The organism is Pseudoalteromonas sp. CO348, from assembly GCF_004208845.1.
GTDB lineage: Bacteria > Pseudomonadota > Gammaproteobacteria > Enterobacterales > Alteromonadaceae > Pseudoalteromonas > Pseudoalteromonas maricaloris.
In genome coordinates this window covers 1-57671 of record NZ_SGPI01000005.1, presented here as the reverse complement: position 1 = coordinate 57671, position 57671 = coordinate 1, and the positions used below count along the sequence as shown (strand labels likewise).

Annotated in this window: 49 protein-coding genes and 1 riboswitch (1 of these 50 running past the window's edge); of the genes, 17 read left to right on the top strand and 32 right to left on the bottom strand. The window is 44.3% G+C overall.

The genetic code is table 11. The features are described 5' to 3' along the window. Positions 1–663: the 3' portion of a 4'-phosphopantetheinyl transferase gene (locus EXT48_RS01185; protein WP_130163360.1), read on the top strand. It extends 24 nt beyond the left edge of the window; 663 of the gene's 687 nt are visible here — the last part of the coding sequence; the start codon falls outside the window, past its left edge; the stop codon is at positions 661–663. Between the two features lie 157 nt (positions 664–820). Here the strand turns inward: EXT48_RS01185 and EXT48_RS01180 are convergent, their stop codons facing one another. The 4 genes from EXT48_RS01180 to EXT48_RS01165 all read right to left on the bottom strand — a co-directional run bounded on the left by EXT48_RS01180 (position 821) and on the right by EXT48_RS01165 (position 3870). After that, on the bottom strand, positions 821–1336 hold the full coding sequence (locus EXT48_RS01180; RefSeq protein WP_010376294.1) for a DUF2489 domain-containing protein: 516 nt from the start codon (positions 1334–1336) through the stop codon (positions 821–823). Beyond that, positions 1336–1923 (bottom strand): Der GTPase-activating protein YihI, encoded by a 588-nt coding sequence (gene yihI / locus EXT48_RS01175; protein ID WP_010607784.1) that lies wholly within the window; start codon positions 1921–1923, stop codon positions 1336–1338. The genes EXT48_RS01180 and yihI overlap by 1 nt, the downstream gene beginning before the upstream one ends. A gap of 24 nt (positions 1924–1947) precedes the next feature. Then, entirely contained in the window at positions 1948–2601 is a 654-nt protein-coding gene (locus EXT48_RS01170; RefSeq protein ID WP_130163359.1) for a class I SAM-dependent methyltransferase, read from the bottom strand. 636 nt (positions 2602–3237) lie between these two features. Further along, on the bottom strand, positions 3238–3870 hold the full coding sequence (locus EXT48_RS01165; RefSeq protein WP_039494612.1) for a cytochrome c: 633 nt from the start codon (positions 3868–3870) through the stop codon (positions 3238–3240). A gap of 453 nt (positions 3871–4323) precedes the next feature. On the opposite strand from EXT48_RS01165, the gene yihA reads away from it, so the two are divergent. Next, positions 4324–4962 carry a ribosome biogenesis GTP-binding protein YihA/YsxC gene (gene yihA / locus EXT48_RS01160; RefSeq protein ID WP_017219189.1) on the top strand — a complete coding sequence of 213 codons (639 nt, stop codon included), beginning with the start codon at positions 4324–4326 and terminating at the stop codon, positions 4960–4962. Between the two features lie 26 nt (positions 4963–4988). Here the strand turns inward: yihA and EXT48_RS01155 are convergent, their stop codons facing one another. The 3 genes from EXT48_RS01155 to polA all read right to left on the bottom strand — a co-directional run bounded on the left by EXT48_RS01155 (position 4989) and on the right by polA (position 9446). Further along, the gene (locus EXT48_RS01155; protein ID WP_130163358.1) at positions 4989–5519 is read right to left on the bottom strand and encodes a DUF1285 domain-containing protein; all 531 of its coding nucleotides are present in this window, start codon (positions 5517–5519) and stop codon (positions 4989–4991) included. Beyond that, positions 5506–6075, bottom strand: a complete 570-nt coding sequence (locus EXT48_RS01150; protein ID WP_069018828.1) for a YceI family protein — start codon at positions 6073–6075, stop codon at positions 5506–5508. The genes EXT48_RS01155 and EXT48_RS01150 overlap by 14 nt, the downstream gene beginning before the upstream one ends. A 614-nt stretch (positions 6076–6689) precedes the next feature. Further along, positions 6690–9446: a DNA polymerase I gene (gene polA / locus EXT48_RS01145; RefSeq protein WP_130163357.1), complete on the bottom strand. Its 2757-nt coding sequence runs from the start codon at positions 9444–9446 to the stop codon at positions 6690–6692. A 432-nt stretch (positions 9447–9878) separates the two neighbouring features. Here polA and elbB point away from each other — a divergent pair, with 432 nt between their 5' ends. From elbB to EXT48_RS01130, 3 genes are all read left to right on the top strand, one after another. Beyond that, entirely contained in the window at positions 9879–10529 is a 651-nt protein-coding gene (gene elbB / locus EXT48_RS01140) for an isoprenoid biosynthesis glyoxalase ElbB (protein ID WP_039494621.1), read from the top strand. A gap of 244 nt (positions 10530–10773) precedes the next feature. Continuing rightward, entirely contained in the window at positions 10774–11166 is a 393-nt protein-coding gene (locus EXT48_RS01135; RefSeq protein WP_010376308.1) for a cytochrome c5 family protein, read from the top strand. Positions 11167–11387: 221 nt separating this feature from the next. Beyond that, a complete protein-coding gene (locus EXT48_RS01130; protein ID WP_130163356.1) occupies positions 11388–13958 on the top strand; it encodes a diguanylate cyclase in 2571 nt (856 codons plus the stop codon). Here EXT48_RS01130 and rep read toward each other — a convergent pair. After that, on the bottom strand, positions 13944–15959 hold the full coding sequence (gene rep, locus EXT48_RS01125) for a DNA helicase Rep (RefSeq protein WP_130163355.1): 2016 nt from the start codon (positions 15957–15959) through the stop codon (positions 13944–13946). The genes EXT48_RS01130 and rep overlap by 15 nt on opposite strands. A gap of 194 nt (positions 15960–16153) precedes the next feature. On the opposite strand from rep, the gene EXT48_RS01120 reads away from it, so the two are divergent. Beyond that, entirely contained in the window at positions 16154–16423 is a 270-nt protein-coding gene (locus EXT48_RS01120; protein WP_010376312.1) for an accessory factor UbiK family protein, read from the top strand. A gap of 66 nt (positions 16424–16489) precedes the next feature. On the opposite strand, the gene can is transcribed toward EXT48_RS01120, so the two are convergent. From can to ilvG, 9 genes are all read right to left on the bottom strand, one after another. Further along, positions 16490–17158, bottom strand: a complete 669-nt coding sequence (gene can, locus EXT48_RS01115; protein WP_045990427.1) for a carbonate dehydratase — start codon at positions 17156–17158, stop codon at positions 16490–16492. Next, positions 17158–18354: a methyltransferase gene (locus EXT48_RS01110; protein ID WP_130163354.1), complete on the bottom strand. Its 1197-nt coding sequence runs from the start codon at positions 18352–18354 to the stop codon at positions 17158–17160. The genes can and EXT48_RS01110 overlap by 1 nt, the downstream gene beginning before the upstream one ends. A gap of 27 nt (positions 18355–18381) precedes the next feature. Next, positions 18382–19434, bottom strand: a complete 1053-nt coding sequence (locus EXT48_RS01105) for an ABC transporter substrate-binding protein (protein ID WP_130163382.1) — start codon at positions 19432–19434, stop codon at positions 18382–18384. 122 nt (positions 19435–19556) lie between these two features. Continuing rightward, complete coding sequence (locus EXT48_RS01100; protein WP_130163353.1) at positions 19557–19991, bottom strand: hypothetical protein; 435 nt, start codon at positions 19989–19991, stop codon at positions 19557–19559. A gap of 57 nt (positions 19992–20048) precedes the next feature. Continuing rightward, complete coding sequence (gene ilvA / locus EXT48_RS01095; RefSeq protein WP_130163352.1) at positions 20049–21590, bottom strand: threonine ammonia-lyase, biosynthetic; 1542 nt, start codon at positions 21588–21590, stop codon at positions 20049–20051. Between the two features lie 2 nt (positions 21591–21592). Further along, a complete protein-coding gene (ilvD, locus tag EXT48_RS01090; RefSeq protein ID WP_010607767.1) occupies positions 21593–23449 on the bottom strand; it encodes a dihydroxy-acid dehydratase in 1857 nt (618 codons plus the stop codon). A 92-nt stretch (positions 23450–23541) separates the two neighbouring features. Next, the gene (locus EXT48_RS01085; protein WP_010607766.1) at positions 23542–24465 is read right to left on the bottom strand and encodes a branched-chain amino acid transaminase; all 924 of its coding nucleotides are present in this window, start codon (positions 24463–24465) and stop codon (positions 23542–23544) included. Positions 24466–24485: 20 nt separating this feature from the next. Next, positions 24486–24728: an acetolactate synthase 2 small subunit gene (gene ilvM / locus EXT48_RS01080; RefSeq protein ID WP_010376329.1), complete on the bottom strand. Its 243-nt coding sequence runs from the start codon at positions 24726–24728 to the stop codon at positions 24486–24488. Continuing rightward, complete coding sequence (gene ilvG / locus EXT48_RS01075; protein ID WP_130163351.1) at positions 24725–26386, bottom strand: acetolactate synthase 2 catalytic subunit; 1662 nt, start codon at positions 26384–26386, stop codon at positions 24725–24727. Before ilvG ends, ilvM begins: the two co-directional genes overlap by 4 nt. 528 nt (positions 26387–26914) lie before the next feature. Here ilvG and EXT48_RS01065 point away from each other — a divergent pair. Together EXT48_RS01065 and EXT48_RS01060 are read left to right on the top strand one after the other, a co-directional pair. Continuing rightward, positions 26915–27790 carry a TraB/GumN family protein gene (locus tag EXT48_RS01065; protein WP_130163350.1) on the top strand — a complete coding sequence of 292 codons (876 nt, stop codon included), beginning with the start codon at positions 26915–26917 and terminating at the stop codon, positions 27788–27790. A gap of 159 nt (positions 27791–27949) precedes the next feature. Continuing rightward, positions 27950–28567: a hypothetical protein gene (locus EXT48_RS01060; protein WP_130163349.1), complete on the top strand. Its 618-nt coding sequence runs from the start codon at positions 27950–27952 to the stop codon at positions 28565–28567. Here EXT48_RS01060 and EXT48_RS01055 read toward each other — a convergent pair. Next, a complete protein-coding gene (locus tag EXT48_RS01055; protein ID WP_130163348.1) occupies positions 28553–30277 on the bottom strand; it encodes a response regulator in 1725 nt (574 codons plus the stop codon). The two genes, EXT48_RS01060 and EXT48_RS01055, sit on opposite strands and share 15 nt — an antisense overlap. 142 nt (positions 30278–30419) lie before the next feature. After that, positions 30420–30598, top strand: a riboswitch (Lysine riboswitch). A 115-nt stretch (positions 30599–30713) separates the two neighbouring features. Between EXT48_RS01055 and dapA the strand changes: the two genes are divergently transcribed. The 5 genes from dapA (at position 30714) to EXT48_RS01030 (ending at position 35905) form a co-directional block, all read left to right on the top strand. Further along, a complete protein-coding gene (gene dapA, locus EXT48_RS01050) occupies positions 30714–31598 on the top strand; it encodes a 4-hydroxy-tetrahydrodipicolinate synthase (protein ID WP_130163347.1) in 885 nt (294 codons plus the stop codon). 10 nt (positions 31599–31608) lie between these two features. Continuing rightward, a complete protein-coding gene (locus EXT48_RS01045) occupies positions 31609–32349 on the top strand; it encodes a 2,3,4,5-tetrahydropyridine-2,6-dicarboxylate N-succinyltransferase (RefSeq protein ID WP_130163346.1) in 741 nt (246 codons plus the stop codon). Then, positions 32349–33554, top strand: a complete 1206-nt coding sequence (locus EXT48_RS01040) for a PLP-dependent decarboxylase (RefSeq protein ID WP_130163345.1) — start codon at positions 32349–32351, stop codon at positions 33552–33554. The genes EXT48_RS01045 and EXT48_RS01040 overlap by 1 nt, the downstream gene beginning before the upstream one ends. Positions 33555–33556: 2 nt before the next feature. Further along, positions 33557–34669, top strand: a complete 1113-nt coding sequence (locus EXT48_RS01035; RefSeq protein ID WP_130163344.1) for a succinylglutamate desuccinylase/aspartoacylase family protein — start codon at positions 33557–33559, stop codon at positions 34667–34669. Between the two features lie 213 nt (positions 34670–34882). After that, positions 34883–35905: a phospholipase A gene (locus EXT48_RS01030; protein WP_010607757.1), complete on the top strand. Its 1023-nt coding sequence runs from the start codon at positions 34883–34885 to the stop codon at positions 35903–35905. A 73-nt stretch (positions 35906–35978) separates the two neighbouring features. Here the strand turns inward: EXT48_RS01030 and EXT48_RS01025 are convergent, their stop codons facing one another. After that, positions 35979–36878: a bifunctional GNAT family N-acetyltransferase/hotdog fold thioesterase gene (locus EXT48_RS01025; protein WP_045990413.1), complete on the bottom strand. Its 900-nt coding sequence runs from the start codon at positions 36876–36878 to the stop codon at positions 35979–35981. A 173-nt stretch (positions 36879–37051) separates the two neighbouring features. Here EXT48_RS01025 and EXT48_RS01020 point away from each other — a divergent pair, with 173 nt between their 5' ends. After that, entirely contained in the window at positions 37052–37741 is a 690-nt protein-coding gene (locus EXT48_RS01020; RefSeq protein ID WP_045990412.1) for a spermidine synthase, read from the top strand. A 33-nt stretch (positions 37742–37774) separates the two neighbouring features. On the opposite strand, the gene dtd is transcribed toward EXT48_RS01020, so the two are convergent. Genes dtd through EXT48_RS01005 form a run of 3 tightly spaced genes read right to left on the bottom strand, consistent with a single transcriptional unit; the run spans position 37775 to position 40104 of the window. Next, on the bottom strand, positions 37775–38215 hold the full coding sequence (gene dtd / locus EXT48_RS01015; protein WP_130163343.1) for a D-aminoacyl-tRNA deacylase: 441 nt from the start codon (positions 38213–38215) through the stop codon (positions 37775–37777). A gap of 19 nt (positions 38216–38234) precedes the next feature. Next, positions 38235–39179: an alpha/beta fold hydrolase gene (locus tag EXT48_RS01010; RefSeq protein WP_130163342.1), complete on the bottom strand. Its 945-nt coding sequence runs from the start codon at positions 39177–39179 to the stop codon at positions 38235–38237. Between the two features lie 43 nt (positions 39180–39222). Next, positions 39223–40104: a virulence factor BrkB family protein gene (locus EXT48_RS01005; RefSeq protein WP_130163341.1), complete on the bottom strand. Its 882-nt coding sequence runs from the start codon at positions 40102–40104 to the stop codon at positions 39223–39225. 157 nt (positions 40105–40261) lie between these two features. On the opposite strand from EXT48_RS01005, the gene EXT48_RS01000 reads away from it, so the two are divergent. Continuing rightward, positions 40262–40909 carry a DUF2959 domain-containing protein gene (locus tag EXT48_RS01000; RefSeq protein ID WP_010607751.1) on the top strand — a complete coding sequence of 216 codons (648 nt, stop codon included), beginning with the start codon at positions 40262–40264 and terminating at the stop codon, positions 40907–40909. An 85-nt stretch (positions 40910–40994) separates the two neighbouring features. Here EXT48_RS01000 and EXT48_RS00995 read toward each other — a convergent pair whose 3' ends face one another. From EXT48_RS00995 to EXT48_RS00970, 6 genes are all read right to left on the bottom strand, one after another. After that, complete coding sequence (locus EXT48_RS00995) at positions 40995–41651, bottom strand: hypothetical protein (protein ID WP_069018847.1); 657 nt, start codon at positions 41649–41651, stop codon at positions 40995–40997. A gap of 299 nt (positions 41652–41950) precedes the next feature. Beyond that, complete coding sequence (locus EXT48_RS00990) at positions 41951–42610, bottom strand: 3-oxoacid CoA-transferase subunit B (RefSeq protein WP_130163340.1); 660 nt, start codon at positions 42608–42610, stop codon at positions 41951–41953. Then, positions 42610–43314 (bottom strand): CoA transferase subunit A, encoded by a 705-nt coding sequence (locus tag EXT48_RS00985; RefSeq protein WP_130163381.1) that lies wholly within the window; start codon positions 43312–43314, stop codon positions 42610–42612. Before EXT48_RS00985 ends, EXT48_RS00990 begins: the two co-directional genes overlap by 1 nt. Before the next feature lie 8 nt (positions 43315–43322). After that, positions 43323–44078, bottom strand: a complete 756-nt coding sequence (locus EXT48_RS00980; RefSeq protein WP_130163339.1) for a 3-hydroxybutyrate dehydrogenase — start codon at positions 44076–44078, stop codon at positions 43323–43325. A 13-nt stretch (positions 44079–44091) separates the two neighbouring features. Beyond that, positions 44092–45270 carry a homoserine O-acetyltransferase gene (locus EXT48_RS00975; RefSeq protein ID WP_130163338.1) on the bottom strand — a complete coding sequence of 393 codons (1179 nt, stop codon included), beginning with the start codon at positions 45268–45270 and terminating at the stop codon, positions 44092–44094. A gap of 15 nt (positions 45271–45285) precedes the next feature. Next, positions 45286–46590: a GntP family permease gene (locus tag EXT48_RS00970; RefSeq protein WP_130163337.1), complete on the bottom strand. Its 1305-nt coding sequence runs from the start codon at positions 46588–46590 to the stop codon at positions 45286–45288. A 248-nt stretch (positions 46591–46838) separates the two neighbouring features. Here EXT48_RS00970 and EXT48_RS00965 point away from each other — a divergent pair, with 248 nt between their 5' ends. Next, on the top strand, positions 46839–49121 hold the full coding sequence (locus EXT48_RS00965; protein ID WP_130163336.1) for a TonB-dependent receptor: 2283 nt from the start codon (positions 46839–46841) through the stop codon (positions 49119–49121). A gap of 97 nt (positions 49122–49218) precedes the next feature. Then, positions 49219–49884: a response regulator transcription factor gene (locus tag EXT48_RS00960; protein ID WP_130163335.1), complete on the top strand. Its 666-nt coding sequence runs from the start codon at positions 49219–49221 to the stop codon at positions 49882–49884. Between the two features lie 4 nt (positions 49885–49888). Here EXT48_RS00960 and EXT48_RS00955 read toward each other — a convergent pair whose 3' ends face one another. The 4 genes from EXT48_RS00955 to rpsQ all read right to left on the bottom strand — a co-directional run bounded on the left by EXT48_RS00955 (position 49889) and on the right by rpsQ (position 57547). Then, positions 49889–53347, bottom strand: coding sequence for a PAS-domain containing protein (locus EXT48_RS00955; protein WP_130163334.1), 3459 nt, complete (start codon positions 53345–53347; stop codon positions 49889–49891). A 97-nt stretch (positions 53348–53444) separates the two neighbouring features. Then, a complete protein-coding gene (locus EXT48_RS00950; RefSeq protein WP_240703332.1) occupies positions 53445–55397 on the bottom strand; it encodes a methyl-accepting chemotaxis protein in 1953 nt (650 codons plus the stop codon). A gap of 647 nt (positions 55398–56044) precedes the next feature. Continuing rightward, positions 56045–56887 carry a glycosyltransferase gene (locus tag EXT48_RS00945; protein WP_130163332.1) on the bottom strand — a complete coding sequence of 281 codons (843 nt, stop codon included), beginning with the start codon at positions 56885–56887 and terminating at the stop codon, positions 56045–56047. A 459-nt stretch (positions 56888–57346) separates the two neighbouring features. Continuing rightward, the gene (rpsQ, locus tag EXT48_RS00940; RefSeq protein WP_276320159.1) at positions 57347–57547 is read right to left on the bottom strand and encodes a 30S ribosomal protein S17; all 201 of its coding nucleotides are present in this window, start codon (positions 57545–57547) and stop codon (positions 57347–57349) included. Between the last annotated feature and the right edge of the window lie 124 nt (positions 57548–57671).

Genomic DNA, 57671 nt, shown 5'->3' with positions numbered 1-57671 from the left:
TTTACCCCCTACCTCTCACACCATTTTCATTGCATTCAGTTTGATCCTGACAGCTTTGACGCGCTTTCCTTTGAACAGCAAAATATACTCCTGCCCGCTTCACTAGATAAAGCAGTGGCGAAAAGGCGAGCCGAGTTTTTAGCGGGACGGATATGTGCCAAGACCTGCCTTGCGCAATTTGGACAAGGTGACTTTACGCTACTTAACGGCTCCGATCGGGCGCCTATCTGGCCTGCAAATATTGTTGCCAGTATCACGCATACTCGAGGGATCGCGGCTGCGATTGCTACTGATGATATCGCCGTGAAAGGCTTAGGCATTGATATCGAAAGAGATATGAAACCGAAGCAGGAAGTCGAACTACAACGGCAAATCTTACATCCTGAAGAAGCTGAAATTTTTGCGCTTTTTGGCGAGCAAGTGCACTGTCCGTTGACCGTTATTTTCTCGGCCAAAGAAAGCATATTTAAGGCACTTTATAGCACGGTGCAAAAGTTCTTTGGCTTTGATGCCGTCAAGCTGACTCAGTTTGATGACAAGAAACTTATTTTCACTTTGATGGAAACGCTACACAAGGATTTAGGCGAAGGAAAACAAGTGGAAGTATATTACCAATGTAAAGACGCTTTAGTGCTGACCGAATGTGAATACATCACACAGTAAACTCATGCCTATTTGACTTAATACTTACTCAACTTGAAGGAGTAAACCTGACCCTAACTGGGTTAAAAACTTCTCATTTAGAACTAAAAAACGCCCACTTGGGGCGTTTAATCTGAAGTTTGGATAAAGATTCACTTAGCCGTTTTCCAAAGCCAACTTACTGAAACACAACATTTTCACTGCCAGCAGCCGCTTTAAAGCGCGCTATCAGCTTTTCACAGTCCTGTAAGATCTCTGCTTCTAGGCGCTCTTCAGCACGCCAACGCTGGCTATCCATTTTGAAAATCTCTTTTTTAGAATACTTCTTACGCGCGTCATGAGTTGGCATTTCTTTGACTTCATCATACATCTGATAAACACCAGGATAACTTTGTTGTAAGTCAACTTCCTCGTCAAAGCTATATTGCGAGATGAGTACCCAAACTCGTAAACACCCTTCAGAATATTCACATTGTTTTTCCTTCATCGCACGCGCGATCAAGTTAACGCTATCCGCAATTTTTCCATTGCGCTGCTGCCGTGACTTTTCAAGCTCAGCAGCCTTTTGCTCGCGATGTTTGGCAATCTGCTCTTTTTGCACCTTCAGTTGCCATAGTAATTTACCCGCGTAAAACGCCAGTCCAGCAATAATCAGGGCACCAATAATGATTGCGATGATCCATGCAGTATTCATTACTTATCATCTTCCTCAAAGTCGTCGTCTAACCATTCATTTGCCAGATCATTACTCATAAACTGATCCATTGGATCATCTTCTAGCATATCGCCTTCTTCAAACTCATCATCAATTCCTAAGATCTCACATAGTTCCTGATGACGTGCAATGCCGCGATTGAAGTATTTCGCATCTTTACCTGTTAGCAGTTCACCGCGTTCATGGCGTTCAAGTAGCGCCATCAAGCGTTCGTCATTTTCTAACTGCTCAAGTTCTTGCTCTGGAGTTAACGTCTCTACCGCTGTAGTTAACTTAACTTGCGGCTGTAGATGGCGCTTCATCTCTGGTTGTGTATTCGACTTAGTCGGTTGTGGCTCTGCAACCAAAGAAATGGGCTTTTTGCTACCAACACGCGGATCTTTATTGGTCGTCGTGTTTGATTGCTCTTTCACTAAGATCTCTGGTGCATTTCTAGAACCCGGCTTTTTACCTTTGGTTTTTTTACTACGCTGCTCTTTGAGCGCACGTAACGCTTGGAGCTTTTCTTTACTCAGCCTTGGTGTTCCATTGGCTGCAACTTTACGTGTCTTTTTCTTTCTGGTCATAATTGGTTATCCAAAATTCTCGCGTTAACTACGCTTGGTGAGAATGATGACATCATTCCCAATAAATTCTAATTCACAATCCTGCTGCGCGGCAAAATACGCAAAGCTTTCCCGACTAAAAAATGAAATATGCGTTAGGTCATTTTTATAGTGCCAATTCGCAAAGCGTGCTTTATCAATGACGAGCTTAGTCATCAATGCCAGCGGCTTTCCCACTTTTAAGCATGCTAACAATTGCGTTAATACTTTTGCAGGTTCTGCTAAATGTTCCACCACTTCTGTACTAACGATAAAGTCGTACTGACGAGTCAGTACACTGGTATCATTAGCATAATACAGGTCAAACAAAGCCACCTGATGCCCTGCTTCTTCAAGCATTTTCGCAAGCAGCGGGCCAGGCCCACAGCCAAAATCTAAGCCTTGGCTTGGTGTCGCCAAACGTGCCAACAGTGGAGCCGCCACTCGTGCTAGAAAGCGACGATAGCCTTCATCGGCCAGATCGTTTTCATGGCTATCATAAATGGCCTTTTCTTGAGCTGGTGTTAATCTCGACTTGGGATCAACCATCACCAACTGGCAGGTTTGACATTGCCAGTACAGTCGATACTTGTCTTGATGGTAGGCTTCAAGCTGATTACCTTGGCACAGGCCACAACTGAATAGAGTTGAATCTTGCAATGGTCAACAGTGATTGCTTAATAAGGCGGCTATTGTATCAGGTATAATAGAGGCAACCAAATAAAAAGGCGGCAGAGATCACTCTCTACCGCCTACTAATCTGAGCGTCACAACTGGACACTTCTCCCTTCGACTTTTAAGTCTTATTATTATTCTTTTTATTTTATTGTCGTCCGTATTGTTTTTATTTTAGACTTCCGTGACACTTTCCATATTGTTTTTATTATGAGACTTCCGTGATTTTCTTATTCTCGGTCTTCCTGACGCTTTCTTGATAGTCCTTCGTATCCAACTAGATACATAACTTTGCCACCTACGCTTCCGTATCGAATTGTCCCTTTTTTTGTATTGCTTGGCGACAACGAATAATCTACGCTCCTGAGTTTGAGTTACAACTGTTTAATAACAAATTTCTTACCTTAATTTTTTTAATTAAACAGAAAAAAGATGAATTACATAAACTTACACTGAACAATAGCTTAAAAATAAGCTAAAACTCACATGCTGCACAAGCAAATATCTTACATTAAAAGTAAGATATATCTCACAATTTCAACAACAAAAAAAGGCAGCCTATGCTGCCCTTTTTTCAATAGTAAGAGTTTACACTGAGAGAGGTAAACTCACTATACGACTTTAGTGTAGACCACCTAAGTACTTAGATAATACTTCGATGTCTTTGTCTGTAAGCTTCTGCGCGATATCACGCATCATACCATTCATGTCGTTGTTACGAGTGCCATCACGGAACTTCTCAAGCTGTGATTTGATGTACTCAGGGTGCTGGAATGACACTTTAGGGAACTTAGCTAAAGAAGTACCGTTACCACGAGGACCGTGACACGCAGCGCAAGCTGGAATACCACGCTCAGCATCACCGGCTTTATATAGCTTCTGACCTACAGCAACAACATCTTCCGGCGTTGAACCAGCAGACATAGATAAAGAAGAGAAATAGGCGGCTAAATCTTTCATATCTTGATCTGACAGCGGCATAGCCATACCACTCATCACAGGATCCATACGCCCTTCTTTACCACCAGACGTCATACCTAGCTTGAACTCTTGTAGTTGCTTATAGATATAATCTGCATGCTGACCTGCGATTTTAGGATACATAGTCACAGGGGCATTGCCATCTGGACCGTGACATGCTGCACACGTTGCAGACTTTGCTTTACCTGCTTCCGCGTCACCATCGAATGCCGATGCGTTGCTTGCTGACAACGTACCAAGCAACATTGTTAAAGTTAATGCTATTTTTTTCATGGTAAATTCTCTGTTTCCGACCCTGTAATTTGTACCCTAGCAAATAAAGTCGCTCTCTTTATTGCTCGGGCAAATAATACCAATCAGTACTAATTAGGTTGTTATGTTAATCAGATGAATCATACATGCAAACTTAGCAAATATAACGCCAAACAGCACCGATCCATCTAAATACGCCTTGCTCAGTAGTGACTACTGATAGGTATACACTTTAGATTGACATTGCAATTTCTACATTCTACACGATATTACTTTCTCTGGCACGTTTTCTGCCCATATTAAGCTTATAATTTATAGGGACTTGACCTAGATTAATTAATATTGGGACGACGCTTCGGCCAATTAGCAACAAAAGCGGCATTTAGAACAAACCTCACAATGCTTTTGGTTTCCGTCATACTGTTATAAAATACGCAATTCCATCCGCGAAAGTTTAATCAGTTAGGAGTCAGCGTGCTAAAATCTCGCGTTAAATACAATCAGGCACAATTTATCACAAGTGCCCCAGATATCAGTAAACTGCCACCAGACACTGGAATTGAAGTTGCTTTTGCGGGTCGTTCTAACGCTGGTAAGTCGAGCGCGCTCAATACGCTTACAGACCAAAAGCTGGCACGCACCAGTAAAACACCTGGCCGGACTCAGCTTATTAATACTTTTTCTCTAGGCGAAGATCAGCGTTTGATTGATTTACCTGGCTATGGCTTTGCAAAAGTCCCATTAGAGATGAAAAAGAAATGGCAAAAGGCATTAGGTGAATATTTACAACGCCGCAAATGTCTTAAAGGGATTGTGGTATTAATGGATATTCGTCACCCTCTTAAAGATCTCGATATGGATCTCATCAACTGGGCGACTGGCAGCAATATACCGGTATTGGCGTTGTTGACCAAAGCCGATAAGCTAAAACAAGGTAAGCGCAAAGCGGAAGTACTACAAGTACGTCGTGCGCTATCTGAAATAGACGGTGATATCACAGTTCACGCGTTTTCTTCTTTGAAAGGCATTGGATTAAACGAATTAGCGTGGAAACTGGATGATTGGTACTTAGGTCCGTTTGTCAAAGAAGCTCAAGAGGAAGCAAGCGAGTAATACCAATTCGCTAACGTAGGGCGCGCTTAGCTAAGATAAAAGCGCGTCTTTGCCGACATCAGATAAAAGCCTTTTTCATCTTCCTCGAGCAATTCAGCCCACTGATAATAGACATTTCGTGAAATTCTAGCGGTTAAACCATAATTGAGTGTGAGAAATGGAATATCTCCCCCATTAACATGCTCAAGCGCTAATGGAAACACACCACAAATGGGCCATTCACGGCCTAAATTATCTATCGCGATAATACACGGTGATAACTCCAAAGCTGATGCTTCATCACAATAGCGCCATTGCTCGATGATAAAAGGATGAGCAAGCACCTCTATCTCACAACTTTCTGCAGGTGTTTTTAACCAATACTGTTGACCATCAAAGGTTAAAACACTAGCAAACAAGGCAACTAGCGATTGCCGTTTAATTTCACGCCCTTGATGAAACCAACGACCATCCGCTGCAATTTTGATGTCAGAAAAACCGCACGACGGCGCCGACCAATTTTCGGTCGGCGCATGAGTCGTAACATACTGTTTGATTAACGCATCAATTTTGTTCATCAAAAACCAAGTTGAAGCTAACAGGCACGCTAGTCGCAATAGTCTTCAGACCCGCGATTTCTCGTAGCGCTTCAATCCCTTTATCTAACCCAAACTGCTTAGAATCGAGAATAAATGCATTTACCGGTGTAACCACCAAGCCATTAGCACTTTTCGTTATTAATAAGTCTAGGCTGATCTTTTGGATCTGACCATGCAGTGTCAATGTTGCTGTTACATCATTGATTTTTTGTGTACCAGCTTTAAGTTTAGCAAGCACTTCAGAAACATCAGCGTTAACTTTCGCCTTTGGGTGTTGCGCTACATTGAACAGCATCTTTTGCATGCGTTCATTACGGATCGGGATCATCGTTTCAACGCTTGCCAGGTCAATATTAACCTCAAGCTCGCCTTTAGCAGATAATGTACCATCTATCGTTTTAAAATGATGTACTTCTGCAACGCTAGTCTGTTTCACAGACACAAAACTAACATCGCTTTGTTGTTGATTAAATTGCCAAGCTGCGAACGCCTGAGAAGAAATAAGTGCACTACCTAAAAGAAGGTACTTTAGCATGACGACTTCCTTATGAAATGAGAGTGAATTGCATTTGAGCGCTCAGTGTAAAGCGCAGTGCAAATTAAATAAACCTTTAATCATAAACTTGTCGTTATGTTGGAATACTTTTACGCCCATGGTATTCATTTTACAGTGGAAAAATAGCTTTAGTAGCCAAGCAAAAATTTTGTGTTCTAGTTATCCTAGACGAAAAATTTTTAACGAAGCGAATAGTGGTTTCACCTGTACATTGATTGGGGAGTTACCTCAATTGGTATCATCTTTGAGGAAAGAGAAAAAGACGGCCCGTAAAAGTTACGAGCCGCTATAGCAATCTGGGGAGAAGCTATCAATACACTGTATCCTCTTTCGAGAGATACATCATCAACAGGATGTCCTACAGGATGAGGACGGCGCGAACTCTAACAAATAGACGTCCAGAAATAAACACCAAAAAGCAAAACTTGAGCCAATTTGATAAACTTTCAACGTTAATTTGTTTTTTGTTACTAGGGATTAACAGGAGCTACAAAATTAAGACGCTATGCTGCTAGTGTATACTTGCAAACAAACATGAATGAAGTTGCACTAGCCTAATCGAATAGTGCAACTCGGGTAGATTTTAATATCGACTAGTGTGCTTGTTCCCAGTTGTCACCACTGTCAGCTTCAACTAATAACGGTACATCAAGTGCTGCCGCAGCGCTCATCAACTCACAGATCTTTTCACTGTATTCAGCAACTTTATCGCTGTGTACTTCAAACACCAATTCATCGTGCACTTGCATGAGCAACTGGATATCATTGCTATCACAGTTTTTTAGCCATTCATCCACTTTAATCATCGCTTTTTTGATGATGTCCGCCGCAGTGCCTTGCATCGGTGCGTTGATGGCTGCACGTTCTGCTGCTTTTCTGCGAGCGCCATTACGCGCATTGATATCCGGTAGATACAAGCGGCGACCGAATAGAGTTTCTACATACCCTTTATCAGCAGCCTCTTCACGCGTACGCTCCATATACTCTAATACACCAGGGAAGCGTTCAAAGTACATATCCATATAGTGTTGCGCTTCATTTCTTGGAATATCTAACTGACGTGACAGACCAAAGGCACTCATGCCATAGATAAGACCAAAGTTAACCGCTTTGGCTTTGCGGCGCATATCAGAAGTCACTTCCTCAAGCGGCACGGAAAACACTTCAGACGCTGTTGCGCTGTGTACATCTTTACCTTCAGCAAAGGCACTCAACAACCCTTTGTCTTGTGACAAATGTGCCATGATCCTAAGTTCGATTTGGCTGTAATCCGCCGCGACGATTTGTTTATTATTGTCGGCAACAAATGCCTGACGAATACGACGTCCCGCTTCATTACGGATCGGAATATTTTGCAAGTTAGGATCGCTTGAGCTTAGACGGCCCGTTGCGGTAACGGCTTGATGATAAGAAGTGTGCACACGACCGGTATCCGCATTAACCAATTTTGGTAATTTGTCGGTATAGGTTGATTTCAGCTTAGCTAAGCCACGGTGCTCAATAATAAGTTTTGGCAGAGGATAATCATGCGCCAACTCTTGTAGCACTTCTTCGGCCGTTGAAGGCGCGCCTTTTGGCGTTTTCTTAATCACTGGTAGCTCAAGTTTGTCGAACAATATCGCTTGTAGTTGCTTTGTTGAACTCAGGTTGAACTCCTCACCTGCAATTTCAAAAGCTTGTTGTTCAAGCTCACCTAAGCGCTTTTCAATCTCGATACTTTGCTTCGCTAGCATATCGCCATCGATATGCACACCAGTGCGTTCAATGCGAGAAAGTACGCTCAGCAGCGGTAATTCAATCTCTGTAAATACCTGCTTAAGGCGATTTTCTTTCTCTATTAACGGCCAGAGGTGTTGATGCAATCTCAGCGTAATATCAGCGTCTTCCGCTGCATAAGGTGCCGCCTTTTCTAGCTCAATTTGGTTAAAGGTCAGTTGGTTTTTACCTTTGCCTGCGATGTCTTCAAAGCTAATGGTTTTATGGCCTAAATATTTTAGCGCCAAGGAGTCCATATCGTGGCGAGTTCCTACGCTGTTAAATACGTAAGACTCCAACATGGTATCAAAAGCGATCCCCTGCAGTTCAAGCCCTGCACGAGCAAGCACACTTTGATCATATTTTAAATTTTGACCCACTTTTTTGATCTGAGGATCTGCAAGTAGTGGTGCCATGATCTCAAACACTGTGTCTTGAGAAAGCTGCTCAGGTGCTCCCACATAATCGTGATTGATTGGTAAGTAAGCCGCTTCGCCCGGTGCAACCGCAAAGCTCATTCCAACTAGATCCGCCTGCATATAGTTAACACTGGTGGTTTCAGTATCAAAAGCGATGAGCTGGGCTGCTTTTAACTTAGTTACCCACTCATCAAGCTGTGCTTTTGTCAAAATAGTCTCGTATTGGGTGTCGACCTGCGCAGCTGCAGGCGCCGACCCTTCAGCCTCCACATCAACGATATCAGCTTGTGACTGACCATCCAGCAATTCAGCTAACCAACGCTTAAACTCACACTGACCATATAGCTCGATTAAGCGATCTTTATCCATCTCAGCTATCTTAAATTGCTCTAAGTCTTGCTCTACTTCACAATCCAGCTTAATAGTGGCTAATTCATACGACAATTTTAGCTGCGCTTGGTGTTCCTCTAGTTTTTTCGCCATGGTTTTTGAGCCACGAAAACCTAAATCAGCAATTTTGTCTAAGTTTTCGTAGAGCGAATCGATAGAGCCTAACCCCTGAAGCATCGCCAATGCAGTTTTTTCACCAACGCCTGGTACGCCCGGAATATTATCGACTTTATCTCCCATTAACGCGAGATAGTCGATGATCAAGTCAGGACCAATACCAAACTTATCCACTACCCCTTCAGGGTCTAAGATCGTATTTGTCATTGTGTTGATCAACGTGACATGTTCATTGACCAATTGCGCCATATCCTTATCACCAGTGCTGATTAGCACATGGCGACTTTGCTCTGACGCTATTTTAGAGAATGTACCGATCACGTCATCGGCCTCGACACCACTAATACTTACCAGTGGCAGGCCCATTGCTTTAATTATTTCGTGGATCGGCTCAATTTGCGTTCTCAGATCATCCGGCATAGGCGGGCGATGCGCTTTATACTCGCTATACATTTCGTTGCGGAAAGTTGGCCCTTTAGCATCAAAGACTACTACCATATGACTTGGTTGATATTGCTTAAGCAAACTCTTAAGCATATTGATCACACCGTAGATCGCACCAGTTGCTTCACCTTTTGAATTTGTTAAATGTGGTGGCGCATGATAAGCACGAAATAAATAGGAAGAACCATCAACCAAGATCAACGGATTTTGAGGGATCTGAGACATAAATATTGGATCCTAAATTAGTCTTTTGTGGAGTAGAATGTAAGGATGCCACAAGGCACAAGATAAAACGAGTTTCGCGTTATCTCATCATTTAGATAAATCGTGCTGCACCTGTGGATAACTTTGTAGACAAACACGAAAAATCGCTCCGAAACTTTGTTTTAAAAGTCAGAGTGTAAATTAAAACTTTGATTTACTTGCGCTTTTTGTGCCTTTTTTATTGTTATTATCTTTACCGCTTTGTGGATAAAGAATTTTTTTAGTCACGCTTAACAATCTGGGTGAGTAAAAAATAGCCTGATTTTCTCAAGCGGAGGAGTATACTAACACAATTGATCAAAGATCATAGAAGATCCTTTATAATTTTTTAATTCGTGCATAATTCTTTTTATGCATATAGCGCGCATGATGTGACATTGAAGGGAGAAATGAATGAAAAAAGTAGCGGTAATTTTAAGTGGCTGTGGAGTATTCGACGGTGCCGAGATCCACGAGTCAGTATTAACACTACTCAATCTTGAAAAAGCAGGGGCAAGCTATCAGTGCTTTGCACCTAATATTGATCAATTCCATGTGATCAATCACATCACCGGTGAAGAACAAGATGAACGTCGTAATGTTCTTGTTGAAGCCGCCCGCATTGCACGCGGAGAAATTGCAGATCTGGAAACATTAAGTGCTGACGAATTCGATGCTTTGGTATTACCAGGAGGTTTTGGTGTAGCAAAGAATCTTTCTGATTTTGCTTTTAAAGGCGCAGATTCTACGATTCTTGAAAGCGTAAAGCGCGTATGTCGTGAGTTCAATCATCAGCAAAAACCTATCGCTTATTTGTGCATTGCGCCAGCACTCATCGCCCATATCCACACACCGGGTACACTCGCGACCATAGGCAATGATGTTGATACCGCAGCGGCAGTTAATACGCTTGGTGCAAAGCACGTGGATTGTGAAGTGACCGAGATCGTCGTTGATGACAATGAAAAAGTGATTAGTACACCGGCATATATGCTGGCGTCATCCATCCTTGAAGCCGCGACTGGCATCGAAAAGGCGGTGACGAAGTTAATCGAAATGGCATAGAGGCGATCACCTCCCCCACCCATTCGTATTAGTAAAGGAAAACGCCAAGGCCGAACAACTCGCTTTTCGGCCTTGAGCGATTGCAAATTTAGGCAGAAAAGCTTGCCCTAACGCAATAAATTAATGGTTTTAACCATTTATACTCAAGTTTACGTTTTATAAATGAACAGGTGACGTTATAATCCCAATAATTCCGTCATCCATTATCGTGATTGAACACGTTCAAACGAAGTGAGCAAGGTAAATGAAGAAACTTTCAGCAGCACTTTTATTGCTATCAACAGCCGCAGTTGCGCAACCATACGACAATTCTTTAACTGAAGAAGCGATTAAGAAACGTCTTCAGCCTATCGGCTCAGTATATTTAGCTGGTGCTGAAAGTGCTGCAGAAGCCGAGCCATCAGGACCTCGTTCAGGTGAGCAGGTTTATCAAGCAGCATGTTTTGCTTGTCACGGCACTGGCGCATTAGGCGCACCAAAAACAGCTGACGATTGGGCACCGCGCCTAGCGAAAGGTAAAGACGTATTACTAGACCATGCGATCAATGGCTTCAATGCAATGCCTCCTCGTGGTACTTGTATGAACTGCTCGGATGATGAGATTGCAGCAGCAATCGATTTCATGACAAGCAAATAAGTATTTCAACTTCTCTATTTAGGGTAGAAAGACTTATTGGACAGTGCAGCGTTTATCGCTGCATTTTCGTCTCAATATAGTGCCATAAAAGCCGTGATTAACGCTGGCTTGATATCACTTTATAAAGCGAGCAGGAATGAGAAATTTACACTTGACCGCCTCGGCTAAAAGTGAAACTATTAAGCTCAATAATTAAACAACAATAAGAACTGGTTTCGTCATTGGAAGAGCCACAGCAACAGGTTAGGAGACTATCTCGGCGAACCGCCAGATTAGAGTCTTTACTCAAAAAGTATAAAAGAAAGTCTCAACTTCAATACACATTAATTCAGTTATCAGAACAGGCTAGTACTGTTGCTGAGCTTACCCTGTTGTATCCCGCAATCCACAATATTCTATCTCAATATTTACCTAGCAAAAGCTTTTACGTTGTCCTGCAAAATCGCTTTACTCAAGCGCTTGAGCTATCGTATTTTGTTGATGAGAAAGACGGTATTTCTGTCCCACTTCATGAAGCACATCACTTTAAAGATGGTGTGACTGGTTTTGTATTTAAAACCGGCGAAACCGTTTATCTCACCAAAGATGACATGCTATCGCGAGCCAATGCTGGCGAGTTTAAGATAATGGGCAGTCAAGCGGAGCATTGGGTGGGCGTACCTATCTACCGCGACGGCGCAATTATTGGCGTTATGGTATCGCAAAGCTACGAAGCCGAGCAATCCTACAGCGATCATCAAGTTGAATTGCTTGAAGTAATGTCACTGTATCTGGCCACAGCGATTGAACGCGTTAAAAAGCGTGAGTTACTAGAGTCTGAAGTGAAAATTCGCACGCGGGCACTAATGCAAAGTAATGAAGCACTTAATAAAGAGATAGAAAACCGCAAGCGTGCGCTAGAAAGACAGCAAATCTTATTCAAGATTTCTGAATTAGCAACCCAGTTCTCCGATATTGACGATGTGTACCAACAAGTTCACGACATTATTCGTTCTATTACTTTTGCCGACAACCTCTACATAGCGCTTTACGATAAAGAGACGAATTGGCTTACCTTCCCGTATAGCGTTGATGAAAAAACCAGTTATAACCCTCGCCCATTTGCAAAAGGGTATAGTGAGCTGGTCATTCGTACTGAGCAAAGCCAGTTAATAGACAGTACCCGTGCCAAAGCCTTAGCACTCGAAGGCACAGTAGAGCGCCCCGCAGGCTATAATCACAAGCTTGCTGCAACGAGTTGGCTTGGTGCACCATTAAAAACCGCTACTGGCGTCATCGGCCTGATCGCATGTCAGGCTTATGAGCACAAACACGAATTTAATTATGATGATGTTGAGCTGATCTCTTTTGTATCTAATCAGATTGCCTCTGTACTACAAACGCACCTAGCGAACCAAGCGCTTAAGATCAGTCACCAGCAGTTAGAACATCGAGTTGCGGAAAAAACTAAAGAGCTACAACAAGCCAATTTACACCTGCAAATGCAGATGGAAGAGCGCAAAAAGATTGAGCAACAGCTTTATCATGATGCTCATCATGATTCACTCACCGGTCTTCCAAACCGTAGTTTGTTTTTAACTCAGCTTGAAAAGACGCTGAAGAAACATCATCGTTATCCCGAAGATAACTTTGCCGTTCTTTTTATTGATTTAGATAAATTTAAAGACATTAATGATGAATTAGGTCACCAAGCTGGCGATCAATTTTTGGTGTGGGTGGCGCAGTCATTCTTAGAGTGTATTCGTGAACACGATTTATTAGCTCGACTTGCTGGTGATGAATTCGTGATCTTACTTGATCACCTAACCGATCGTCAGCAAGCGGAAGATGTCGCCAAACGTATTATCAAAGTCATGCAGCAACCTTTCTGTTTGAAGGGGGTATGCATGCAAAGCGGTGCCAGCATAGGGATCACCTACAGTAATAAGCTATACCGTAACACCGATGAAATCATCAGAGATGCCGATGCGGCAATGTACTATGCTAAAAACGCTGGCCGTGGTCGCTATGAATTTTATCATCCATTGCTAACCGCAAGCTCAAATGCTCAAAAGCAGCAAGAGCAACATCACTTAGATAAGCTGCCTACCCACTTCCGCTGTACGGAAATCGTGAACTGGTCAGATAACGCCCAACCAATTGGCTTTTTGGAAGCCTTTGGCGAGCATCCAGTGTTAGGCAGCACCAGTTTTGATATTCTGAAAAAGTTTGCCGCAGAAAAATCTCAACTGCTTGAAATTGAATTGCACCTACTTAACAAAGCGCAAGAAATTGCCCTTAGCCGCGATGAAGATATGCTATTTGGTTGCTCTGCAATGTTACTAGAAAGCGCACATTTTGACGCGCTAAAGCAGCAGCTTAAGCGGCAAGACAAAACACTTTGTTTGCTCTTCGAAGAAAGCGAAATTCGCTTTGCTTCTAGTCAGCAAGTATTAAATCTCAGAGCCTTGGCCGATATGGGGATCCCAATTGGCTTGAATAATTTTGGTAAAGATCGCTGCGATCTAACCCTAATTAGCCAAGTTGACTTTACCTATGTCTTATTAAGCTCGACGTTTAGTAAACGCGTCTTACAGCAAACGAGTTATGAGGTTCAGTTACAAGGTATTTTAGCCGTTACTAAGGTGAAAAATATTAAGGTCATCGCCCGAGGTCCTGCGATTTTAAACTTTAGAAGCTTGCTGGAAAGGCATGGCTTGCAGCTGTTTTTTGGCAAACAGCAAATGCTGGATAAGGGCAACGAACGTGTAGCCTTTATCCAGAGTTTTGATAACGAATCAGTCCCGTCTTAGCATTGCCCGTAAATTCGCAACGTTAGACTTACCTTTTTCCATTCGTTCTGCCTGTGTCGCAACAGGCTTTTTCCCTTCAATTTGTAAATCATCTTGCGGCAATTCTTGTATAAAGCGACTCAGCTCTGGGGTGATCTGCTCGCCAAATTGACGACGACTCTTGGTATAAGTCAATGTTAAGGTTTGCTGAGCACGAGTGATGCCAACGTAGGCTAAACGCCTTTCCTCTTCGACATTATCTTCATCAATACTCGTTTGGTGGGGTAGCAAGCCTTCTTCCATCCCCACCATAAATACGTGTGGATATTCAAGACCTTTGGACGCATGCAGCGTTAATAACTGCACTGCATCTGAGTCATCTTCTTCTTCATTGCGCTCAAGCATATCTCTTAATGTGAGTTTGCTTACCACTTCTGGCAGTGTCATCGCGGGGTTATCAGCATCTCCCGTAAGCATATCACTTATCCAACGGTATAGTTCTGATACGTTTTTCATCCGCATTTCCGCCGCTTTAGCGCTGGGAGATGACTCGTAAAGATACGCTTCGTAATTAATTTCACGGATCATATCTTTTACCGCTTCCAAGGTATCTCCACGGGTTGCTCGGTCGGAAAGCTCAACCACCCAGCGCGCAAATCCCATCAATGCATTTAAGCCACGACCCGCCAAGCGATCCACGAGCTCTGACTCAAAACACGCAGCAAATAGACTAATATGGCGCTCGTTGGCAAAGCTACCTAGCTTTTCTAATGTCACCGGGCCAATCTCGCGTCGAGGGGTATTGACGATACGTAAAAATGCGTTGTCATCATCTTGGTTCACTAGGAATCGTAAATAAGCCATAATGTCTTTGATTTCACTGCGTGCAAAGAACGACATACCGCCACTAATTTTGTATGGAATACGGTTGGTCATGAGTGCCTTTTCAAACACTCGAGCTTGGTGATTACCACGATAAAGCAATGCATAGTCGCGATAGCTGGTACGTTTCATAAACTTGTGTGAAATGATCTCCGCAACCACACGCTCCGCTTCATGTTCTTCGTCACGAGTCGCTATCACACGGATCGGGTCGCCGTACCCCAGTTCACTAAACAGTTGTTTATCAAATTCATGGGGATTGTTAGCGATTAGGATATTCGCGGCCTTTAGGATCCGCCCTGCACTACGGTAGTTTTGCTCCAATTTGATAAGTCTTAGGCCCGGAAAATCTTTGCTCAACAGCACCAAGTTTTGCGGTTTAGCGCCACGCCATGAATAAATAGACTGATCATCGTCACCAACCACAGTAAAACGTGCGCGCTCACCAACGAGCAGTTTCACTAACTGATACTGGCTGGTATTGGTATCTTGATACTCATCCACCAGCAAATAGCGGAATCGTTGCTGCCAGCGCTCTCTCACATCAACCGACTGATTCAAGAGCAAAGTTGGGATCATAATAAGATCATCAAAGTCTAACGCATTGTAAGCACGCAGCTGTGTTTGATAACGCGCATAAAGCTGAGCGAATAGCGCTTTTTGTGGCTCTCGCGCTTCTCTAATAGCGCGCTCTGGCAAAATAAGCTCATTCTTCCAGTTACCAATCTGCATCTTTAGCAAATTGAGTAAGTCTTTATCACGCTCAAGCTCTTTTTCAGTGAGTTCACTTAACAACTGATTGGTGTCTTGATCATCAAACAAGGAAAAGCCGGGTTTATAACCCAAGGTCTTGACCTCTTTTTTAATGATTTCCAGCCCTAATGTATGGAATGTCGACACCCACAAACCCTTAGCTTCTTGCTTGCCCAAAGTTTGTGCCACCCGTTCACGCATTTCTTTCGCCGCTTTGTTGGTAAAGGTGACCGCTGCGATATTCTTTGCTTTGTATTCACACTGCTGCACTAGGTAGGCAATTTTATTGGTAATAACCCGGGTTTTACCTGAGCCCGCACCTGCCAATACAAGGCATGGACCACTGATATATTTTACCGCTTCGTCTTGTTTTGGGTTGAGCTTCATACAACTAATCCGGTTATCTTCTCGCTTGGCACAATGTTGGCAACAACTGTCAGTGCTGAGGGGTTGAGGAATTCTTATAAACTAAGCATGCTAGTTTACCGTATCCATGTAAAACTATGAAGCGAACCTTTTCCGTCTGCGGCGCATAAGGTAAGATGGAATTTGTATACTGACTCGCAAGCTAAGGTAAGAAGATGATTAATCCAGCCAAAATTGAAGAAATTGCTAAGCAAATTTCCAGTAACATGCCACAGGGCGTAAAAAATCTTGCTGAAACATTTGAAGCAAGAACGAAACAGGCGATCCAGAGCAAATTATCAGAAATGGATTTTGTTAGCAGAGAAGAGTTTGATATTCAAAGCAAAGTGCTGATCCGCACACGTGAAAAATTGGTTGAACTTGAAGAAAAAGTGGCGCAGTTAGAAGCGCAGCTTGCCAGCCAAGCATCCGACTCGCAGGAATAAGCAACCAAAGCTTTGAAAAGTAAGGCGTGCGCTTGTGACGCACGCAATCTCTAAACTCTGTTGACCCTAGCAATAGCGCTGGTTCACACCAAGCAGAGACTTTTCATAGCAAAGTGACAGTTGCTCCATATCTTCTACGGCGTTCACCACCTCATTCAAGAGACCATCAGCTAGACCATAGACCCACCCGTGTACCGTCAAAGTTTGACCTCGCTGCCAAGCATCTTGAACGATATTGCTCTGACACACGTTGCGCACCTGTTCAACCACATTTAGCTCACAAAGCGCCGCACATTGCTTTTCTTTGCTCACTTGTTCAATAATCGCTTGGTGTTTCTCTTTCACATCAGCGACATGACGTAGCCAGTTATCGATCAGACCAAACTTAGCGTTATCGAGTACGGCTTGCACTCCACCACAACCGTAGTGACCGACCACCATGATGTGATCCACTTTGAGCACCTCAACCGCATACTGCATGACCGACAAACAGTTGTGATCAGTATGCACAACGACATTGGCAACATTGCGGTGAACAAACAACTCTCCAGGCATTAAGTCAACAATCTCGTTGGCAGGCACACGAGAGTCAGAGCAGCCAATCCATAGATAATCTGGATTCTGTTGTTGCGACAGTTTTTTGAAAAACTCAGGATCACTGGCATTGGTGCGATCTGCCCACTGTTTATTATTATCGAGTAAGTGACTCAGTGGACTTGGGCTCGTATTACACATTAATGGTTCTCCGACTGACGTTCAGCCTGTATCAAAATATTCCTTGGGGTGAGTGACTTTTCGCAAAAAGTGCTAAGGGTGACATCATACCCAGCTGCTTGCAGATATAAAACCCTATCCAGGACCAACCAGATCTCAATCGCACGACGAAACACGTGTCGTACTAGCTCAATTCTGTCCGTTACTTGTTTTCGTTCACGCCCAATACGTTCATATTGGTCAAAATCAATTCCATCAGGCAGGGCGAGCTGCTTCTGCTCAGCTGCCCAATAACAGAATTCACTAAACGACCCAGAAAAAATAGCCTTATTGACCGAAGGCACACTCACGTAATGTTTATCTGCGGTAAGTTCTCTGCGCAGCGCATCAAACCCTAAGCGCCAACTCACCTCTTTTTTACGTACTTGTGCCACTCTCCCGGGTGCTGTAACTGTCTCTTGCAGCGCTAACTTCATATCGTGATGAGACAAATTGAGCTGACTCTGCTGTGCTTCAACACTCATGGCTTGATAATCAGGTGGTGTAAATAAGTGATAGCAGCATGGAGAGAGCGATAGCTTTTTCATGCCATTCGCCACTGCTTGGTGCATAAATACACGATGTAATTCACCACATGCATGCAGTGCAATACCATGGCGATTTTCAACGAAGTGGTGATGTATGTCATCTTTCAGCACGTCGGCACAATGAAAATGCAAGTTTAGATTTTGCCGCTTCGCACTTTCCTCTCCTTGTCGACACAGATCCGCTTGAAGCTCAATACTGTTCACTTCAGGCGCGCCATGATAAGAAAGCAATCGGCCTAAATGACCTTTACCTGCGCACCACTCTAGTACCGATGCTTTGGTTTCGTTTACTGCGGCAACAAAGTCTTGAAGTTGCTCTAATTTACGTCCTTTTATGCCATTACTCAGCCAAAATGGTAACTCATCTCTACGGCCCACTTTTTGCGGTAAAGCACTTAAGACCGTAAGTTGTTCAAGTTCGGGAATATAGCGACTAAAAAAAGTAAAAAGGGCATCAGTGTCACTGTCTAATGTTGATACTGCATCGTCGCTTAACCGCAGTAATTCAGATTGCAGTTGTGGCCAAGGAATAGTGAGATGCTCAAAAGCAACGACTTGCCAATATTGTCGGGTATCGAATAATAATTTATCTAGAAGTTGAAAGCGTTTGCTCGGTTCCACAATGGCCACGGTTGTCAGAGAAACAATACCCTTATTCTAGCGTAATTGTTGATGATATTTACGAGAAAAAATTAAGTGGATATACATTGGGATACAAACCAATGTCAAAATCGCTGCAATAATCAACACCCAAGATAGCTTAGGTTGTTCATTCTTCACTTCTGAATAAATAAAGCGCGCTTTGTGTTCATGAAACTGACTCACATCTAAGTGATATAGCTGTGCTATCCATTGCCATTTTGCCGTTGACATTGTTCCAATTGGAATATTAGCCACCTTGATGAACTCCCTTAACTTCTCTGCCTCAAATGCGAGCTGTTCCAAGGATTTTTGGGTAGCGTATTGCTGCTTAGTTATTGCTAAGGTTTCTTCTAGATGTAACATAGCGTATCGCCAACCTTTAAGGCTCGCACGACGAAAGCGTTTAACAAGCTCAGGGCGGTTTTCTAGTACGCTTTCCGTAGTAAAGAGCACGTCAGCATAAACGTTTAAACCAAACTGCTTTGGGCAAATTTCACGGGTCGATAAACCGCTTTGCTGCACGGTATAGGGCTCATTGGTGCTATAAACTTGCATCGCATCAAATTTACCCGCGATAAAGTCTTTCAGTGGCTCACTGCCTGAATACAAGCGCATATTTTGTGTATTGACGCCTGCACGTTGCAACATCATAAGCAATTCACCGTTTTCAGTGTGGCCTAAATGACTGAGGCGTTTCCCCTGAAAATCACGGGGAACATAAATATCACTGTCGGCTCTTACCATCCAACAATAAGGAGAAGACTGTAGTATCGCAGCAAGCGCCACAAAGGGTTTACCGTTGAGCCTTTGTTTCAGTAGGCCAGAGTGAAACACACCGAACTGTGCTTGCCCGTATAGCACGCGAAAATCAACGTTAGGATTATTGGGATCGGCAGGAAGAATATGAACGTCTAACCCTTCCCTATGATAAAACCCCTTTTCCTTTGCCATATAGTAACCAGCAAACTGAAATTGATGCGTCCACTTTAACTGTAATGTGACTTTTTCAAGGGCTGCAATTTGAGTGCTCAAAAATAAAAGTAATAACGCAACATAGTACCTAAACATCATATCCTTGCGTTTTTCAACTGATAATAGCTAACTATAGTTTAAGGTGATCAGGCTGCCATTAAGTTTGGATAAGTATTGAATATATCAGTGAGTTAAGTACTACTTTAACTGACTAAGGTTCAAAGCAGCTGTACGTTGCAATTCTCTATATGTGTACCTAGTATGTTCTTAAGGTGATGATAGATCTGCTCTTGGCTACCTTTGCACATAATGTCATAGCCATTACCATTATTCTTCTCGATGATCCCAAAGTAATTATCATCAATAGCGACAGACTCAACTTGCGCTATTGGCATCATAATTTTATTTGCCCCGTAGATGAGCATTAACTTCTCGCCCTCTTTTAATAACATTTGCTCTGGGCGTCTGTTGGTACCGATATCACCTTGGAGTACGACCGATATCAATGTAATTGCAAACGCAATTGGCAAGAAAAGTGTGTGTTCGATCAGCTCTGGCCAAAGTGCACTCGCACCAAAATATAAGCCCGCAAGTAATACAAGCCTTGTAACTAACGTTATGAAGATGTCCTTGTTTTTTCTTTTTCTAATCATGTAATCCACTGATAAAATTAGATACTTTCATGACCAGCGTACCTAATTCAGTACTTATTATCCAGCCTTTTGCTTTGCTAACTGCTCGCCATGCAAAAAGCGTGTAAAACACGGGTTATCTGTTTCTTCTTGAAACTGATACGCTAACTTTGCAAGATGTTCATCAAAGCGCTCATAATCACTGGGCTCAACTTCAAAAGCGGCTAACACATTGCCTTGTGCCGCACCGTGATTGCGATAATGAAATAAAGTAATATTCCAATTACAGCCGAGCATGTCTAAAAAGCGTGCTAATGCGCCTGGATATTCAGGAAATTCAAACCGCAATAAACGTTCATTCATGACGCTCGGCGGTTTGCCGCCTACCATATATCGCACATGTAACTTTGCCAGTTCGTTATCTGATAAGTCATCAAACAGGTAGCCGTTTTGATGCAATGAAGCGGTTAACTCAGTTAGCTCTTGCTGGCCATTTCTAAGCCCAACACCAACAAAAATTTGCGCTTCGCCACAGCCGGCATAGCGATAGTTAAACTCAGTGATCGCTCGGCCACCAAGAGAGTGACAAAAACGCTTAAAGCTGCCTTTTTCCTCAGGGATAGTCACCCCGAGCAATGCTTCATGTTTAGCACCTAGCGCCGTTCTTTCGGCGATATACCTCAACCGATCGAAGTTTAAATTAGCGCCTGACAAGATAGCCGCAACACTCAGCCCCTTTTCGCCCGTTTGCGCGAGCCACTTCTTCAAGCCCGCAGTTGATAACGCGCCGGAAGGCTCTGCAGTTGCTCTCGTCTCAACAAAAATATCTTGAACCGCCGCACAAATTTCATCGGCATTAACCGTCACGACTTCATCACAAAACTTTTGTGCTAATCGAAAAGTTTCAGTGCCAATAAGCTTTACCGCTACGCCGTCCGCAAAACCACCGACTCGTTCAAGCTCCACGGGTTCTCCCGCTTCAAGTGCGGCTTTAAGGCATGCGCTGTCCTCAGCTTCTACCCCTATAACACGGATATCAGGACGAAGTGACTTCAAATACACCGCCATTCCCGCAAGTAAACCACCACCTCCTACGGGAATAAATACGACGTCTAGTTCATCAAGTTGCTGAATTAACTCTCGCGCCACCGTACCTTGGCCGATGATCACATCTTTATCATCAAATGGCGGGACAAAAACACCATTTTGCGCTTCACAAAGATCTAGCGCGTATTGTTTTGCCGCATCAAAGTGATGGCCGTGTAAGATTACTTCACCACCGAGCTTACGAACCGCGTTGACCTTGATCTCTGGCGTAGTCACAGGCATTACAATGGTAGCGTGCTGACCTAGATGCGTTGCACTTAGTGCAACCCCTTGAGCATGATTACCCGCAGAAGCGGTATACACCCGCGATCCTTTCGGCAACTGACGTAGCTTGTTATACGCACCACGCAATTTGAAAGAATAGACCGGCTGTTGGTCCTCTCTTTTCAGCCAAATTTGGTTACCAAGCTGGGCTGACATTTGCTCTAGTTGATTCACTTGCGTTACCTCAACGAGCGGTGCCACATTCGCCTGAATAATGGCTCTAAAGTAATCAAGCTCTTGGGAAACCATCGCTAGCCTAACTCCTCTAGTTTTTGTAAGTCACGTACCGCGCCTTTGTCTGCACTCGTTGCTAACAGTGCATAGGCTTTTAGCGCGGGACTCACATAACGTTCTCTGTTAACTGGTTTGTACGCTTCTTTACCACGAGCGAGTTGCTTTTCATGGCGCAGCGCCAACTCGGTGTCGTCCAGTTTAACGTCAATACTGCGGTTATAGATGTCGATAGCGACAACATCGCCGTTTTCAACCAGCGCCAGATTGCCACCACTGGCAGCCTCTGGAGACGCATGGCCAATAGAAAGTCCAGAAGTACCGCCAGAAAAACGACCATCGGTAAGTAAAGCGCAGTCTTTATCTAGCCCCATCGATTTAAGATAGCTAGTTGGGTACAGCATTTCTTGCATACCCGGACCACCTTTAGGCCCTTCGTAGCGAATGATCACTACATCACCTTTCTTAACTTGGCCACCTAGTATCCCCTCGACGGCATCGTCTTGAGATTCAAATACTACAGCGGGCCCTGTAAAGCGCAGCATTTCATCGGCCACCCCGGCACTTTTCACAATACAACCATCAGGCGCTAAGTTACCTTTCAATACTGCAAGGCCGCCATCTTGCCTAAAGGCATGCTCGATGGAGCGAATACAGCCGCCTTCACGGTCTAAATCAAGCTCATCCCAGCGATACTCTTGGCTCATAGCTTGGGTAGTGCGGATCCCCGCAGGCCCCGCGCGATAGAAAGTTTGTGCCCGCTCGTTATCACGGTCTGCGGCATTCCAACGCGCAATAACTTCACCTAGATTTCCGCCAGCAACGTGCCCCACTGAAAGGTCCAACTTATCGCCTCTGGCCAGCTCGTTGAGAATGGCCATAATGCCGCCAGCACGGTGAACATCTTCAATGTGATATTGCTGTGTTGCCGGAGCAACTTTACACAAAAACGGTGTGCTACGAGATAAGCGGTCTATGTCATTCATATCAAAATCGACAAAGCCTTCTTGCGCTGCCGCCAATAAATGCAGCACGGTATTAGACGAACCGCCCATCGCGATATCTAATGTCATGGCGTTCATAAATGCGGCTTGGTTAGCAATGTTGCGTGGCAGCACTTGCTCATTGTCTTTACCATAGTACTCATCACATAAAGCCATGATGCGCTTTGCTGCGCCCAAATAAAGCTGTTGGCGGTCTTTGTGTGTCGCAAGTGTAGTACCATTACCAGGCAACGCTAAGCCCAGCGCTTCTAATAGACAGTTCATGGAGTTGGCAGTAAACATGCCTGAACACGAACCGCAAGTAGGACAAGCTGAGCGCTCTACTTGCTCAGAGTCTTCATCACTCACGGTTGGATCTGCGCCTTTCACCATAGCGTCGACGAGATCCAATTTTAAATCGATATCCGCTAAGCGAGTTTTACCCGCTTCCATCGGGCCGCCGGAAACAAAGATCACCGGAATATTCAACCGCAGTGCCGCAAGTAACATGCCTGGGGTGATTTTGTCGCAGTTAGAAATGCAGACCATGGCATCGGCACAATGAGCGTTAACCATGTACTCTACCGAATCTGCAATTAAGTCTCGAGACGGGAGCGAGTAAAGCATGCCGCCGTGACCCATAGCGATACCATCATCAATAGCAATGGTATTAAATTCGCGGGGTACGCCGCCTGCTTCTGTTATCGCATCAGCCATCAATGCGCTAAGCTGATTGAGGTGAACATGACCCGGAACAAATTGGGTATATGAATTCACGACCGCAACGATCGGTTTATGGAAATCACTGTCCGTCATTCCCGTTGCTCGCCACAATGCACGAGCACCCGCGCGTTGTCTGCCCTCAGTAGTTGTCTTGCTCCGTAATTTAGCCATGCTTCACCTTTTTCTCGGCTATGCCGAGTTCCTCATTCCCACAATTTACAATGCGCTTTTATTCGGGGCGTTTGACCCCGATACCAATAAAGTTATTCGTTTACGTATTCTAACCAGCCATTTTCGTCATCAGCTTGACCTTTAACCAAAGCAAAATAGGCCTGCTGTAACTCTTCCGTAATTGGACCTCTACCACCATTACCCACGGTAATCTTGTCTACGCTGCGAACAGGTACTACTTCCGCTGCGGTACCAACCATAAAGAACTCATCAGCAAGATAAAGCGCTTCACGAGCGATTGGCTCTTCACGTACTTCATAACCGCGTTTTTTTGCCAAATGGATGATAGTGTCGCGCGTAAGACCAGGTAGAATACAAGCTGTGGTTGGCGGGGTATAAAGCACGCCTTTTTTCACAACAAATAAGTTCTCACCAGCACCTTCGCTCAGGTAACCATTAACATCAAGCGCGATCCCTTCAACATAACCATTACGCTTCGCCTCACCTGAAATAAGCTGTGAAGATAAATAGTTACCACCCGCTTTAGCCGCAGTAGGCATGGTATTTGGTGCGAGGCGACTCCAAGAAGAAACACACACATCAACACCTTGCGCTAAACCTTCTTCACCAAGGTATGCACCCCATTCCATCGCAGCGACTGTCATGTCTGCACGGTGCGACTTCGGATTTAAACCAAGACCTACATGACCCAAAAATGCAAATGGACGAAGGTAAGCATTGGTAAAGTCATTTGCGCGGATCGTCTCTTTACACGCTGCGATTACTTCCTCTTTGGTAAAAGGAATTTCCATACGGTAGATCTTCGCAGAATCAAAGAGGCGTTGAATATGATCGGTTAAGCGGAAAACAGCTGGACCATTTGGCGTATCGTAAGCACGGATCCCTTCAAAAACTGAGCTGCCATAATGTAAAGCATGACTAAGCACATGGGTGGTCGCTTGAAAATAAGGAACCATTTCACCGTTATGCCAAATTACTTCTGATGTTTGTGTCATTGTTAACTACCTTAATTCTTCTAAATTGCCTGTTTCTGTAGTGTATGCAAGTCAACCGCTTGCACTTCTACTAGCTTACTCAGTTGTGAGGTTAATAAATAGATAGGTTTGTCACTATCTACGGTCATTTTGACGTGGAATAAGTCATCTTGACCTTGTAGTTCCAAATTCGTTAAGCGAAATCCGCGATGTCTGGCTACGCGTAAAAAGCGCTCCACTGCGATGCTCTGTTGTTTTACTGCAACGGTTAAATGGTGTTTCATGAAAGGCTCTCCGTCATCATTTCATCATTGGCAGCACCAGGTGGAACAAGCGGCCATACGTTTTCTTTATCGTCGATACAAGCATGTAAAATATAGGGCCCTTGCGCATTCACTATGGCGTCAACGGCGTCATCTACTTGGTTCGCATGAGTAATTGTCTGTCCAGGAATACCGAATACGGCAGCCAATGAGACAAAATCAGGATTGTCTGACAGGTCGGTTTCACTGTAACGACCGTCAAAAAAGAGTTGCTGCCACTGTCTCACCATACCCAGCCTTTGGTTGTCTAATATTAATATTTTAACTGGCAGGTTATTACGGCGGATGGTTGCCAACTCTTGAATATTCATCATGATGGAGCCGTCGCCAGATACCGTGATCACTGTGTTATCTGGACGTGCTATCTGTGCACCTATTGCAGCTGGTAAGCCAAATCCCATCGTGCCTGCACCGCCACTACTTAAGTGATTGCTTGGATGAGTGAATTTCATGTGCTGTGCCACCCACATTTGATGTTGGCCTACATCGCAGCATACTACCGCTGTATTGGGTAGCTTTTGGCTCAGTTGATTTAACAAATACGGTGCAAATACTTTTTCGCCAGGATAGTCATAACGCCACGCATGTTGACGTTGCAGTGCTTCGATGGTCTCTAGCCATTCGGTATTCGTAACCACACATTCAATTTGCGGCAATGACTGTTTTAAGTCTGCAATAAGCGAAGCGGCCGCGGGTTTTCGTTTACCCACTTCTGCAGGGTCAATATCTAAATGGATCACCTTCGCCCCTGCAGCAAACTTTGCCAAATTCCCCGTTACACGGTCATCAAATCGCGCCCCGATACATACCAACAAGTCACATTGCTGAACCGCCAGATTCGCCGCTTGAGTACCGTGCATACCGAGCATTCCTAAGTCATAATCATAATCTGGGGTTACGCTGCCCAAAGCTTTTAGCGTCGATACGGCCGGCATATGGGTCTTTTCTAAAAATTGCATCAGCTGTGACTGCGCATCGGCGCTTTGCACGCCGCCGCCAATGTAAGCAACAGGTCGTTTAGCATCGCATAATAATTGATTGGCTTTTGCTACTTCAGTTTGCGAAACCCTCGGCTGTTCGTCTTGTGGCGCAGCAAAAGGATGAAAAGGTACTTTAGCTAACTGGATATCTTTAGGAATATCGACCAACACCGGACCGGGTCGGCCAGACTGCGCTACGTACATGGCTTCTTGTAATACCTCAGCCAAGTCTTCCGCTCGCTCAACCATGTAGCTGTGCTTGGTACATGACAAAGACATGCCCAGTACATCCACCTCTTGAAAGGCATCCGAACCGATAGCAGCGGTCGGCACTTGCCCAGTGATAGCCAGTAGCGGAACTGAATCCATCATGGCATCAGCAAGTGCGGTGATAAGGTTCGTCGCGCCGGGTCCAGAAGTGGCGAAACAAACCCCAAGCTTACCTGTACTGCGAGCATACCCAACAGCAGCAAAACCAGCACCTTGCTCATGGCGAGTCAAGTAGTGCTTAACTGGCGCGCCATACAAAGCGTCATAAATGGGCATGATGGCACCACCTGGGTAACCAAATACGTGTTTAACGCCTTGCTCTTCTAGCACCTTGATAACAAGTTGTGCGCCGGTTGTTGAATTGCTCATGATCTGCTCTCAGTTGCCTTTTTTATGCCCTAAAACGAAAACGCCCCCCGAACCTTTTGGTGCGGGGGGCGTTTATGCTGATACTTTTCTTACAGCACTAACTAGCCCCCGCGGTAATAATAATCACCACGTTGATAATCACGACTAGTAGAGTTGCTGTTAGTAACATTGCTTGAATTCCGTAAATTTAAACTTGGCAATCATTCAGTGTAAGCACTGTGCTGCCTCTTTTTCTATTAATACCGCGCCTTGCACACTGAAGTCAACACAAAAAACTATGCTATTTAAAATTAAAAACCTGACTTTAACGCATAAAAAAACCAAAAATCCACAAACTAAAGAATTAAAACAACCACACATTTTAAAATGCGAATTTTCTATTGGTTCAGTTTCGATATAACGAAAAATTTACTTTCTCGATTTGCCAATATGAAATTTTTTCTACCACCTCAACGCACTTCATTTTTTAGTGACATTCACATTTCGATATCGCAGACTGACCCTTTAAAACCAACAGGGATCATTACTATGGTTAAAGTATTTTCACCATTGTTATTTATTTATCTTTGCTTAAGCCTTTTCAGTAATCTCGCCAACGCAGAAGTTGGCCTGTGGAAAATAGAAAAGGGCAACAAAACGTCGTACTTATTTGGTACCGTCCACGTCGGTGACAAACAAATGCAAGGTTTACCAGCCAAGGTAAAAAGCGCCATTGCGAGCAGTGATAAAGTCATGGTTGAAGTGAACTTAGAGGCGCTTTCTCCGTTTGCGATCCAACAGCGCTCCATGCCATTTATGTTGTTAAAAAACAACCAAACACTAAAAGATCAGCTCTCTGCAGAAGTCTATCAGAAGCTACAAGATTACTTTTCCAAAAAGCAAATAGATATCGCCTTATTTGAACGCTACGCACCATGGGCCGTGATGGTAACTATGCTACAACTGGAATATCAAAAGCTCGGATTTACCGATACTAATGGCATCGATAAACAAGTAATAGCCTATGCAAACGAAAAGAAGATCCCAGTTGGTGAATTTGAAACCTTAGAATATCAGCTTGAAATGTTCAGTCAGCTGAGTATTCATAGTGACGCCATGCTCAAGGAAACATTTGCACAGATGTCTGATTTGAATACCTACTTCTTGGATTTAGTTTCCGCATGGCGAAGCGGCGATTTAGAAAAGTTATCACATTACTATCAGGTAAGTTTTTCGGATGATAAATATGGCAAATTAGCCGAGCAACTGATGATCATCGAACGCAATAATAACTGGGTGCAAGTGCTTAAAAAACAGCTCCCTAATGAATCAACGTTTATTGCCGTTGGTGCATTACATCTTGTTGAAAAATATGGCCTCGTTGAGCAACTTAAAAACAATGGTTATTCAGTCACCCGACTATAACGCTCAGCGCTACCATGCTAAGAGGTAAGTAGTTTACTTTGTGGGCGTGTTAAACAGGTACTTCCATCAACACGCCCTAAAAAATAAAAATCTTTTTTAAACCTTTTCATTTTTATTTGCGACTTACCTTTCAAACACTCTCGTTGAAGGTAAAAAATAATGAAAAAGTTAGCGTTAGTTTTAGCATTAAGTGCAGCGGCAATGACTGCACAGGCAAAAGATTCAAAAACCATTACAGCATCATTCCCAAGCAATAGCCTAGCCGAGTTAGAAGTGGATATTGCCGTAGGTAAAATCGATCTACAAACTTACAACGGCAACACCATAGAGGTCGAAATTTTGGTTGAACCGAAAGAGTCAGACAGTTGGTTTGGTAAACCAGATGTAAGTGAAGCTACCCTAAACAGCAACACATCAGGAGATAAATTATCACTCGAGATCAATTCGGATGATTATGAACTATCTTGGCAAGTTAAGGTGCCTGTTAATTTGGCCTTAGATGTTGAGGTTGGTGTTGGCAAAATTGATATTCAAGATCTTAATAACTCTGCTGATTTAGAGGTAGGCGTAGGAAAAATTAAAATTGAGACTACTGCCACCGATTTCAAAAAGGTGTCTTTAGATTCAGGTGTTGGTAAAACGGCAATATCAGGTTTTGGCAACGTAGAAACTTCCGAAAAGAGTATGGTTGGCTCGACAACAGACTATCGTGGTCAAGGCCAGTATTCCATCGATGCAGAAGTCGGGGTTGGAAATATTCGTTTAAGACGAGACTAAGTCTCCACACTCATTCAGTAATAGCACCACTTTGCTATGCAGCACATCCGGTTGCAACGGCTTATACAAATGAGCCGTTGCGCCAAGTGCGTAGACCTTATCCAGATCCTCCGCATTAGTATTTGCGGTCACGACCAAAATAGGCACGGTCGGATCTAGCGTTCTCAAACGCTCAGTGGCTTCAAAGCCATCCATCACAGGCATATTTAAATCCATTAGCACGATATCAAACTTACCCACCTCATATACTTCAAGGGCACCTTCACCATGTTCGACATGCGTTACCTGCTTGGCTATGGGCTGAAGCATTTTTTCAATCACGCGCGCATTTAGTAAATTATCTTCCACCAGTAAAATGCGAGCTGACACCTGCTCCATTGTGCGAGCCAGCGTCTGTTGATTGTCAATTTCAATCGGGACTCTCAAGGTTGCTCTTGTACCGGTTGGTTCCCTCGCAATAAAATCTAATCGTCCTCCAAGCGCTGAGGTGAGTAATCGGCAGCGCTTCAGCCCTAACTGCGTGCCTTGAAAATGCTCGCTATGCACAGCTTCTCGCAACTGCTGATAGTCGAACCCAGGCCCAGTATCTTCAACAACAAACTCTAAATATGGCGTATCTTCATCTACAACCAAATCCGCAAATACTTGAATGCTGCCACGCTCAGTAAATTTAATTGCGTTATTGACCAATTCACTGATCAACCAACCAACACGCTTACTATCACAATAACAAGTCACATCTAACTCATTACTCAACGCCAAATTAAAAGCGAGAGATTTCTTATGTGCGGTTAATTGAAAGGCAATACAGGCCGATTTTATTACTTCTCGCAACGCGACTTGATGACGCTCAATGACCACTTCTTGCTCGGAAAGGTTATTAAAGTCTTGAACCGAATAAAGTAATACATCCAATTGATTTGCTGCGCTTTTCACATGCTGTAATTGCTGGGTATCTTTGTTACTCAGATATTCATCTAAATACCCCTGAATGGCCTGCAGTGGCGTTCTTAGCTCGTGACTGACACGCGCTAAAAATCGTGATTTTGAGTGCAGAGCATCATCGGCAAGCTTTCTTGCCGCCTCTAATTTATCAAGTGCTTCAGCAATCTCTCGCGCCATCGGGCGAAATACAAGTTTCGCTTCTATAAACAGCAGCAACAGTCCAAGCAGCCAAATTAACAATTCTATTCTCCTCACCATCTCTGTTTTACTTCGCGCATGCTGCTCGAATAGTGAAACGGCATCATTCAGGTTTGGGAGTATATGCTGAGACGCAGTAAAGATTTGTTCCACTAATTGAGGAGTTGGCTGCTGAAACTGAGACCTTGATAAAGTGACAAAAGTATTACTTTGCAAATCCAATTGCACTGGCTCTTGGTAGTAAAGCGCTGCAAGCGCCTCATTCAGATAAATAGCCTCCCCCCTCTCTGTTTTAGTTAAAAACTCATGATTACTTTCAAATTTATCAATGGCTTGACGAAGATCCTCACTGTCTCTTTTATCCTCTTGTGCACTGAAAAGCGCGATGCGCTGGGACAACATCCGCTGCATACCCGCAATATTAATTACGTGCGCGTCTTGGCTCTGCTGATACAGTAAATACTGCATAATCCCCATCGCCATCGACAGCAATATAGCCATAGCAAGTAATGCCCCGATATAACGATTTTTAACTTTATTTATTAACGACATATTTTTGTTTTTCATCTCATAGCATTGTCTCAGCTGCAATGTTAAGTGTAGTTAACAATCGTATTATTTACAGTCCGATGCTTGACACCTAGACGGCCAAAATGTTTCAATGCGTGTTCACCCTATTTAGATAGTTTGATGCCACGGCGTCAAATTAAGGGCTGGAAGAGGTGCGTTATTCAGGTAACTAAGTGAAGGAGAGCAAACTCCGTTGCAGCTTAGTGAGGGGAATACACGCCGAGAAATTGAGTTATTGTTTGCTAATACTCATTTCGGGCGACTGGGCTGAATCCCAGCGACTGTCACCAACATACTTGGTGGAGAGCTTCTGGTCTTAGAAAAATAAGGCCATTGGCTGCCTTATCTTTTTTAAGTCCATTGCTCTTCGAATTTTAACGGTTCGAAGTTTGGACACCCTCCTAACTCCGAACATGATTTAAGTTCGGTAGAGATGAAATCACAATTCAACTTATCTGACTATCCGTTGTGGACGGCTTTAGTAACGCCTTTTGATGCTGAAAATCAGGTTGATTTTAGCGCATTAACAACGCTTGTGCGCGATCAAGAGCAAGCTCGTAACGGTATTCTTTTACTAGGCAGTACCGGCGAAGGCCTTGCGCTTACCCAAGAAGAGCAGCAACAAATCGTTGAGTTTGTTTGCCAGCTCGCCCCAAGCGTACCGCTCATGGTTGCCGTTGGCGGCAGTAATCTTGAGCAGCAAACACAATGGGTGCGCTTTTGTAATACGCAGCCCATTGATGCGCTCTTACTTGGCTCACCAATCTACGCAAAGCCCGGCAAAGTTGGTCTGACGCATTGGTTTAGCACACTACTCGATGAGAGCCACAACCCTTGCATGCTCTACAATGTACCTGGTCGCAGTGCCGTTGCTATCGCCCCTGAACTACTCGGCGAGCTAGCTTGCCACCCTAATCTGTGGGCACTAAAAGAAGCCAGTGGTGATATTGCCACCTTTGAAGCATTTCGTCAGGCAGCGCCTGATGTCGCAATCTATAGCGGCGACGATGGCTTAATGCCCTACTTTGCACAAGCAGGTGCAACGGGTCTGGTGTCTGTTGCGGCAAACGCATGGCCACAGCAAACCGCAGAATTTGTAAGGCGCTCGTTAAGCGGCACCTCTCCTAATTTATTTACCACTTGGTCAGAAGCTGCAAATAGCTTATTTGCAGTGGCAAATCCCATACCAGTCAAAGTGTTAATGCACTTGCAAGGGAAGCTCACAAGTCCAAACTTGCGCCCGCCACTGACACATTTGGAACTCACCCATACCGATGCGATCACTCGCGCGAACAAAACGATTTTATCTTGGAATTAAGGCAGTAAACATGAGCTGGTTAACCCTACTAAACGATTTAGAAAATGGCACAGTACGTGCGGCAACACAGGATGAGCAAGGCCATTGGCACGCTAACGTAGAAGTAAAACAAGGGATCCTTGAAGCATTTAGAAATGGCGTAAATACGGAGTTCCCAGGTGGATTTGTTGATAAAGACAACTTAGCACCACGCGGATTTGCTGCCCAAGATGGCGTTCGTATGGTTCCTGGCGGAAGCAGTGTAAGACGTGGCGCTTACGTCGCAGCCGGCACAATCATTATGCCACCGGCTTATGTCAACATTGGTGCCTATATTGATTCAGGTACTATGGTAGATAGTCATGCGTTGGTTGGTTCTTGCGCGCAAATTGGTAAAAATGTGCACCTTAGTGCAGCAGTGCAAGTGGGTGGTGTATTAGAACCGGTTGGAGCAAGTCCTGTTGTTGTTGAGGACGATGCCTTTATTGGTGCAGGCTGTGTATTGGTTGAAGGGGTTGTTGTTAAACGCGGTGCCGTATTAGCACCGGGTGTGCGCCTTTCAGCAAGTATTCCTGTCTATGACTGCGTGAACGAGCGCTTGCTTGACAAAGGTGAAGCTATCCCTGAAAACGCGATAGTGATCCCAGGCTCTCGTCCAGCCTCAACTGAGTGGGCACGCGAGCAAGGGTTAAGTATGTCATGCGCACTTATCGTAAAATACCGTGATGAACAAAGTGATGCATCACTGGCGCTGGAAGAGGTTCTACGCTAATGACTTGGTTGAGCACGTCACAGCGAACTGCAGCTGAGGCATTGATCCAGCAACAAGATACACCATTCTTTTGCTACGACTTAGATAAGCTAAGTGCGCATGTTAAGCCCTTAGTTGATCAGCAAATAGTTAAGCTTTGGTATGCCGTAAAAGCGAATCCGTTATCACATATCATTAAAACCCTAGATAACGCTGGGTTTAACTTTGATGTGGCATCTAGCGGCGAGCTTGATCAGGTGTTATCTCAAGGGATCGCTCCTAAACGCGTGCTCAACACCGGTCCTGCCAAATCGCTAAAGCAGATCCGTCATTTTGCAACACAAGGCGTACGTATTTTCGTGGCTGAAAGTCTCAATCAAGTACGCTGGTTAAATCAAGTGGCCGAAGAGTTTGAGCTTCAATTTGAAGTTTTACTGCGGGTGCAATTACGCTTTGATAAAGCAGAGCACAATCCACTTGGTGGCAATACGCTGACTCCTTTTGGTCTTGGCTCTGAGCAGTGGCAAGCCCTAACTTTAAGTGACTACACCCACCTAGACTTTGTCGGACTGCATATTTTCCAGTGGGGAAACATGCTCTGCAGCGATACACTAGCTGAACTTTGGCAGGCTATGGTTGCACCTTTAGTTCAGCTCGCTGCTGACTTAGGTATTACTCTAAAAGTGCTCGACTTAGGTGGTGGTCTTGGCATCCCCTATGATAGACAAAGCCCTTCTCTTGATTGGCAGAAATTATTAGGCGCGCTCGCATTGATAAAATCCGCCACGCAAGTGCAAGAATTATGGATGGAGTTAGGCCGCTATGCGGTTGGCGAATGTGGTTTTTATCTCAACCCTGTGGTGGAACAAAAGCAAAACTACGGTGAACAACAACTGATTGTCGCAGGCGGTGTCAATCACCTGCTGCGTCCAGCCGTTACCGGACAAGCTTTCCCCGTTGAATTGTTACGCCAGTCTCAAGCTGATACCTCAGACTTTCATATTCATGGCCCACTTTGCACAGCATTGGATAAATTAGGCACCCTAGCCTTACCAAGCGACAGTGCCGATGGCGATTGGCTTGTTTTCAGTCAGTGTGGCGCTTACGGCTACACCGAAAGTATGCCGTTCTTTTTATGTCATGAGCTCCCAGCTGAGTACATCATCTCAGCTGGAGAAATCAGCTGTGTCCGTGAAGCAGAGCCCGCTTCAAGTTATTTGAGGTAAACATGAATACCATTACACAACAACATATTCAGGTTGGTGAAATTGCCAACGGCTTGCCTTTAACTATTCCGGTCTATCGCATCAAAGGTGATGGCAGTGGGCCTAAGGTGTATATCCAAGCAAATATGCATGGCGCCGAAGTGCAAGGTAATGCGGTGATTTATCAACTGCTGGAACAGTTGAAGCAATTGTCACTAACAGCGGACATCACCTTAGTGCCTTACGCAAACCCGATTGGTTGTAATCAGAAATCTGGTGAGTTTACCTTAGGTCGATTCGATCCAATTACAGGCACGAATTGGAATCGGATGTACATCAACCATTCTGGGTTGGTTGCCGAGTTTGTGGAGCAAAATCCGACGCTATCAATAACAGAAATCGCTCAGCAATTTCGCCAACGATTAGTTGAGCGCACCCAAGCACTACTTGATGGGCCCTTAGACAGGTTGACAACAGGTAAGCGCATCGCCTTGAATTTACAACGTCTAGCTCATGAAGCTGACATTGTTTTAGACCTACACACGGGGCCAATTTCAGCAAAACACCTGTACTGTCCTGAGTATGCAAAAGACAGCGCTCGATATTTTGATATTCCGCATGTGTTACTTATTCCAAGTGACTTTGATGGAGCAATGGATGAAGCCAGTTTTTGTCCATGGTGGAACTTGCAGCAAGCCTATCAGGCTATAGGCCGAGAGATCCCAGTATTGACCGAAGCGTTTACGGTTGAGCTTGGCTCTCAAGAAAAGATTGATTTAGTGGAAGCATTGAATGACGCTAACAGCATTTTGAGCTACTTGAACCATAAACAGGCCTTTCAAGATGCGCACTTTATGCCACAAGACATCACCCGTTACGTCTGTCGACTAGAAAATTATCGCGCCTTTTATGCCCCGATGGGAGGCATGGTGGAGTATACGGCAAAGCTTGGAGAACATATCAAGGCGGGTCAAACCATCGCTAAAATTCTCAGAATGGAGCGCTATTTATCAGAAACGCCCTTAAATGAGATCAAGTTAGACGAAGATGCCATCGCCATTTTGCACTTTGCCTCTGCTAGTGTGAATCAAGGTACTGAGCTTTATAAGTTTTTTACTCAAGTTGAAACGCTTTAACTTGAGTACTTTTATTGCGTGAGAGTAAGTCAAAGCAAATAAGCTCTGCTTGTTTAGCTTAACGCTTACTAAGGTATGGCGGCGATAGCCGCCACCTTTTTCTTATTCGACCGTATTTTTCTTTCTGACATTTTTGACCTTCGAGATTCATTTCCCTTTCATTATCATTGGTTAATAATGTAATCAATTGTACTTACTCTCGGCGCACACAGGATGAAACTTACACACTTATCAATACCGGCTTTGGCCTTGCTTACCTTGCCACTTTACGCTCAAGAAGCCCAACAGGAAGATGAAATCGATTTAGTCAAACAGTGCGTGCTAAACGCGGTATTAACTGGAGAAAAAGATAAAACCATAGAACAGGTCCGTACCGAATGTGCCGAGGCTGATGCAGATAAAACCTTAAGCCAATTAGATAAACGCATGGCGCGTGAACGTGTAACGGAAAAGAACCGTAATGTATTAACACCACATAAACGTAACTATATTTTGCCAGTTTCTTATATGACCAACGTCAACAGCAGACCATTCGACGGTCTAAAAGCCATTGACGATGAAGACGGCGAGCCAATCGACAACTTTGAAGCCAAATACCAAATCTCGTTAAAAGCCCCTATTTATAAAAACTTCTCGGATAAAGATCAGGCAATTTATTTTGCTTTTACGCTGCAATCGTATTGGCAGCTGTATAACAAAGATGTCTCTTCGCCATTTCGTGAAACCAACTATGAGCCAGAAATCTTTTGGATTAACTTTTTAGATGATGAAAACGTGCTGTGGGGCGATGAGATGGCCTTTGTACTTGGGATTTCCCATCAATCTAACGGTCGCAGTCAACCAAACTCCCGCTCTTGGAATCGTATCTATGCGAATTTTATCTGGGAAAACCGAGGCTTTGTATTCAGTTTTAAACCTTGGTATCGCTTACCTGAAGACGACAAAGAAGATGCCTTGGATCCACGCGGAGACGACAACCCAAACATCGACGAGTACTTAGGTCATTTCGAGTTTAGCGGGGTATATCGTCACGAGGAGCATGAGTTTGGCTTTATGTGGCGCAATAACTTAAACAGTGATAATCGCGGTGCAATTCAGCTAGACTGGTCATTCCCGATTTGGGGAAGACTGCGCGGCTACGCACAATACTTTAATGGCTACGGCGAAAGCTTAATAGACTACAATACACATACCCAAAGGCTTGGTATTGGCGTGTTGCTCACTGATATTCTTTAAGCGCATTCGAATACAAAAAAAGCTCTGAACACTCAGAGCTTTTTCATTTGGAAAGCTGAGAATAATTCTCTACTTATTGCGGTTTAACCACCACAAACTGTCCCTCAAATTTAGCAACTAGCATGTCGCCATCATAGACATTCACTGGCACCACATACTTTGCTTTGCCAGCCGTCTCTAGCGCTTGTAATTCACCTTCACAGTCCGCAATGGTAACCGTTGCCGCTGGTGCCGTGGTTAAAGGCTTTAGATATTTAATATTAGCGTCAGCCAGCACAATATCACCCTCTAAGCCAAGCTCTTTAAGTGCTAAATAAGTCGCCCCCCAGCCCGTTAGCGTCGCCATGCTATATATAGAGCCTGCAAACATCGAGTTGTGTAAGTTGAGGTTCGCTTTTAAGTCAGCCTTAGTGGAAAACTGCCAATCTGTATAGCTTTCTACTTTAATCCCCATCGCATCACTGATTGGAATAGACTCGCGCCAAGTATTTTGTAATACATGGGTCCAATCTGGCTGCCTAAACCAGCCTGGCTCCGTAGGACGTTGTTTTACCATCTTCCAGTGCTGCACATCGCCATAGGCTAAATGCGCCTTTTCAACCACTTCGTAGCCATGACGCTCGTAAAATGATAACGCGCGCTCGCGAGCATACAAAACCAGCTCTTCTGCTTTTTGCGTCCAAGCAATAACCTCAAGCTCGTGTAGCAAACGGCTACCTAAGTGATGACCTCGATGCCCTTCTGCAACGGCCATATAGCGTACTTGTGCTTGCTTATGATTGTTAAAATGGAGCCTAGCTACGCCTAGCACTTCACCATCATTATTTTTAATGTAGCGATGTTCAGCTTCTTGTTCTAAATCATCCTGTTCGCTGCCACGAGGTTGATCCCATGGCGCTCTTAACACCTGCCAGCGTAACTGGTAATAGGCTTGCCAATCTTCGCTGCTTTGTGGTGAAGTTACCTCAAACATCACTGACTCCTGTTTTGTTATTAGCCTGTTAAATGACTTTGAATCTAGTACGGATACACCCTACAAGATAAGCTCAGTGTAGGGAATAAAATGCGCCAAAACACTTATCCTTTAGTGTAAAAACTGGTGGACAAGCTGGCATTCACAAAATCCTCGTCTATGATGATGTTATCATGGGAGAATTTATTACGCATTCAGGCACTATCAGCAACGATTTTGTGGACCGGAGCCACCAGCTAGGACACTTGCTATATTGGCATAAACAAGGCAGAAATAGCATCCAAGTGCGGCAAGAGAAATCGTTAAGATGGCTTCTGATAAACAACACATTACAATCCGTTGTGGAGTTAAACCACCCGGAGCACTTGTTATTTCCTCATTTAAAAACATTCGCGAGTCGCTGGCAGCAAGTCACCCCGCCAACCAGCGTACTAGAGCTGGGTCTTGGCGCAGGTGCAATCCGTGATTACCTCAATGCCACTTATCCAAATTGTCACATTACCACCATAGATAACAACCCAGATGTGATCCATTGTTACAAACGCTACTTTGGTGGCGACCCTTTGTGCGATGTTAATTGTGTTGATGTATTTAAAGCGTTGCAACAAGGCAAACGCTACGATTGGATTGTGCTCGATTTATTTAGCGAACTCGAGCCTCCCATCTTCTTATTTCAGCACCAGTTTTATCGTCTACTCAGAGCTGCTATTAATGATGGAGGCCGACTATATATCAACTTTTTAACTGAGCATGAGTCGCAGCTCAAGCAACTTCAACACTTATTAATTACCAACTTTGGTAAAAAGCCCTTTATCGAAAAAGTGCCGGACTACGCCAATATGATTATCGAAGTTAAACGCTAGCATTTGTTGATCTTAGATTTTTACGTCAAAGCACTATTCAATACTAAAGTTAAAAGTCACAGGGCCGTCATTCAGTAAACTCACCTTCATATCCGCAGCAAATTGTCCTGTCGCGACTTTCAACCCTGCGGCCTTGGCTTGAGCCACAAAGTATTCGTAGAGTGTCTTCGCTTGCTCAGGTGTTCCTGCGCTCGAAAAGCTTGGCCTCATGCCTTTTTTGGTGTCTGCCGCCAAGGTGAATTGCGATACAACTAATAGTTCGCCTTCAATGTCTTTTAAACTTAAATTCATTTTTCTCTTGTCGTCAGTAAAAATACGGTAGTTGCTTACCTTGTGCAGTAACTTATCCGCCGTTTGCTCGGTATCCGACTTTTCAACGCCTAATAGTAACAATATCCCCTGATCGATTTGGCCTACAATCTCACCTTCTACTTCTACCTTTGCTTCGCTGACTCTTTGAATTAGTCCTTGCACTACCTACCTCTTGTGACTGCTAATGATGCTGAATTTTGCACAGTAATAGATCAGCCGCTCGCCTTATTGCTTCTGCGTAAACGGGGTTAGCACAACAATGCCCAACCCCATTTAAAATCAGCAACTGCGCCTTAATGCTTTGTGCTAACTGATGAACTGGTGCGTATCGACACATTAAATCATGCCGACTGTGAATAAACCAGATAGGTAAGTGATTGAGCCGATGTGCATCTGCTGTAATTTGCTGTGTTTTGATAAAACACTGGTGACTAAAAAAATGCACCATATGCTGTGCTTTACTGAGCTGTTTGTCTGCTTTGCAGAGCCTAATACCTTGCGTATCGCTATCCGTTGTGATCAGGTTATCCCACTCACACCAGCGCTGTGCTGCTTTTCTTTTGAGTAACTCATCCTCGCCAAAAAGTGCAGAATGGTAATGGTCTAGCAAGGATTCTATGGTTTGCGCTCCCTGTGCAAAGGCAAGATACTGCTCTGGATAAATTTGCGCGGGGGCACCTTGGCTACCATAAAGCCAATGAAGATCCGCCTCATTGCCCAAAAAACTCGACCACAACACCATCCCCAAGACATCTTCACGATGTTGCTCAGCATAAAGAAGTGCCAGCATGGCACCGAAAGATTCCCCGGCGAGTACAACCTTTTGCAGTCCTAAATGCGCACGAATGGAGTGAATATCTTTTAGCAGGTTCGCGGTATTTATATTACCAAAGTCAGTAGGGGTTGAATTGCCACAGCCTCGCTGACTAAACAGGATGATGCGGTATTTTTGCGGATTGAAATAACCGAGCACATTACGAGAATGACCCTGACCTGGGCCACCATGCAGCATGATAAGTGGTGTGCCATCACTGCAGCCATATTCCTCTATGCCTAATTGATGCCCTTCACCTACCGCGAGATGAAAGCGACGTAAAGCATCGCCATGTTGATACAATAAGCTCATAACTCCCCCCTTGGGGGCTTAAGCTAACCGTTATCGGTAAAAGCTAAAGTCCCTGCGCGTCTGGTGGGTCAAACTCCGAGCTTGTATCTAATCCTGCGGCTTCCATATCTTGGGTTAAGCACACTGTAAACTCCGCACCTAACAACACCACTATCCAAGATAAATATATCCAAACAAAAAGAATAGGTACTGTCGCAAGCGCCCCATAGATAACTTCGTATGAGGGAAAATGGCTAATGTATAGTGCAAAGCCTTTTTTCGTTAGCTCGAATAACAAAGCTGCAAACAAAGCACCCGGAACCGCGGCTCGAAATGACACACTGGTATTTGGTACTAAAGTATAGAGCATGATGAAGCCAACCATAGAAATTAAATAGGGCAACATCTTAATCAGTGCACCACTAAACCCAGGGATCCCTTGATCGGCAAATGTCACTAAAGAAACGATATAAGATGTCATACCAATACTCGCGCCCAATAGCACAGGGCCAAGCGTGAGTACCATCCAATAAATCGCAAACGAAATCATCAACGGACGTTTTTGCTTAACTCGCCAAATACGGTTGAGTGTGGTGTCAACATTGCGAATAAGTAACAAAGCCACGACGGCCAAAAAACTCACCCCCACAGCTGTCATCTTATTCGCATTGCCAGTAAACGCACTGATGTGCTCTTTAATGGTGTCCGTCGATGTTGGCACAAAGTTATTGAACACAAAGTTTTCAATTGCAAAACGCGTATCTTCAAATCCAGGGAACGCCGAAAAAATTGCTACACCCACCGCAACTAAGGGGACCAACGATAACAGTGTGACATACGCTAAATAGCCCGCGTTGACCGTGATCTGGTCCTCAATACAACGCTTACTATAGCGACGCCACCAGCTAGGCTGAGAATGTAAGAATCGCAGTGCTACGACCTTCATTTCGGTTATTCTTTGCATCATAATCAAGTTAATATTCATGGATGACTTTACACATCATAACAATCCCCGCCATAATTTATAGCGTTAAATAGTAATATATAACGACGGTCACATGGCCACTTACTGATTATTGACCTTCTAGAGCCCGGGAGTGCAAATGAAGAAACTCACCTTAAGCGCAGTGTTACTTTTACTTGTTACTGGCTGCCAAAGTGCCTATTACGCCACCATGGAAAAGTTTGGTGTGCATAAACGCGAAATATTGGTGGATCGTGTCGAAGAAACAAAGGAATCCCAAGAGGAATCACAAAAAGAGTTTCAATCGGCATTGGAAAGGCTCACCACCTTAATTAATTTTAACGGTGGTGAATTACAAGAAGCCTATAACCTGCTTAACGATGACTACCAATCATCCCTTGCCGCCGCAGCTGAAGTAAGTAGCAACATAGACAAAGTGGAAGACGTGGCAAACGCACTATTTGACGAGTGGCAAGATGAACTTGAGCAATATTCGAGTGCAAACCTAAAACGCGAGAGTGCTAAGCAATTAAGTCAAACACAGCGCCAATTTGAACGCTTACTTCGCTCAATGCGCAGCAGTGAAGCCAAAATGCAGCCCGTGCTCGACTCACTACAAGATAATGTGCTGTACCTTAAGCACAACCTAAATGCACAAGCGGTAAGCGCTATTAAAGGTGAGTTTACGGGGTTAAAGCGTGATATTAGCGCCCTAATCGCAGATATGAACCGCTCTATTGAAGATTCGAACAAGTTTATTGCTGAGATGAATGCACGTAGCGCGTAACAGATAGCATCAGCAAGGATAAATCTCACGATATCAGGGAATTGCTCCCTGATATCGTGGTCATTTTGTGTGTAAAGCCAGACGCTTAACCTTTAGTGATAAGATCTTCAATGATGCCATTCATTTCCATTGGCATTTGCGCCAATACAGCATCATATCCATCAGCCAATACCAAGTCTTTTTCTATGTAAGAAACCACCGCTTGATTCTCCAAATCGATGATCCCGCCAAATGCCGTTACACGATTTACGCCCGGTACTGGGATCCCACCAGAACTATCAACATGCAGTACGATCACTCTGTTAAAGTTAAACCCTTTATCCTTGATCACTCCTGTCGACTTTAGCGTCTTAGTCAGCTTTTGTATTGCTCCGGTAAGATCATCTGCAATGCGCTGAGCCGAACCTGTAAGCGCATAATTTCCTTGATTAACATGCCTACGCATGTTTTCGCCCACAGTCCAAGACAAGTTACCAACCACATCATATAACTGTTGGCTTGAAACAACAGACGCACCATGTTTTCCCGTTACGCCAGCGGTAATTGCTAAACCCACTTCACGGTCGTTTCCTGGAACACCATGCAGCGAAACCGGGAATATCAATACAGGTTGTTGAGCTGAGAGTGTGATGGGAAATTCATATGCCGTATTTTGTTTAACCTCAGTAGAAGTAGAGACACAAGCAGTCAAAGAAATAGTAAATAGAGAGGCTAGTGCTAAACGCACGATATTTTTTGTCATTATATAGTTCCTTTACGTGATTATTAACTCCCGACAACCCAGCTGAGAGCGCGTTGAAACGCGGCGCAAATTATGTGACAAACCGTAACCACAATCAATAATAAAGTACTAGATAAAAGTGCATTTTCTTCATACTAAGCAGCTGAGGGATAATTAAGAAAAAATAGTATTTTTAGATAACTGAGAAGATATGTTGGTTACAAGCCACCTTGTGACAGCTGCGCAGAATAACAAATGTAGCGCAGCTCGCGTTACAGCCAACTGCGTGCATTGTGTGGTAACTCAGCTTTAGTGCAATCCTAGCTAAATACCATCTCTGGTACGTCATCAGGGCAGATCAATATGCCTGCGGTTTTGGCTTGTATTTCCGCGACGCTAACACCTGGAGCTCGCTCAAGTAAATGAAACGCGCCACCTTTGACTTCAAGCAGCGCAAGATCGGTTACTATCTTATTGATACAGTTTACGCCGGTGAGCGGTAAACTGCAGTGCTGTAGCAGCTTTGACTCGCCCTGTTTATTCGCATGCGTCATAGTGCAAATTATATTTTTAGCCCCAGCGACAAGATCCATTGCGCCACCCATGCCCTTGATAAGCTTACCTGGGATCATCCAGCTGGCAAGATTACCGTGCTGATCTACTTCAAAAGCGCCAAGCACCGTCAGGTCCACATGACCGCCACGGATCATTGCAAAGCTTTCTGCCGAACTAAAAATGGCGGCTCCCGTACGGGCCGTAACGGTTTCCTTACCCGCATTGATCATATCCGCATCCACTTCCTGCTCGGTCGGATAAGCGCCCATGCCTAATAAGCCATTTTCCGATTGCAGCATCACATCCATGCCCTGTGGCACATAATTGGCCACCAGCGTGGGGATCCCAATGCCAAGGTTGACATAAAACCCATCTCTTAATTCCTGTGCCACTCGCATGGCCATTTGCTCTCTGGTTAATGCCATTATGCTTGCTCCTTCACAGTACGTTTTTCGATGCGTTTTTCAAACTGCCCTAGAATCACTCTGTCGATATAAATTCCGGGGGTATGAATTTGGCTCGGCTCGATTTCGCCGGGCTCTACAATTTCTTCCACTTCAACGACGGTAATTTTTCCAGCTGTTGCAGCCATTGGATTAAAGTTCATCGCGGTGTGGCGATAAACACAATTGCCAAAACGGTCTGCTTTCCACGCTTTTACAATGGCAAAGTCTCCCGTAATACTCGGCTCTAAAATATATTCTCTATCACCAAACGTTTTTACCCCTTTGCCCTCAGCGACGGGTGTACCAACGCCTGTTGCGGTATAAAAAGCGGGGATCCCAGCTCCACCTGCGCGCATCTTTTCTGCAAGTGTCCCTTGTGGCGTTAATTCAACTTCCAATCCACCGCTCAATAACTGCTGCTCAAACAAGGCGTTTTCTCCCACGTAGGAAGCCACCATTTTGCGGATCTGCTTATCCTCAAGCAAAATCCCTAAACCAAATCCGTCTACTCCGCAGTTATTAGAAACCACGGTTAAGTCCTTTGTGCCCATGTGGCGTATTTGGCTTATCAAACCTTCAGGGATCCCGCACAAACCAAAGCCCCCGGCAATCACGGTCATGCCATCGCAAAGTCCTGCCATTGCTTCTTCGTAGCTTACGACTACCTTATCAAATCCAGCCATCATTCCTCCTATTGCACTGTCCAGCCGCCGTCCAGCACAATGGCTTGGCCAGTAATGTTGCGTGACTCATTTGCGAGTAAAAAATTGACAGCATGAGCAATCTCATCCAACCCTATAAACGCCTTTTTCGGCATTGGCGCCAACATAATATTGTTTATCACTTCATCTTCACTGATCCCATGCTGTTTCGCTTGCGCGGTAATTTGCTGTTCTACCAATGGGGTTTTTACATAAGCGGGGCAAATAGTGTTCACGGTGATATCGCAGTCCGCGGTTTCCAGCGCCAATACTTTGCCAAATCCCATCAACCCATGTTTTGCAGCGACATAAGCAGACTTATATTTAGAAGCGACTAAAGCATGGATAGAACCAATATTAACGATGCGACCAAAGCCTCCTCTGCGCATATGCGGCAATACTGCCTTACACAACATGGCCGGGCCTGTTAGCATCACGTCTTGCAGCAATTGCCATTTATCTTCTGGATAATGCTCTAGTGCTTCAACATGTTGCACGCCTGCGTTATTGATAAGCACATCAATGTTATCGTGCTGACAGACAAAGTCAGCGATGTCTTGCTTATTGGCGATATTGAGCGCAAACGCTTGTGCATTTCCTCCATCACTGACGATAGACTCGGCTACCGTCTGTGCTTGCGCTAAGTTCAAATCTACGAGCAATAAGCTGTAACCTTGTTTGCTCAGGGCCATCGCGATATAGCGACCAATGCCACTTGCTGCCCCTGTGATCAACGCCGTCTTCATCGTCACTCCTTGATTATTTTGCTAAGAACTGAGCAATAGTGTCAGCCTGTGATTGAATTGAAAAAATACCGTCTAAATGTCCCCAAACGCCTTCTATCTCTGTGATCTGCACATCTTTATTCTTGGCTTTTAGGGTTTCTGCTAACTTACGAATGGGCTCAGGCCTTAATAACAAGTCATTGCTTGCAGGCATCAACAAAATCTTTGCTGTGATTTTATCAATAGCACTATCAAAATTACCTTGCATGCCTGCGGTATATAGTTGCGAGGCGCGGACTAAGTACAAGATAGAATTCGCATCTTGCGTTTCAGCCCTCGCTCGTGCGCGCGTGGCTAGCGTTTGGCTGAGTTTAGGAAGCAGACGAATATCTTGCTTTGCTTTGGGATCAAGCACAATAAAGTCTGGAAAACTGGCGTTGTAAATAGCAGGGTGCATCGCGTCTTGAGTAATATTAAGCATCGTGGCCGTGAGTCCAGCAAGCGGCCTTTCCCCGTCGTAGTAGTCCCCGCCCTGCCAATTTGGATCAAGTCGGATAGGTAAAGCCCATTTCTCTAACGCCGCAACGGTCCAAGCATCCATCTTTGCAGCGCCAATCACATGAATTAAACGTGACACTTTTTCGGGATAGCGCACCGACCATTCTAATGCTTGGAAAGACCCCATAGACGCGCCCATCACCGCATGTAGTTTGTCGATACCTAAGCTATCCAATAGTTGCTTTTGTACTTCAACAAAATCACCGATGGTCACCACGGGAAAATCCAAGCCGTAAGGTTTGCCCGTCTTCGGATTAATGGAAGCCGGACCCGTCGTGATCACATCTTTACTATGCCAGTTTGCATTGACCAAAGTATCTGCGCTTATCACAAAGTACTTGTTAGTATCTATCGCTTTGCCCGGGCCGATAATGGCATCCCAGTAACCTGCCAACACGTCAGACTCTCGATACTTACCCGCAGCGTGAGATGTGCCAGAAAAAAAATGCGTGATCAAAATTGCATTGCTTTTGTCGGCATTTAACTTGCCATAGCTTTCCCAGCCGACCTTAACGTCAGGAATGCTGACTCCAGACTCTGTAGTAAAATGCGCGAGTGTAAATGCCCGCTTTTCAACCAACATAGGTTTGCTTGTCTCACTGCCATAGACAATATGGCTGGCAACGAACAAGAGTAATAGGAAAATCCGCTTCATTGCTGTATCTCTCCGTTAAAATAAGATGAATAGGGTTAATGCGAGGGCAACGCCCACCAGCGGCACGACCGCAGTCAACGCAGCCATAGACCAATATGCTCGTTGATGTGTTTCTTTACAGATGGCGCGAATGGTTGTGACCACATAACCGTTGTGCGGTAAGGTATCCAAAGCGCCTGAGCTAATAGCGACAACACGATGTAATTGTTCTGGATTGACACCCGCATCGATGTAGTGCGGTGCCACTAAAGGTAACGCAATGGCTTGCCCACCGGATGCCGAACCAGTTAAACCGGCTATCACACTTACCGCCACAGCGGCGCCAAGTAGCTCATTACCCGGCATCTGTGTCATCATATCGACCGCTAATTGAAATGCCTCGGTGTTTTTTGCCACCGCACCAAAACCCACTACCGCACTGGTATTACCGATAGCAACTAGCGCACCTGTTGTACCTAAGTTAATCGCAACCCCCATGTTGTGAAAATGCTTAAAGTTAATCGCGACAATACTGAGTACACCGCCTAGCAACGCTACAATGAGTGCACTTTGCTGCAGCACATCATGAAGTGTAAAAGATAAAATCAACACCACGATTAGAGGCAGTACGCCAGTGATTGGATGAGGATAGTTACGTTCATGGATTTCAGGGTCGTCTTCTTTCGCTTCAAAGTGCTCACCATTTGCCACCGCTTTGGCTATCATCTTTTTCAACCACCAATATCCAGTAATAGCCATAAATGTGGCAACCACTAGACTGACTTCCCAAGCCGCATAAGGCGACGTACCTAAATATTTTATTGGGATCCAGTTTTGGATTTCAGGAGAGCCTGCCGAAGTCATGGTAAAGGTGACTGAGCCGAAAGCCAGAGTTGCGGGAATAAAGCGCCTTGGTAAATTGGCGTCTTTAAATAAGCTGAGCGCCATAGGGTAGACAGAGAAAGCTACAATAAAAACACTGACGCCGCCATACGTTAACACAGCACAGGCAATCACCACCGCTAATACCGCATGTTTCATACCTAACTTGTCGACAATATAGCGTGCCACGCTGTCGGCAGCACCGCTGTCTTCCATGAACTTACCGAACAAAGAGCCAAGCAAAAACATGAAAAACCAAGCACTCAAAAAGCCAGCAAAGCCATCCATATAAAGTGTAAGAAAGCTGCTTTCGACAGCTTCTGTGGGAAATAGCGCAACGCCACTCGTTAATGCGACCAATAAAGCGCACAGTGGAGCTGCGATAAACAAGTTTACGCCACGGAGAGTTAGCCAAATAAGCAGGCCAAGTCCTCCTGCCAGACCAAGCATACTGAGCATAAGGGCTTCCTTTTATTGTTATTAATGCCCGTTATAAGTTGATGTGTTGGGCATACTGTTGATGAATATCAGTGTGGCGTGCAGGTGCAATAAAAACCATAGTACTAAGGTTATAGAAGCCCTACACCCCGTGTTAATCCTAGCGTATCAAGGCATTAGTACTAAGGTACTAATAGAAAAACTTTACAACTCCCCTATGCTTTGGTGTGACAACAAGCACCCAAAATGACAATAATAGGGACCACAGGATGAACATTTACCAACCTAGATATTCAGCTATCGCGTTGGCTATTACACTCGCAACTCAAGTCAGCCCAGCGGCAGCAGAACAAACAACACAATCAGAAGGCAAGCTAGAACGTATTGAAGTCACGGCGCGCAAGACGGTAGAAAACCTTCAAACCGTTCCAGTTGCAGTGACTTCTATCGGTGAAACCGATCTACTTGAAAATGGCATTTCGGTACTCTCTGAAGTCCAGCAGTTTTCACCCAATACCACGCTTCAAGCTAGCCGTGGCACTAACTCCACCCTCACTGCCTTTATTCGTGGTGTCGGGCAACAAGACCCATTGTGGGGTTATGAACCTGGTGTCGGCATTTACGTCGATGACATTTATTTGGCAAGACCGCAAGGGGCTGTACTCGACCTCCTTGATGTACAACAGATTGAAGTACTACGTGGACCACAAGGAACTTTATACGGCAAAAATACCATTGGTGGCGCAATAAAATATGTCACTAAGGAAATGTCTGGCGATGCGACATTTAACGTAGAGGGAACGGTTGGTAGTTATAATCAACGCGATCTTAAGATCACAGGTCAACTGCCGCTCGTGGAAGACACGCTCTACTTAGGTTATGGCTTTGCTACCTTGAATCGAGATGGCTTTGGCGAGTTCAAGGTTTCAACGCTACCCGGCCAAGACAAGGAAAACTACAATAAAGAAATTCAAGCTGCACGGTTAACCTTGGAATATCGTCCAAGCGACGATTTGTTCTTCCGTTTAGCATGGGATAAAACCGATGATGACTCCAACTCTAAAGGGGGTTATCGGTTGTTGCCAAGCTTACTGACTGACGCCCCCGTGCCCGACAGCGTATTTGATTCTTACACCAGTATGCCAACTTGGAATAAAGTCGAGCTTGAGGGATATAGTTTGACCGCTCGCTGGGATCTTTCTGACGCCACCACAATAAAATACATCGGTGCTAGCCGAGATAGTTACTCCCCGACCAATATCGACTTTGATAATACGCCATTACGGATCTTTGATGTACCCGCCATTTATGATGACGAGCAAACCACGCATGAGATACAGCTAAGCCATGCAGGTAACGGCTACAAATTTGTCTCAGGTCTATATTATTACGATGGCGAGTCATGCGGCCAATTCCAAGCAATTTTAGAAGTGCTAGGACAAAGCTTGGGTGCTCCCGGTCTTACACGAGAAGTCAGTGGTTGTAACAACTCAAATAGTAAAGCCGCGTATATTCAGGGCACCATTGATTTAGCAGAGCAGTGGTCGCTCACATTGGGCGCTCGTTACACTAAAGACAGCAAAGAGGCACAAGTCAGCAATGGTTTGGTCTTTGATGTCGTGTATCCCGAATCAAATTGGATCCCAGGTTATACACGCCCTGCAGGTGAGCTCGTACCATCAGTGCTTGATGATGAAGAGGATTGGTCACGGTTTACGCCAAGAGTGGGAGTGGAATATCAATACAACCGCGATATTATGTTCTTTGCCAGCTATGCTCAAGGATTTAAATCCGGCACCTTCAACCCCAGAGCCAGCACCGCAGAGCCTGCTGCAGATCCTGAAATCGTAGATTCATTCGAAATCGGTATGAAAAGCGAGTGGAACGATAATCTAAGAGCCAATATCACGCTATTCACGTTAGATCACAAAGACCGCCAATATATTTCCGTATTGCCCGGTGCAACCTCTGCCGATCTAAACCAACGACTTGGCAACATTGGTAAGTCGACAGCAAATGGTATTGAAGCCGAGCTGAGCTATGTCGCTACCGAAGCGCTGAGTTTTGACGCCGCGATAGGATATATAGACAGCGACTTCGAAGAGGTACTCGATACTAACCCAGACACAGGCGCGACATTTGACAAATCAGACCGCTTTAGTATTTCTAACACCCCTGATTTAACTTTTAACTTTGGGGCGACATACAAGCTCTACAGTGATATTGGCGATTGGGTATTCAATGCTAGCTACTACCATCGTGGTGATTATGTCTTATTTGAGGAAGATAGCCTACTGACGCAAGACAGCTACGGTTTAGTCAATCTGAGTATTAATTGGTATAGCACAGATGGCAATTGGCGTGTTGGTCTTCATGGGAAAAACCTGACGGATGAAGAATATATGATAGGAGGCTATCAGTTCGTGACACCAGACCCGAGCGATCCGAGTAATGTGAGTAAGTACACGCCGGGGCTTGGTGGTGATAATACCTTGATAGGCTACTTTGGCGACCCAAGAACCGTTTCGCTTACCGTGGGTTATCGTTTTTAGCACCGAAAGCGAGGCTGCTAGGGAGCCTCGCTATCTCAATCACTTGATGTAGTTTTGGAAATACCCTATAACAACGGATACTAGGAGTTAGTTAAGGATGTCTCAGGTGCAAGCAATCATCGCTGATGACCACCCATTATTTCGCAGCGCACTCAAACAAGCCGCTGCACAAGCGATTGGTCATGATCCCATCAAAGAAGCCAGTACCTTAGACAGCTTATTCGAGATGTTGCTCGCGCATCCTGAGACAGAGCTAGTATTTTTGGACTTATCTATTCCTGGTGCGAAAGGTCTCGAAGGTCTTGCCCGGTTAAGAAATCAATACCCAGACATATTAGTGATCATGGTTTCAGCCAACGAATCGGCAGCCATTATTAGCCAATGCATTGCCCTCGGGGCAAGCGCTTATATTCCCAAGTCTTCCTCACTAGAGGTGATCAGTGATGCCATCAAGCTCGTTATAGAAGGAGAAACTTGGTTACCCGAAATCGTGGATATCGAGCCTGAAAATGACAGCGAACAAGCACAATTTGCACGTAATTTAGAAAAACTAACTCCCCAGCAATATCGAGTATTAACCATGATTGCCGATGGCCTTTTGAATAAGCAGATTGCGTATGCAATGTCGATTCAAGAGACCACCATCAAACAGCATGTTTCAGCTATTTTAAAAAAGCTCAATGTGTATAACCGCACCCAAGCTGGGATCCTCTTTAATCAGCTGGCTACGGATGTACATCTCGACGATGAAGCGAACGCTTAACTAACTAGATTAGTCGCTTAATCATGCGCTTTAGAGCTGGCGTTTTAAGTGGTTTATAGAGTAATGGGATCCCTGCATCACTCACCCGCTCGCGGATGGCCTCGTCATGGTTAGCCGTATTAATAATGATTGGCATATCATCAAGCTCAAGCGCTGCTATTACCTCAAGTCCAGTGACACCATGATCAAGCTGATAATCTGCGATCAGCATATCTGCCCGACTCGTTGCTTGCAGCGCACTAAGCTCTGCTTCATCTCGCGCCACAGCTACTTGGCATCCCCAACTCAGTAATACTTGAGATAATGCATTAAGTGCATTGGCATCATTATCGAGCAACCAAATAGACAGACCCGATAGTTGCGAATCACCGCTGAGTTTATCAGCGGTTACTTCGGCCTTTTGATCCGTCTGCTTTCCATAACTTGGTAGTGTTAAGGTAAATTGGGTGCCTTTATTAAGTTGTGAGCCAAGGGTGATGGGAATTTCCAACACTTCGCATATCCGTTTACTGATAGCAAGCCCGAGCCCTAACCCCTGCGCCAGTTCTTTACTGTGGAGCTGTTTGAACTCTTGAAATATGGCGTCCTGATCTTGCTTTGCAATGCCCACTCCAGTGTCTTCAACAATGATAGAAACACTCTCCCCCTGACATTCAGCGATAAGTCTTACCGTACCAGACTCAGTATAACGGATAGCGTTGCTCAGTAAGTTTCCCAATACCCTTTTTAGCAGTGCTTTATCGGTGTAGAGCATGACATCACAAACCCGCACTGCAAACGCTAATCCTTTGTCTTTTGCTACTGCCCCATATTCATTTTCCAATGGTTCCAGCAGTGACGACAACGCAAAGCGCGAGCGATTAACCTTAAACGCCCCAGCTTCTAATTTCGTTAGTTCAAGAATGCTCGACAACAGCTCTTCAGCACTTGCCAATGAACTTTTGATGCTTTGTGAAAGCTCAGCTAAGTCGGTCCCTTGGGCCTTTTCACTCATCAATGAGCAAAACAGGCTCGCTGCATTGAATGGCTGTAACAGATCATGACTCGCTGCGGCGAAAAATCGGGTCTTACTCTCCGTCGTATATTCTGCTTGGCGTTTTGCAGAAGATAAAGCACGGTTGGCGTCTATCAACTCTTTGGTCCTTGCCGCGACCGTTTCTTCTAGATTGACATTAACTTGCTCTAGTAAGGATTGTTGTTTTACAAACTCGGTGATATCTGTATAGGTCGTTACAAATCCACCTCCAGGCAATGGGTTACCTTGCATTTCAAACACTCGGCCATCATGGTGCTCTCGACGGTAGCGATACGCATTGCCTCGTCGTAAATGTGATAGACGCTTCTCTACTTGCTGCTCGACATCGGCATCACCAAATAGTCCGCGCTGCGCATTGTAACGAATAAGCTCAGCCACAGGACGCCCGATAAACAACGCATTGTCTGGATAATTAAACATTTCTGCGTAGCGCTGGTTCCAAGCGACCAATTGCAGTTGGCTATCTACTACACTTATCCCCTGACTGACGTTTTCTATCGTCGACTGCAGTAAGTCGCGATTAAAACGTAGCACCTGTGACGCTTCATCGACAAATTCTGCAACTTGCTCTAAAGGTTGGCGTTTTTCATCTTTGGCGACATCTAAAATCAGTTTCGCAGATGCCCCACCAACGAGCGTCGACATTTCCCGCTCGATCATATTTTCAACTTGCAATGGCGCTGGCTGTTTCCAGTTGGCAGGCTCCTTAGGAAAATGAAGCTCGACAAGCTGCTGCGCACGCGCTTGCTCGCTAAAGCGCTGCAGTAATGTTGCTAAGTCTTGGTAACTCAATACCGTGTTAGCGGACTGTGCAGATTTGGACGGCATTACAAATTTATTGCTTTGTAAGCGCTCAGCAAGACGTGCAGATGAAATAAACGGCACCAGCAAATAAACCAACAAATTTGCACTTAAAGAGATCAGGACAGACTGGCTAGTACTGTCTAACCCCAGACCCAAAAAGTCTAAAGGTGCTAACCATGTGATATTCAAAGGTCCCGCGCTCAACCAGTGACTTTCGAAGTTAAAGCCACTAATGAGGCTCGGTAACAACAGCGTGTAAAACCAAATAGCAAACCCAGTCACAATCCCCAATTGCGCGCCTAAGCATGAAGCCCCACGCCACCATAAACCAACCACCATCGCGGGCGCAAACTGCGCAACCAAGGCAAATGACATGAGCCCCATATTGGCCAACGTGTTGCCCTCAGCCAGCACGCGATGACTGGCGTAACTCAATAATAAAATGCCAACAATGACCACCCGTCGAGCATTGAGCAGATTAAACTTAGATAAGCCCCGATGGCTCGAATTTAACTGCGAGCGGCGCAACAAAAATTGATTGATAAAGTCATTGGTGATCATAATAGATAGCACGATGGCTGAAACTATCACCATGCTCGTCGCCGCAGAAAACCCTCCCAGAAAGGCTGTCAAAGCAACTAGAGGCGCATCAGAACCCAGTGGTAAGGCGAGCACAAACGTATCGTAGCCAACATCTTGACCATTAAAATAAACCAGTCCGGCGTAGGCGATTGGCAAAATAAACAAATTAATTAGCAATAAATAAACAGGAAACAACCAACGTGCGGTCTTAAACTGGTTTTGTTCATCATATTCAATAAAAGAGGTATGAAACTGCCTCGGTAAACAAAGCGTTGCCAATACCCCTAAAAGAACATGGACTAAATAAACATAGGTTGGGCTAGCCGATGCCTCTATTTGCTTGGTAATTCCCTGCTGCTCCGCTTGGTTAAATAAGTGAGAGGGTGACTCAAAGAGCACAAAACAGACATAGACACCAACGGCAATAAACGCCAGTAACTTAACTAATGACTCAAAGGCGATTGCAGTCATCAACCCTGGGTTATGCTCACTGGGTCTCAGCCTACGCGTGCCGAACAAAATAGCAAAAAGGGCTAACAGCAAGGTGATATAAAAAGTACTATCCTGCCAAAACGCGACACTCACCCGCTGGGTGTCGCTTGTTAGCATACCGATACTGGCACTGGTAGCATTAAGCTGAAGGGCAATATAGGGCACAACCGCAATGACAGAGATCAGAGAAATGAGTCCAGACAGACTAGAAGAATTACCGTAACGAGTGGCAATAAAGTCCGCCATGGAAGTAAGTTGCTGCTGGCGACATATTTCAGCAATTCGTGTGTAGACTTGCCAACCAAATATAAACAGTAAAATCGTGCCAACATAAGTTGGGGCAAGCCACCAGCCATTATTTGCCGCTTGCGCGGTAGTACCAAAAAACGCCCAAGAGGTGCAATATACCCCAAGTGACAAGGCATAAGTAACTTGCTTGGCACGATAAGACCTAAATTTAGTACTCGCCCTATCTGCGCCCCATGCAATGGTAAATAAAAGCGCTAAATACAGCAGCGCAATAAGACTGATCAGCCCGATAGAAAACATAACTGTGATGATTTTTTATTGTTTGCTCTAGCATAACGGCTGTACCGTAAAAAGACAGCACACTTTAGTGCTATTCCCCAATGCTTAGTATCATCACTTATAATCTAAAACTGCTCACCGACTTATCTAGTGCGCGGGATAAAGACAGCAGCGACAATGCTTCCTCTGACGCTCGCTCGGCTCCGGTTGCTGTCTCTTGCGCGGTTTCGCTGATTTCTGTCACACTTTGCGAAATTTGCTGTGTAACCGTATTTTGTTCCTCAGAAGCACTGGCTATTTGTAGATTCATATCTTTAATCGTACTCACAGAGGAAGAAATCGCTTGTAACACTTCATCCGTTTTCGCTGACTTGTCTGCTGTATCTTTCGCGTCTTTCACATTCTCTCGCATCATGCCAACGGAGCGCTTCGCTTCATTTTGCAACTTAGAGATCATCTCCTGAATTTCATCCGTGCTCTTCTGGGTGCGACTCGCAAGGCTTCTCACCTCGTCGGCCACTACAGCAAAGCCACGCCCTTGTTCACCAGCCCTTGCGGCTTCAATTGCTGCGTTGAGCGCCAACAGGTTAGTTTGCTCCGCTATACCCCTAATGACATCCAAAATAGAACCTACCGACTCTGTTTCTTGTTCAAGATTCTCAATGGTTTTGCTAACATTTTCTATTTTACCAACGAGGCCCTCCATTGCTTGCTGTGTTTCAACAACAACTTGAACACCTGAATTAGATTGAGAATCCGCATCGGTCGCAGCATCCGCTGCGAGTTGAGCACTTTGGGTTATTTCAGCAATCGTGGCAGCCATTTCATTCATCGAAACAGCACTATGACTGAGTTGCTCCATTTGGTTGTCCGCCCCCTGTTTAGACTGGGCAGTGATAGCACTAAGTGTTTCCGACGAGGAAGATAATGCATGCGTGGAGCTTTGAATTTCTGCAATGATGGCTTTTAGTTTGTCAGCCATATCACGCATTGCCAAATAAATACCGCTGACCGATTCCCCCCTGTCAAACTGTATAGTGAGGTCGCCACTGGCTATCCTTGATGCCACTTCCGCGATTTCTTTTGGCTCTCCACCAATAGGGGCCTTGATTAGTCGTGTGATATACCAACTTAAAAAACAGCCTAACAAAATCACCACAACAGATACTGCAATAATAATTGTTACTGTCTTCCTACTCTCACTTTGAGCTATGGGACCTAATTCATCCTGCCTTTCCTTGATCGATTCTTTCACACGTGCCAAATACTCTGCGATATTTTGGCCATTAATATTTAGTACTTCGGTAATCAGTCGATTTCTCTCTGTGATAATATCTTGTACTTCTCTCACTCCATCTAAGTAGCGTTCTCCTGATTGTTCTATATCAAACAGTAAATTTTTTGCATTTTCATTCATAAACCTAGACTTAGACTGAGTTAGAAACATCTTCTCTTGCTTTAGTTCATCCATAGCTCTGTTGTAGTCATCTAACTGGTTACTCACTAAGAATTTCGTTACGAAAAGTCTTCCTAGCAGCAGCTTTTCCTGCATATGTGTAGCAGCCGCAAGTCCTTCAAAGTCACTCATATCAATGCTAGATTCTATTAATTGCGAAATATTCTTGCGCATTTGAGGGCCTATTTTATCCAGCCCGTCATGAACCACAGTATTTCTACGACCATAAAGTGCCATAATCTCCCTAAAAGCAGTTTCATATGTAACCAAAGCTGTTTCACTTTTTTCAATAAGTTGCTTGCTTTCTCTTTGATTAAGGGCCTCCTTGGCTTCTGCTAATGCATCATGTAAAAGCTTCACTTTCTGTTCAAATTGTTCAATATCGTCTTTTGATTGCTGCTTCAAATAATTCAGCACATTGATCCTAAGTGAGAGCAAGTTCGCTTCCAATGTACTTGCTAGATTGCTCGCTCTTGCCAGAGAGCGATACTCAACAAAATTACTATAACCGCCATTCAATCCAATATAAGCGACGCTAGAGAGTGCAACCATAAGTACAATCATTACTCCAAATGAAGTAGATAATTGTTGGCTTAACCTTAACTTAGAAAGCATAAAAGCACCTGACATTGTATTTATAGATAAGCCCATCAGCATTCATAGATGCCAAAACTATTAGCTTGTATTTAATACAATAATCATTGTCGTGTTTTTTGATTTAGTAAAGAAATGTACCGATTAAAAATCGAACAAAGTAAAGTAACGACCTTTAATGCTCCATATTTATGATTATCTTGTTGAATAAGGAGCGGCGTATTACGTCTAGCACTGCGATAAAGCTATCTACTCTGGAACAAATAAGTATATAGAGGTAATAACCAACCATCTTCGTTGCGCTCAAACATACATCCAGAAACGAAAAAGCCCCAGCTGATGCAGGGGCTTTATAAAAATCTAATTTAGTTAAAAACTAAAATTAAACTTTCTTAGGGCATTCAATCACGTCAACTAGCGTCCAAGATTTTTTCTTAGATCACTTAGCTTAATTATGAGGTCCATTTAGTTGTACGCTTGACGCTTGCTTTTCCAATAAAAGGTAACGTAAATCAATTACGTTCAATAACAACAATTGACTTGTCCACTTTATGACTAACGACACGACATCATACTGTACGGCTCTTACCGCTCATTGTGCACCAGCCTTCTCAAAACTGTCACCTAAACCATACAGAAACACGAGTTAAATCATATTATTATGTAATCTAGCTGCCATGAAATAATTTCCTTCTCAGTATTTTAGCGTTGACTTTCCATCCTGTTCGAAGCTGATGATATAGTCCCTGAGTATGCCAGGCTCTATATGGCTCAATATTTGTCTCTATGTAATCCCAAGCTCTCGGGCAAATATTGAATGCCTGAAGTTGTTCTAGGTTCACATCACCAAAACCCTTAAATGCATTAATTTTGTTCTCGATATGAATCACGGACATCCACATTGGCTTTTTTCGTACAATCTTTACTTGCTTAATTTCAGACCAATAACCATGGCGTTCATTACACCAAATCGTTTTATACTCTTTACTTGTTTCAATTAGGCTTAAAAATGGATTATGCACGTGCGCATGTTTGGCAAATCTCACTTTTGGAGCTACTTGAAGTGTAAAGCCATCGATAAAGTCTATAGCCAAAAAGCTCTGCTGATCAAACTGTGCTTGTACTTCCTTAATATAGTCCTGATGTAAACAGTCATCATTATCCAGACGTGAAGTAATCAAGTATGGCTGGGTTAATCGTGCATTTAACTCTCGTTGGATGGCAGGTAAAAACTCCTCCATTCCATCAGCGTAAATAGGTATGAATGCCCTGAGCTCAGAGGCTAAACGATCGATGATTTCACGAAACTCAGGAGTGGTCGATACATCAAAGAAAACGAGCCAATTAAAGTTTTGCTCAGTTTGTGCTTTCACTGAAGCGAAACAATAATTTTCAAATAGCTCTAACCGATTTCTCATCCACTCATCGGTTAGGACTTGTGTTTTTGATTTTGTTTCTAGCCAATCTTTCTTACGCAAATTAAAGCGGGTTAGTACAAAGTGTTGGAACATGTATAAACTCTGGCAATTGGAGAATATATCTGTAACTAAAAAAGCATACAAAAACCAGAAAATACTCAGCGTAAATCATGAGATAGATCCACTAACTAAATAAGATATGAATTGCTATTGATTACTGGTTAAGACGAACTAAAAAGAGCGCCCAAGTATCCTTCTTCACACCAGATAAATAAAGGTGAAAAATAACACCCCCCCCCAAAATTTTCAACCTTAATAAGCTACAAAACGTATCGCTCAAAAAACGAACACCTCATTTGAGCTAAGGTAAAGCTACCTTATTTAGATAAGGTCTTGAGGCTCATTTATCCACTTGACGCTTTGTATCACGAGTACTGTAGATCGGGTGGTTAACCTGAGGTTTGATAGCGGCTTATAAGAGCTATCCAGAAACGCAAAAGCCCCAGCAGATGCCGGGGCTTTATAAAAGTCTAATTTAGTTAAAAACTAAAATTAAGCTTTCTTAGGACGTTCAATCACGTCAACTAGCGTCCAAGGTTTTTTCTTAGAAATTGGTGCACATTCGCGAATAGTCACGACGTCACCTGTGAGTAGCTGTGTTGTTTTCATCGTGTGCGTGCAACTTAGTTGTACGCTTGATGCTTTCTTTCTATAAAGAGTACCGTAGATCGGGTGTTTAACCTGACGCTCGATAGCTATTTATAAAAATTATCCAGAAACGCAAAAGCCCCAGCAGATGCCGGGGCTTTATAAAAGTCTAATTTAGTTAAAAACTAAAATTAAGCTTTCTTAGGACGTTCAATCACGTCAACTAGCG

Bases quoted from the DNA above. Each gene is read 5' to 3' on its own strand.
- EXT48_RS01020 (WP_045990412.1), top strand. From the start codon at position 37,052: ATGGGAGAATTTATTACGCATTCAGGCACTATCAGCAACGATTTTGTG.
- EXT48_RS00950 (WP_240703332.1), bottom strand. From the start codon at position 55,397: ATGCTTTCTAAGTTAAGGTTAAGCCAACAATTATCTACTTCATTTGGA.
- EXT48_RS01085 (WP_010607766.1), bottom strand. From the start codon at position 24,465: ATGACACAAACATCAGAAGTAATTTGGCATAACGGTGAAATGGTTCCT.
- EXT48_RS01165 (WP_039494612.1), bottom strand. From the start codon at position 3,870: ATGAAAAAAATAGCATTAACTTTAACAATGTTGCTTGGTACGTTGTCA.
- EXT48_RS00955 (WP_130163334.1), bottom strand. From the start codon at position 53,347: ATGTTTTCTATCGGGCTGATCAGTCTTATTGCGCTGCTGTATTTAGCG.
- EXT48_RS01040 (WP_130163345.1), top strand. From the start codon at position 32,349: ATGACTTGGTTGAGCACGTCACAGCGAACTGCAGCTGAGGCATTGATC.
- can (WP_045990427.1), bottom strand. From the start codon at position 17,158: ATGTGTAATACGAGCCCAAGTCCACTGAGTCACTTACTCGATAATAAT.
- yihI (WP_010607784.1), bottom strand. From the start codon at position 1,923: ATGACCAGAAAGAAAAAGACACGTAAAGTTGCAGCCAATGGAACACCA.
- EXT48_RS00980 (WP_130163339.1), bottom strand. From the start codon at position 44,078: ATGAAGACGGCGTTGATCACAGGGGCAGCAAGTGGCATTGGTCGCTAT.
- dapA (WP_130163347.1), top strand. From the start codon at position 30,714: ATGAAATCACAATTCAACTTATCTGACTATCCGTTGTGGACGGCTTTA.
- polA (WP_130163357.1), bottom strand. From the start codon at position 9,446: ATGTCTCAGATCCCTCAAAATCCGTTGATCTTGGTTGATGGTTCTTCC.
- ilvM (WP_010376329.1), bottom strand. From the start codon at position 24,728: ATGAAACACCATTTAACCGTTGCAGTAAAACAACAGAGCATCGCAGTG.
- EXT48_RS00960 (WP_130163335.1), top strand. From the start codon at position 49,219: ATGTCTCAGGTGCAAGCAATCATCGCTGATGACCACCCATTATTTCGC.
- EXT48_RS01005 (WP_130163341.1), bottom strand. From the start codon at position 40,104: ATGAAGGTCGTAGCACTGCGATTCTTACATTCTCAGCCTAGCTGGTGG.
- EXT48_RS01055 (WP_130163348.1), bottom strand. From the start codon at position 30,277: ATGAAAAACAAAAATATGTCGTTAATAAATAAAGTTAAAAATCGTTAT.
- EXT48_RS00995 (WP_069018847.1), bottom strand. From the start codon at position 41,651: ATGACAAAAAATATCGTGCGTTTAGCACTAGCCTCTCTATTTACTATT.
- EXT48_RS00990 (WP_130163340.1), bottom strand. From the start codon at position 42,610: ATGGCATTAACCAGAGAGCAAATGGCCATGCGAGTGGCACAGGAATTA.
- EXT48_RS00975 (WP_130163338.1), bottom strand. From the start codon at position 45,270: ATGAAGCGGATTTTCCTATTACTCTTGTTCGTTGCCAGCCATATTGTC.
- EXT48_RS01065 (WP_130163350.1), top strand. From the start codon at position 26,915: ATGGTTAAAGTATTTTCACCATTGTTATTTATTTATCTTTGCTTAAGC.
- EXT48_RS01135 (WP_010376308.1), top strand. From the start codon at position 10,774: ATGAAGAAACTTTCAGCAGCACTTTTATTGCTATCAACAGCCGCAGTT.
- EXT48_RS01105 (WP_130163382.1), bottom strand. From the start codon at position 19,434: ATGTTTAGGTACTATGTTGCGTTATTACTTTTATTTTTGAGCACTCAA.
- rep (WP_130163355.1), bottom strand. From the start codon at position 15,959: ATGAAGCTCAACCCAAAACAAGACGAAGCGGTAAAATATATCAGTGGT.
- EXT48_RS00970 (WP_130163337.1), bottom strand. From the start codon at position 46,590: ATGCTCAGTATGCTTGGTCTGGCAGGAGGACTTGGCCTGCTTATTTGG.
- elbB (WP_039494621.1), top strand. From the start codon at position 9,879: ATGAAAAAAGTAGCGGTAATTTTAAGTGGCTGTGGAGTATTCGACGGT.
- EXT48_RS01180 (WP_010376294.1), bottom strand. From the start codon at position 1,336: ATGAATACTGCATGGATCATCGCAATCATTATTGGTGCCCTGATTATT.
- ilvD (WP_010607767.1), bottom strand. From the start codon at position 23,449: ATGGCTAAATTACGGAGCAAGACAACTACTGAGGGCAGACAACGCGCG.
- EXT48_RS01030 (WP_010607757.1), top strand. From the start codon at position 34,883: ATGAAACTTACACACTTATCAATACCGGCTTTGGCCTTGCTTACCTTG.
- EXT48_RS00985 (WP_130163381.1), bottom strand. From the start codon at position 43,314: ATGGCTGGATTTGATAAGGTAGTCGTAAGCTACGAAGAAGCAATGGCA.
- EXT48_RS01010 (WP_130163342.1), bottom strand. From the start codon at position 39,179: ATGAGCTTATTGTATCAACATGGCGATGCTTTACGTCGCTTTCATCTC.
- EXT48_RS01150 (WP_069018828.1), bottom strand. From the start codon at position 6,075: ATGCTAAAGTACCTTCTTTTAGGTAGTGCACTTATTTCTTCTCAGGCG.
- EXT48_RS01000 (WP_010607751.1), top strand. From the start codon at position 40,262: ATGAAGAAACTCACCTTAAGCGCAGTGTTACTTTTACTTGTTACTGGC.
- ilvG (WP_130163351.1), bottom strand. From the start codon at position 26,386: ATGAGCAATTCAACAACCGGCGCACAACTTGTTATCAAGGTGCTAGAA.
- EXT48_RS01045 (WP_130163346.1), top strand. From the start codon at position 31,609: ATGAGCTGGTTAACCCTACTAAACGATTTAGAAAATGGCACAGTACGT.
- EXT48_RS01120 (WP_010376312.1), top strand. From the start codon at position 16,154: ATGATTAATCCAGCCAAAATTGAAGAAATTGCTAAGCAAATTTCCAGT.
- EXT48_RS01100 (WP_130163353.1), bottom strand. From the start codon at position 19,991: ATGATTAGAAAAAGAAAAAACAAGGACATCTTCATAACGTTAGTTACA.
- EXT48_RS01155 (WP_130163358.1), bottom strand. From the start codon at position 5,519: ATGAACAAAATTGATGCGTTAATCAAACAGTATGTTACGACTCATGCG.
- EXT48_RS01060 (WP_130163349.1), top strand. From the start codon at position 27,950: ATGAAAAAGTTAGCGTTAGTTTTAGCATTAAGTGCAGCGGCAATGACT.
- EXT48_RS01035 (WP_130163344.1), top strand. From the start codon at position 33,557: ATGAATACCATTACACAACAACATATTCAGGTTGGTGAAATTGCCAAC.
- EXT48_RS00965 (WP_130163336.1), top strand. From the start codon at position 46,839: ATGAACATTTACCAACCTAGATATTCAGCTATCGCGTTGGCTATTACA.
- EXT48_RS01025 (WP_045990413.1), bottom strand. From the start codon at position 36,878: ATGTTTGAGGTAACTTCACCACAAAGCAGCGAAGATTGGCAAGCCTAT.
- EXT48_RS00945 (WP_130163332.1), bottom strand. From the start codon at position 56,887: ATGTTCCAACACTTTGTACTAACCCGCTTTAATTTGCGTAAGAAAGAT.
- ilvA (WP_130163352.1), bottom strand. From the start codon at position 21,590: ATGGTTTCCCAAGAGCTTGATTACTTTAGAGCCATTATTCAGGCGAAT.